This is a genomic window from Lysobacter yangpyeongensis (genome assembly GCF_042655745.1).
In the GTDB taxonomy this organism is placed as follows: Bacteria; Pseudomonadota; Gammaproteobacteria; order Xanthomonadales; family Xanthomonadaceae; genus Agrilutibacter; species Agrilutibacter yangpyeongensis.
In genome coordinates this window covers 55,334-107,159 of sequence record NZ_JBHSNM010000008.1, presented here as the reverse complement: position 1 = coordinate 107,159, position 51,826 = coordinate 55,334, and the positions used below count along the sequence as shown (strand labels likewise).

Annotated in this window: 50 protein-coding genes and 1 tRNA gene (1 of these 51 only partly in view); 16 read left to right on the top strand and 35 right to left on the bottom strand. The window is 66.4% G+C overall.

The window, feature by feature from the left end:
* From ACFPN1_RS15550 to ACFPN1_RS15535, 4 genes are all read right to left on the bottom strand, one after another.
* Window positions 1-1,579, bottom strand: a 1,579-nt coding sequence (locus ACFPN1_RS15550; RefSeq protein ID WP_386756107.1) for a reprolysin-like metallopeptidase, incomplete at its 3' end; no start/stop codon positions are given.
* A 222-nt stretch (window positions 1,580-1,801) separates the two neighbouring features.
* Window positions 1,802-2,434: a CoA transferase subunit B gene (locus tag ACFPN1_RS15545; RefSeq protein ID WP_386756106.1), complete on the bottom strand. Its 633-nt coding sequence runs from the start codon at window positions 2,432-2,434 to the stop codon at window positions 1,802-1,804.
* A gap of 20 nt (window positions 2,435-2,454) precedes the next feature.
* Window positions 2,455-3,174, bottom strand: a complete 720-nt coding sequence (locus ACFPN1_RS15540) for a CoA transferase subunit A (RefSeq protein ID WP_386756105.1) — start codon at window positions 3,172-3,174, stop codon at window positions 2,455-2,457.
* A 145-nt stretch (window positions 3,175-3,319) separates the two neighbouring features.
* Window positions 3,320-4,732 (bottom strand): mannose-1-phosphate guanylyltransferase/mannose-6-phosphate isomerase, encoded by a 1,413-nt coding sequence (locus ACFPN1_RS15535; protein ID WP_386756104.1) that lies wholly within the window; start codon window positions 4,730-4,732, stop codon window positions 3,320-3,322.
* A 159-nt stretch (window positions 4,733-4,891) separates the two neighbouring features.
* On the opposite strand from ACFPN1_RS15535, the gene ACFPN1_RS15530 reads away from it, so the two are divergent.
* From ACFPN1_RS15530 to ACFPN1_RS15500, 7 genes are all read left to right on the top strand, one after another.
* On the top strand, window positions 4,892-5,638 hold the full coding sequence (locus ACFPN1_RS15530; RefSeq protein ID WP_386756103.1) for an electron transfer flavoprotein subunit beta/FixA family protein: 747 nt from the start codon (window positions 4,892-4,894) through the stop codon (window positions 5,636-5,638).
* Window positions 5,638-6,576, top strand: a complete 939-nt coding sequence (locus ACFPN1_RS15525) for an electron transfer flavoprotein subunit alpha/FixB family protein (RefSeq protein ID WP_386756102.1) — start codon at window positions 5,638-5,640, stop codon at window positions 6,574-6,576. The genes ACFPN1_RS15530 and ACFPN1_RS15525 overlap by 1 nt, the downstream gene beginning before the upstream one ends.
* Window positions 6,577-6,589: 13 nt before the next feature.
* The gene (gene wecB / locus ACFPN1_RS15520) at window positions 6,590-7,741 is read left to right on the top strand and encodes a non-hydrolyzing UDP-N-acetylglucosamine 2-epimerase (protein ID WP_386756101.1); all 1,152 of its coding nucleotides are present in this window, start codon (window positions 6,590-6,592) and stop codon (window positions 7,739-7,741) included.
* A 1-nt stretch (window position 7,742) separates the two neighbouring features.
* On the top strand, window positions 7,743-8,879 hold the full coding sequence (gene wecB, locus ACFPN1_RS15515; RefSeq protein WP_386756100.1) for a non-hydrolyzing UDP-N-acetylglucosamine 2-epimerase: 1,137 nt from the start codon (window positions 7,743-7,745) through the stop codon (window positions 8,877-8,879).
* Between the two features lie 181 nt (window positions 8,880-9,060).
* Complete coding sequence (locus ACFPN1_RS15510; RefSeq protein ID WP_386756099.1) at window positions 9,061-9,588, top strand: hypothetical protein; 528 nt, start codon at window positions 9,061-9,063, stop codon at window positions 9,586-9,588.
* Window positions 9,589-9,619: 31 nt separating this feature from the next.
* Window positions 9,620-10,294 (top strand): hypothetical protein, encoded by a 675-nt coding sequence (locus tag ACFPN1_RS15505; protein ID WP_386756098.1) that lies wholly within the window; start codon window positions 9,620-9,622, stop codon window positions 10,292-10,294.
* Window positions 10,295-10,315: 21 nt separating this feature from the next.
* Window positions 10,316-11,209, top strand: a complete 894-nt coding sequence (locus ACFPN1_RS15500) for a glycosyltransferase family 2 protein (protein WP_386756097.1) — start codon at window positions 10,316-10,318, stop codon at window positions 11,207-11,209.
* Window positions 11,210-11,276: 67 nt separating this feature from the next.
* On the opposite strand, the gene ACFPN1_RS15495 is transcribed toward ACFPN1_RS15500, so the two are convergent.
* The 9 genes from ACFPN1_RS15495 to ACFPN1_RS15455 are packed head-to-tail and all read right to left on the bottom strand — an operon-like array spanning window position 11,277 to window position 24,924.
* Complete coding sequence (locus ACFPN1_RS15495; RefSeq protein WP_386756096.1) at window positions 11,277-11,795, bottom strand: hypothetical protein; 519 nt, start codon at window positions 11,793-11,795, stop codon at window positions 11,277-11,279.
* 18 nt (window positions 11,796-11,813) lie between these two features.
* Complete coding sequence (locus ACFPN1_RS15490) at window positions 11,814-12,494, bottom strand: CatB-related O-acetyltransferase (RefSeq protein WP_386756095.1); 681 nt, start codon at window positions 12,492-12,494, stop codon at window positions 11,814-11,816.
* On the bottom strand, window positions 12,481-15,930 hold the full coding sequence (locus tag ACFPN1_RS15485) for an FkbM family methyltransferase (protein ID WP_386756093.1): 3,450 nt from the start codon (window positions 15,928-15,930) through the stop codon (window positions 12,481-12,483). The genes ACFPN1_RS15490 and ACFPN1_RS15485 overlap by 14 nt, the downstream gene beginning before the upstream one ends.
* Window positions 15,931-15,974: 44 nt before the next feature.
* Window positions 15,975-17,255 carry a nucleotide sugar dehydrogenase gene (locus tag ACFPN1_RS15480; protein WP_386756092.1) on the bottom strand — a complete coding sequence of 427 codons (1,281 nt, stop codon included), beginning with the start codon at window positions 17,253-17,255 and terminating at the stop codon, window positions 15,975-15,977.
* Window positions 17,256-17,266: 11 nt separating this feature from the next.
* A complete protein-coding gene (locus ACFPN1_RS15475; RefSeq protein ID WP_386756091.1) occupies window positions 17,267-20,857 on the bottom strand; it encodes a glycosyltransferase in 3,591 nt (1,196 codons plus the stop codon).
* The gene (locus ACFPN1_RS15470) at window positions 20,854-22,173 is read right to left on the bottom strand and encodes a glycosyltransferase (protein WP_386756090.1); all 1,320 of its coding nucleotides are present in this window, start codon (window positions 22,171-22,173) and stop codon (window positions 20,854-20,856) included. Before ACFPN1_RS15470 ends, ACFPN1_RS15475 begins: the two co-directional genes overlap by 4 nt.
* A gap of 2 nt (window positions 22,174-22,175) precedes the next feature.
* Entirely contained in the window at window positions 22,176-22,943 is a 768-nt protein-coding gene (locus ACFPN1_RS15465) for an ABC transporter ATP-binding protein (RefSeq protein ID WP_386756089.1), read from the bottom strand.
* 14 nt (window positions 22,944-22,957) lie between these two features.
* The gene (locus tag ACFPN1_RS15460; protein ID WP_386756087.1) at window positions 22,958-23,752 is read right to left on the bottom strand and encodes an ABC transporter permease; all 795 of its coding nucleotides are present in this window, start codon (window positions 23,750-23,752) and stop codon (window positions 22,958-22,960) included.
* Window positions 23,749-24,924, bottom strand: a complete 1,176-nt coding sequence (locus tag ACFPN1_RS15455) for a trans-sulfuration enzyme family protein (protein ID WP_386756086.1) — start codon at window positions 24,922-24,924, stop codon at window positions 23,749-23,751. Before ACFPN1_RS15455 ends, ACFPN1_RS15460 begins: the two co-directional genes overlap by 4 nt.
* A gap of 57 nt (window positions 24,925-24,981) precedes the next feature.
* On the opposite strand from ACFPN1_RS15455, the gene ACFPN1_RS15450 reads away from it, so the two are divergent.
* Window positions 24,982-25,986, top strand: coding sequence for a hypothetical protein (locus ACFPN1_RS15450; RefSeq protein WP_386756085.1), 1,005 nt, complete (start codon window positions 24,982-24,984; stop codon window positions 25,984-25,986).
* Here the strand turns inward: ACFPN1_RS15450 and ACFPN1_RS15445 are convergent, their stop codons facing one another.
* The 4 genes from ACFPN1_RS15445 to ACFPN1_RS15430 form a co-directional block, all read right to left on the bottom strand.
* Window positions 25,987-26,928, bottom strand: coding sequence for a 2OG-Fe(II) oxygenase family protein (locus tag ACFPN1_RS15445; protein WP_386756084.1), 942 nt, complete (start codon window positions 26,926-26,928; stop codon window positions 25,987-25,989).
* Complete coding sequence (locus ACFPN1_RS15440) at window positions 26,928-28,304, bottom strand: pyridoxal-phosphate dependent enzyme (protein WP_386756083.1); 1,377 nt, start codon at window positions 28,302-28,304, stop codon at window positions 26,928-26,930. Before ACFPN1_RS15440 ends, ACFPN1_RS15445 begins: the two co-directional genes overlap by 1 nt.
* Before the next feature lie 244 nt (window positions 28,305-28,548).
* Complete coding sequence (locus tag ACFPN1_RS15435) at window positions 28,549-28,767, bottom strand: YdcH family protein (RefSeq protein ID WP_386756082.1); 219 nt, start codon at window positions 28,765-28,767, stop codon at window positions 28,549-28,551.
* Window positions 28,768-29,129: 362 nt separating this feature from the next.
* Window positions 29,130-30,320 carry a DUF4398 domain-containing protein gene (locus ACFPN1_RS15430; RefSeq protein ID WP_386756080.1) on the bottom strand — a complete coding sequence of 397 codons (1,191 nt, stop codon included), beginning with the start codon at window positions 30,318-30,320 and terminating at the stop codon, window positions 29,130-29,132.
* A 147-nt stretch (window positions 30,321-30,467) separates the two neighbouring features.
* On the opposite strand from ACFPN1_RS15430, the gene ACFPN1_RS15425 reads away from it, so the two are divergent.
* Window positions 30,468-31,574: a PilT/PilU family type 4a pilus ATPase gene (locus ACFPN1_RS15425; protein WP_386756079.1), complete on the top strand. Its 1,107-nt coding sequence runs from the start codon at window positions 30,468-30,470 to the stop codon at window positions 31,572-31,574.
* An 83-nt stretch (window positions 31,575-31,657) separates the two neighbouring features.
* On the opposite strand, the gene maiA is transcribed toward ACFPN1_RS15425, so the two are convergent.
* The 5 genes from maiA to rplM all read right to left on the bottom strand — a co-directional run bounded on the left by maiA (window position 31,658) and on the right by rplM (window position 34,557).
* Window positions 31,658-32,317 carry a maleylacetoacetate isomerase gene (gene maiA, locus ACFPN1_RS15420; RefSeq protein ID WP_386756078.1) on the bottom strand — a complete coding sequence of 220 codons (660 nt, stop codon included), beginning with the start codon at window positions 32,315-32,317 and terminating at the stop codon, window positions 31,658-31,660.
* A 131-nt stretch (window positions 32,318-32,448) separates the two neighbouring features.
* Window positions 32,449-33,435: a fumarylacetoacetate hydrolase family protein gene (locus tag ACFPN1_RS15415; protein WP_386756077.1), complete on the bottom strand. Its 987-nt coding sequence runs from the start codon at window positions 33,433-33,435 to the stop codon at window positions 32,449-32,451.
* 159 nt (window positions 33,436-33,594) lie between these two features.
* Window positions 33,595-33,669: transfer RNA gene (locus ACFPN1_RS15410), tRNA-Gln, on the bottom strand.
* Window positions 33,670-33,723: 54 nt separating this feature from the next.
* The gene (rpsI, locus tag ACFPN1_RS15405; RefSeq protein ID WP_386756076.1) at window positions 33,724-34,116 is read right to left on the bottom strand and encodes a 30S ribosomal protein S9; all 393 of its coding nucleotides are present in this window, start codon (window positions 34,114-34,116) and stop codon (window positions 33,724-33,726) included.
* Window positions 34,117-34,128: 12 nt separating this feature from the next.
* Entirely contained in the window at window positions 34,129-34,557 is a 429-nt protein-coding gene (gene rplM / locus ACFPN1_RS15400) for a 50S ribosomal protein L13 (RefSeq protein WP_187712882.1), read from the bottom strand.
* A gap of 173 nt (window positions 34,558-34,730) precedes the next feature.
* Between rplM and ACFPN1_RS15395 the strand changes: the two genes are divergently transcribed.
* Window positions 34,731-35,888 carry a (Fe-S)-binding protein gene (locus ACFPN1_RS15395; RefSeq protein ID WP_386756075.1) on the top strand — a complete coding sequence of 386 codons (1,158 nt, stop codon included), beginning with the start codon at window positions 34,731-34,733 and terminating at the stop codon, window positions 35,886-35,888.
* Between the two features lie 34 nt (window positions 35,889-35,922).
* Window positions 35,923-36,564, top strand: a complete 642-nt coding sequence (coq7, locus tag ACFPN1_RS15390) for a 2-polyprenyl-3-methyl-6-methoxy-1,4-benzoquinone monooxygenase (protein WP_386756074.1) — start codon at window positions 35,923-35,925, stop codon at window positions 36,562-36,564.
* A gap of 316 nt (window positions 36,565-36,880) precedes the next feature.
* Here the strand turns inward: coq7 and speD are convergent, their stop codons facing one another.
* A complete protein-coding gene (gene speD / locus ACFPN1_RS15385) occupies window positions 36,881-37,672 on the bottom strand; it encodes an adenosylmethionine decarboxylase (RefSeq protein WP_386756073.1) in 792 nt (263 codons plus the stop codon).
* A 269-nt stretch (window positions 37,673-37,941) separates the two neighbouring features.
* Here speD and crp point away from each other — a divergent pair, with 269 nt between their 5' ends.
* Window positions 37,942-38,577, top strand: coding sequence for a cAMP-activated global transcriptional regulator CRP (crp, locus tag ACFPN1_RS15380; protein ID WP_386756112.1), 636 nt, complete (start codon window positions 37,942-37,944; stop codon window positions 38,575-38,577).
* 2 nt (window positions 38,578-38,579) lie between these two features.
* Window positions 38,580-39,041, top strand: coding sequence for a GNAT family N-acetyltransferase (locus ACFPN1_RS15375; protein WP_386756072.1), 462 nt, complete (start codon window positions 38,580-38,582; stop codon window positions 39,039-39,041).
* A 70-nt stretch (window positions 39,042-39,111) separates the two neighbouring features.
* Here ACFPN1_RS15375 and ACFPN1_RS15370 read toward each other — a convergent pair whose 3' ends face one another.
* The 10 genes from ACFPN1_RS15370 to ACFPN1_RS15325 form a co-directional block, all read right to left on the bottom strand.
* Window positions 39,112-39,936 carry a carboxylesterase family protein gene (locus tag ACFPN1_RS15370; protein ID WP_386756071.1) on the bottom strand — a complete coding sequence of 275 codons (825 nt, stop codon included), beginning with the start codon at window positions 39,934-39,936 and terminating at the stop codon, window positions 39,112-39,114.
* A 106-nt stretch (window positions 39,937-40,042) separates the two neighbouring features.
* On the bottom strand, window positions 40,043-40,789 hold the full coding sequence (locus ACFPN1_RS15365) for a haloacid dehalogenase-like hydrolase (protein ID WP_386756070.1): 747 nt from the start codon (window positions 40,787-40,789) through the stop codon (window positions 40,043-40,045).
* A gap of 10 nt (window positions 40,790-40,799) precedes the next feature.
* Window positions 40,800-41,591, bottom strand: coding sequence for an indole-3-glycerol phosphate synthase TrpC (gene trpC, locus ACFPN1_RS15360; protein ID WP_386756069.1), 792 nt, complete (start codon window positions 41,589-41,591; stop codon window positions 40,800-40,802).
* 81 nt (window positions 41,592-41,672) lie between these two features.
* Window positions 41,673-42,020 carry an antibiotic biosynthesis monooxygenase family protein gene (locus tag ACFPN1_RS15355; RefSeq protein WP_386756067.1) on the bottom strand — a complete coding sequence of 116 codons (348 nt, stop codon included), beginning with the start codon at window positions 42,018-42,020 and terminating at the stop codon, window positions 41,673-41,675.
* Window positions 42,017-43,057 carry an anthranilate phosphoribosyltransferase gene (gene trpD / locus ACFPN1_RS15350; protein ID WP_386756066.1) on the bottom strand — a complete coding sequence of 347 codons (1,041 nt, stop codon included), beginning with the start codon at window positions 43,055-43,057 and terminating at the stop codon, window positions 42,017-42,019. The genes ACFPN1_RS15355 and trpD overlap by 4 nt, the downstream gene beginning before the upstream one ends.
* Before the next feature lie 124 nt (window positions 43,058-43,181).
* Entirely contained in the window at window positions 43,182-43,760 is a 579-nt protein-coding gene (locus ACFPN1_RS15345) for an anthranilate synthase component II (protein WP_386756065.1), read from the bottom strand.
* A gap of 159 nt (window positions 43,761-43,919) precedes the next feature.
* The gene (locus ACFPN1_RS15340; protein ID WP_386756064.1) at window positions 43,920-44,621 is read right to left on the bottom strand and encodes a hypothetical protein; all 702 of its coding nucleotides are present in this window, start codon (window positions 44,619-44,621) and stop codon (window positions 43,920-43,922) included.
* Window positions 44,622-44,837: 216 nt separating this feature from the next.
* Entirely contained in the window at window positions 44,838-46,331 is a 1,494-nt protein-coding gene (trpE, locus tag ACFPN1_RS15335) for an anthranilate synthase component I (protein ID WP_386756063.1), read from the bottom strand.
* Window positions 46,332-46,608: 277 nt separating this feature from the next.
* Entirely contained in the window at window positions 46,609-47,280 is a 672-nt protein-coding gene (rpe, locus tag ACFPN1_RS15330; RefSeq protein ID WP_386756062.1) for a ribulose-phosphate 3-epimerase, read from the bottom strand.
* A 7-nt stretch (window positions 47,281-47,287) separates the two neighbouring features.
* Window positions 47,288-47,620, bottom strand: a complete 333-nt coding sequence (locus ACFPN1_RS15325; protein WP_386756061.1) for a J domain-containing protein — start codon at window positions 47,618-47,620, stop codon at window positions 47,288-47,290.
* A gap of 256 nt (window positions 47,621-47,876) precedes the next feature.
* Between ACFPN1_RS15325 and ACFPN1_RS15320 the strand changes: the two genes are divergently transcribed.
* The 3 genes from ACFPN1_RS15320 (at window position 47,877) to ACFPN1_RS15310 (ending at window position 50,340) form a co-directional block, all read left to right on the top strand.
* On the top strand, window positions 47,877-48,806 hold the full coding sequence (locus ACFPN1_RS15320) for a phosphoribosylaminoimidazolesuccinocarboxamide synthase (protein ID WP_386756111.1): 930 nt from the start codon (window positions 47,877-47,879) through the stop codon (window positions 48,804-48,806).
* A gap of 144 nt (window positions 48,807-48,950) precedes the next feature.
* On the top strand, window positions 48,951-49,430 hold the full coding sequence (locus ACFPN1_RS15315) for an Mpo1 family 2-hydroxy fatty acid dioxygenase (RefSeq protein ID WP_386756059.1): 480 nt from the start codon (window positions 48,951-48,953) through the stop codon (window positions 49,428-49,430).
* Window positions 49,431-49,452: 22 nt separating this feature from the next.
* Entirely contained in the window at window positions 49,453-50,340 is an 888-nt protein-coding gene (locus tag ACFPN1_RS15310; protein ID WP_386756058.1) for a DMT family transporter, read from the top strand.
* Window positions 50,341-50,380: 40 nt separating this feature from the next.
* Here ACFPN1_RS15310 and ACFPN1_RS15305 read toward each other — a convergent pair whose 3' ends face one another.
* Window positions 50,381-51,250 (bottom strand): NAD-dependent epimerase/dehydratase family protein, encoded by an 870-nt coding sequence (locus tag ACFPN1_RS15305; protein WP_386756057.1) that lies wholly within the window; start codon window positions 51,248-51,250, stop codon window positions 50,381-50,383.
* A protein-coding gene (gene nhaA / locus ACFPN1_RS15300) for a Na+/H+ antiporter NhaA (RefSeq protein WP_386756056.1) crosses the window boundary here: on the bottom strand, window positions 51,247-51,826 show its 3' portion. 647 nt of this gene lie beyond the right edge of the window; only the last 580 of its 1,227 coding nucleotides appear in the window; its start codon lies beyond the right edge, outside the window; it ends in the stop codon at window positions 51,247-51,249. Before nhaA ends, ACFPN1_RS15305 begins: the two co-directional genes overlap by 4 nt.

Here is a 51,826-nt window from a genome sequence, read left to right as displayed (position 1 = left end):
GGTGCGCGTACAGGCCGGCATACCAGGCGACGTTCGACCCGGTCGCGGCATTGCGCCAGAGAATGTCCGTGTTTCCGTCGCCGTCGAGGTCGCCATCGGCAACCACCTGCCAGGTAGTGGACAGCGGTGTCTGGTTGATCATGCTGCTGGAAAGCGCGGAGTACCAGATGCGGTTCTGGCCATTGTTGCCGTTGTGCCAGAACACATCGGATTTGCCATCCCCGTTGTAATCGTGGGCAACCGGGCTTTCGGTCGAAATTTCAGCGCGGAACTGCGCGATGATCGGGATCGTCTGCGAGAGACTGCGTGCGTTGTCCGCCTGGTCGGTCACGCCGCAGGGCTGACCGCCGCAAAAGGTGATGCGCGGATTGGAGAACACGCGGTAGGACGTCTGGCCACTGTCGCCGTAGGCCATCACCGTGAAGAAATTGCCGACGCTGGTCTTGTGGCCGAAGGAATACGGATAGCGGCCGTACTCGTCCGGATCCAGCACGCCGTTGTCGCCCTTGGACGTCTCGCGATCGTGGGCGGAACCCATGTTGTGGCCCAGCTCGTGCGCGAAGGTCTCGTCGCGGCAGTAGTAATTGCTCTTGTCCGTCTCGTCGTAGTCGCTGCCGTCGCTCACGACCGAATAGCCGAAGTCCGACCAGCTCTGGTCGATCGGCTGCTGCTGGAAGCCAAGGATCCAGGCCACGCCACAGCCCTGATTTTCCGGCGTGCGGAAATCGCGCACCAGCGACACCAGGTCGGCGCCGTACGTCTCGCGCGCCGCGCGCAGCGGCTGCAGCGCCGCGGGGACGGGGATGGACGATCCGTTGCGGTAGCCGGTCAGTTCTTCCAGGGCCACGTTGTTGTCGGTGGCGTCGGCGTAGGTGACCTGCATCGTGTGCACGAGCCGCACGCGCGCGTTGACCTGGCTGTTCGCATAGGCCTGGTTGGTGGTGTCGACCAGGTTGTTGATGCGGGTGACTGCGGCCGACTGCCCGCCCACGGACGTGGCGAACCCGTTCGTGTAGCCGACGGCGACGTCGACGACCGGGGTGGCATTCGGATCGGCTGCGGCCATCTGCGCAGCCGCGGTGGTGAACGGCGTGACCACGCGCAGGCGCGGCGCCAGCGGCGGCTTGAGCGAGTCCGTGCGAGTGGGACGCGTCGCCTCGATGTTGATGTTCGCGATGCGGCTGCCGTCGACTTCCACCAGATAGCTGCGACCGCCCTGCATCGTCAGCCGGAGCGGCAATCCATCGCCATTGGGGATGGAGCCGAAGGCGGCCGTTTCGCCGAACGTGAGCACCGCATCACGGCCATCGGCCGTCCGTCCGATCCAGCTCCAGTTGCCGTCCGGATGCTCGATGTGACGCTCGTACTTCAGCGCGATGGTCCGGCCATCCGGCGCGCGCAGGCGCATCTCGCCGGTGGCAATCGCACGCAGGGCGTGGTCTTCGCTGAGGTTGACGGGATACCAGGTATAGGCGCCGCGCTGCCGCACGTCGCGACGGTCCGCATAGTCCAGCAGCTCGCCGCGATCCGGCAGACCCGCGAAGGCGACCTGACGAACCGCGCGAGTCGCGCCTCCCACCGGAATCGATGCAGCCGGAGCCGGCGCGCCGGCAGCGACAGCGACCGCACTGCGTGAAGCCTCTCCCTGCCCCGAGCAGCCCGCAAGCAGCCCGAGTAGCAGGCTTGCGCCCGCGATCCCGAAAACCCGTGATTTCCCGTACATGTCGTCAGCCCCCTGATTAACGCGGACGACTATACAACTGCCGCCGTCCCTGGCGTCTTAATGGTTCTCGCAAATTGCCTATCGGGCCAGCAGGGTCACGCCGGTTTTGGCCCGCAATTCATCTTCGTCGACGCCGGGGGCGCATTCACGAAGCACCAGGCCCTCCGGCGTGACGTCCATCACGGCCAGGTCGGTGATGATTCGATTCACCACGCCCACGCCGGTGAGCGGCAGGGTGCACTCGGGCAGGATCTTGTGCTCGCCGTTCTTCGCCGTGTGCTCCATCAGCACCACGACGCGCTTCACGCCGGCGACCAGATCCATCGCGCCGCCCATGCCCTTGACCATCTTGCCGGGCACCATCCAGTTGGCGAGATCGCCCTTGTCGGTCACCTGCATCGCACCGAGGATCGCCAGGTCGATGTGGCCGCCGCGGATCATCGCGAAGGAATCGTGGCTGCCGAAGTAGCTCGCCCCCGGACGCGCGGTCACGGTCTGCTTGCCGGCATTGATCAGGTCGGCGTCGACTTCGTCCTCGGTCGGGAACGGACCGATGCCGAGCAGGCCGTTCTCGCTCTGCAGCCACACGTCCATGCCTTCCGGGATGAAGTTGGCCACGAGCGTCGGCAGGCCGATGCCGAGGTTGACGTAGGCGCCGTCGGTGAGTTCCTGCGCGGCGCGCTGCGCCATCTGGTCGCGGGTCCAGGCCATGTTCTGTTTCCTTTCTGTCGTCAGGCGGCGCGCACGGTGCGCTGTTCGATGCGCTTTTCCGGCGTCGGGTTGTGGACGATGCGGTCCACGTAGATGCCGGGCAGGTGCACGTGATCGGGATCGATCGCGCCGACTTCGACGATCTCTTCCACTTCGGCAATGCAGACCTTGCCCGCCATCGCGCAGGCCGGATTGAAGTTGCGCGCGGTCTTGCGGAACACCAGGTTGCCGGCCTTGTCGGCCTTCCACGCCTTGACCAGCGACACGTCGGCCCTGAGCGCGGTTTCCATCACGTACCAGTGGCCGTCGTCGAACTGCCGCGTTTCCTTGCCTTCGGCGACCACCGTGCCGTAGCCGGTGCGCGTGTAGAACGCGGGAATGCCGGCGCCGCCGGCGCGCAGGCGCTCGGCGAGCGTGCCCTGCGGGTTGAATTCGAGTTCGAGTTCGCCGGCGAGGAACTGGCGTTCGAATTCCTTGTTCTCGCCGACGTACGAGGAAATCATCTTCCTGATCTGTCGCGTCGCGAGCAGCTGGCCGAGGCCGAAGCCGTCGACGCCGGCGTTGTTGGAGATCGCGGTGAGACTCTTCGCGCCGGTGTCGCGCAGCGCGGCGATCAGCGCCTCGGGAATACCGCACAGACCGAAGCCGCCCACGGCGAGCGTCTGCCCGTCCGCGATCAGCCCCTTCAGCGCCTCGGCGGCGTTCGGGTAAACCTTGCTCCTGGCGGTGGCCTCGGCCATCGTGCGACTCCAAGTGGGGAGGCGCGAAGTTTAACGCGGGCGCAGTCCGCGCCATACCGTACTTTCGGGCATGGTCGCGGGAACCGCGACGGTCACCGGCGGGTCCGGGCGCTCGCCGATCGGGGACGACTGATCGGGGGCGCGATCAGGAGCGCCCGTAGACATCTTCCAGGCGGACGATGTCGTCCTCGCCCAGGTACGTGCCCGACTGCACCTCGATCAGTTCCACCGGCGCGGTGCCGCGATTGCGCAGGCGATGCACGCTTCCGAGCGGAATGTAGGTGCTCTCGTTCTCGTGCAGGTCGAACACGCGATCGTCGCAGGTCACTTCGGCCACGCCGGACACCACGATCCAGTGCTCGGCTCGATGCGCGTGCTTCTGCAGGCTCAATGCCGCGCCGGGCTTGACCACGATGCGCTTCACCTGGAAGCGCTCGCCCACGCCGATGGAGTCGTAACTGCCCCACGGCCGGTAGACCTTGCGGTGGTACAGGTGCTCGGTGCGACCGGCCGCCTTCAGCGTATCGACGATCGTCTTCACGTCCTGCACGCGGTCCTTGCGTGCAACCAGCGTGGCGTCGGCCGTATCGATCACCACCAGGTCCTCCACGCCGAGCGTCGCGATCATGCGCCGCTCCGAAGCGCGCACCAGGCTGCCCTTCGTGTCCACCGAGATGACATCGCCCTCGTGGCGATTGCCGTCCTCGTCGCGTTCGGCCACCGACCACAGCGACGACCACGAACCGATATCGCTCCAGCCGCAGCTCACCGGCACCACGGCCGCACGATCGGTCTTCTCCATCACCGCGTAGTCGATGGAATCGCTGGGACTGGTGGCGAAGGCCTCTGCCTCGACGCGAACGAAGTCGAGGTCGGAACGCGAATGCGCATAGGCGCGTTCCGCCGCCGCGGCGATGGCGGGCGCATGTCGCTGCAGCTCTTCCAGGTAGCGGCGGGCCCGGAACAGGAACATGCCCGAATTCCACGCATAGGTTCCTTCGGCGACGTAACGCTCCGCGGTGGCCAGGTCGGGCTTCTCGACGAAACGCCGCACCTGGTACGCGCCGCTGGCGAGTTCGTCGCCGCGCAGGATGTAGCCATAGCCGGTTTCGGCGTAATCCGGGCGGATGCCGAAGGTGACCAGCCAGCCGGCTTCCGCCAGATCGCGGGCGACGGCGACCGCATCGCGGAACGCGGCTTCGTCTTCGATCAGGTGGTCGGCCGGCATCACCAGCATCAACGCATCCGGATCCCGCGAGGCGACGTGCAGCGCCGCCAGCGCGATCGCCGGCGCCGTATTGCGCGCCACCGGCTCCAGCAGGATGCCGCCGCTGGCGATGCCGATGCCCTGCAGCTGCTCGCCCACCATGAAGCGGTGATCGTCGCTGCACACGGTCACCGGCGCCTGGACGCCCGGCAGGCGGCTGGCGCGCAGGACGGTCTCCTGGAACAGCGAGTGGTCGCCGATCAGCGACAGGAACTGCTTGGGCTGGTTCTGCCGCGAGAGCGGCCACAGCCGCGTCCCGCTACCGCCACTGAGCACCACCGGATGCAGCATCGACCTTTCCCGTCGCGATTCGAGCGCAAGAGGATAACGGAACCCCTCCCCGCCCCCGTACGGCCGCGGATCGAACGAGGCGTCGGGGCCCCGGCTCCGCTAGAATTGCCGGCCCGGCCGCTCCGGCCGCGCCCTTTCCCCCACAGGAATCCCCAGACGATGAAGATCCTCGTCGGCTACAAGCGCGTGGTGGACTTCAATGTCCGCATCCAGGTCAAGCCGGACGGCTCCGGCGTGGTCACCGACGGCGTGAAGCTGTCGGCCAACCCCTTCGACGAAATCGCCCTCGAGGAGGCCCTGCGCCTGCGCGACAAGGGCATCGCCACGGAAGTCGTCGTCGCCACCATCGCCCCGGCCGACGCCCAGGCGCACCTGCGCAATGGTCTGGCCATGGGCGCCAACCGCGCGATCCATGTCGTCAGCGACCAGCCGATCCAGCCGCTCACCGCCGCGCGCACGCTGCTCAAGCTGATCGAGAAGGAACAGCCCGACCTCGTCATCCTCGGCAAGCAGGCGATCGACGACGACGCCAACCAGACCGGCCAGATGCTGGCCACGCTGTGGGGCCGCCCGCAGGCGACGTTCGCCTCGAAGCTCGAGGTCGCCGGCGGCAAGGCCACGGTCACGCGCGAAGTCGACGCCGGCCTGGAAACGCTGGAAGTCGACCTGCCCGCCGTCGTCACCACCGACCTGCGCCTCAACGAACCGCGCTTCATCAAGCTGCCGGACATCATGAAGGCGAAGAGCAAGCCGCTGGAGACGATCGCGTTCGCCGATCTCGGCGTCGACACCGGCGACACGTTGAAGACCACGCACTACGCCGCGCCGGCCAAGCGCAGCCGCGGCGTGATGGTGAAGGACGCGGCCGAACTGGTCGCCGCACTCAAGGCCAAGGGGTTGCTGTAATGAGCAAGGTACTCATCGTCGCCGAACACCTGGACGGCAAGCTCAACGCGTCGACCGCGAAGTGCGTGTCCGCCGCGCAGGCGCTGAAGCCGGAATCGATCGACATCCTGGTCCTGGCTGCGGATCCGGCCGGCATCGCCGCCGACGCCGCGCAGATCGCCGGCGTGGCGAAGGTGCTCACCGTCGCCAACGCCGCCAATGCCAATGCGATCGCGCAGGTTCAGGCGCCGCAGGTCGCCAAGGTCGCCGCGGGTTACACCCACGTGTTCGGCCCCTCGACCACCTTCGGCAAGGACCTGATGCCCTGCGTCGCCGCCCTGCTCGGCGTCGCGCAGGTGTCCGACGTGATGGCGGTGGAAGGCAGCCACACCTTCAAGCGGCCGATCTACGCCGGCAACGCGATCATCACCGTCGACGCGCCGACCGATCACGCGGTGGTCGCCACCGTGCGCACCGCGTCCTGGCCGGAAGCCGCGCGTGGCGGCAATGCCGCCGTCGAAGCGATCAACGTCGATGCCGCCCTGCCGATGCACACCCGCTACGTCGGCCTCGCCGCCGGCAAGTCGGACCGTCCGGACCTGCAGAGCGCGCGCCGCGTCGTGTCGGGTGGTCGCGGCGTCGGTTCGGCCGAGAACTTTAGGATCATCTACGACCTCGCCGACAAGCTCGGTGCCGCCGTCGGTGCGTCGCGTGCAGCGGTCGACGCCGGCTACGTGCCGAATGAGCTGCAGGTCGGCCAGACCGGCAAGATCATCGCGCCCGAGCTCTACATCGCGGTGGGCATTTCCGGCGCCATCCAGCACCTGACCGGCATCAAGGACGCGGGCACCATCGTCGCGATCAACAAGGACGGCGATGCGCCGATCTTCGAAATCGCGGACATCGGGCTGGTGGGCGATCTGTTCGCGCTGTTGCCGGAGTTGCAGGCCGCGATCTGATGGGGAGCCCCCGATGAAAAGGGTGATGGTCGCCTTCGGAACGCGACCCGAAGCGATCAAGATGGCACCCGTGGTCGCGGCGCTGGCTGCGACCCCGGGCATTCAACCTTTCGTTGCAGTCACCGCGCAGCATCGCGAGATGCTGGATCAGGTGCTCGGCGTCTTCGGCATCGTCCCGGACGAAGACCTCAACGTGATGGAAGCCGGGCAGGGCCTGGCGGACGTCACTTCGCGGATATTGCTGGGAATGAGCTCCAGCATGCGCCGCCATCGCCCGGACCTGGTGCTGGTGCACGGGGACACCGCTACGACCCTGGCCACGGCCCTGAGTGCGTTCTACGAACGGATCCCGGTCGCGCACGTCGAGGCCGGATTGCGCACCGGAAATCCCGATTCGCCCTGGCCGGAGGAAGTCAATCGCCGACTGGTGGCCTCACTGGCGCGATTGCACTTCGCCCCTACGGAGTCCGCTCGGACCAACCTGCTCCGCGAAGGCATCGCCGACGCCAGCATCCATGTCACCGGAAATACCGTAGTCGATGCGCTGCTGCAGGTGGCCGCGCGCCTTTCCGCCGACCCGGACCTGGCAAACGCGTTGGACAGGCAACTGGGACTTCCGGACGATGGCCGCCACATCCTCCTGGTGACAGCGCATCGGCGCGAGAACTTCGGTGAAGGCTTCGAACAGATCTGCCACACCGTGCGCGAGCTGGCGAGCCGCAGCGACACACGCGTGCTGTTCCCGGTGCATCCTAATCCGAATATCCAGGAACCCGCGCGCCGCATCCTTGGCGATCAACCGCGAGTGCATTTGATTGCCCCGCTGGATTACGTTCCCTTCGTGCGGCTCATGATGCGCGCGCGCCTGATACTGACCGATTCCGGGGGAATCCAGGAGGAGGCGCCTTCGCTCGGAAAACCGGTACTCGTGATGCGCGGCACCACCGAGCGCCCAGAAGCCGTGGATGCGGGGACGGTCAAGCTGGTTGGCACGGATCGCTCACGCATTACGGACGAAGTAGCTCGCCTGCTCGGCGATCCCGCGGCCTATCAGGCCATGGCGACCGCGCACAATCCCTACGGTGATGGCCGGGCCTCCCTGGCAATCGCAGAACGGGTTGCGCGGCATATTGGCGCCGGCATGCCCACGCGATCGGGAGCCTGACTTGATCTCGGCCAACAACGGCACTCGCACGGCGACCAGGCTCGACCTGGTCATCGGTACGCGCCCCAACATCATCAAGGCAGGCCCCCTGTTCGACGCGTTGCGGCGGGAATCCTGGTGCGAGCCGCGAATCGTATTCCTGATGCAACACACCGACCCGGTACTTGCTGCGCAGAGCCTCGAAGACGTGGGCATCAACGCGGATTCCGTGGTCGCCCTCGCCCTGCGCGAGACCGATAACGGTCGCCGACTCGGCGAGATGCTCTCGGCCTACACCTCCCGACTCGCGCAAGACCGGCCCCACCTGGTGCTGGTGTTCGGTGACGTCGACACCACACTCGCCGCCGCCTATGCCGCGAAGCGCAGCCACATACCCGTTGCGCATGTCGAAGCCGGTCTGCGCAGCTATGACCGCAGCATGCCCGAGGAGCTCAACAGGTTGATGGTGGACGCGATCTGCGACCTGCACCTGGCTACGAGCCGGGATGCGGTGCGGAACCTGGTTACGCGGGAAGGACACGCGCAGTCCCACGTGCATTTCGTCGGCAACCTGATGATCGATGCGCTGCTAAGCACCGCGGATCGCACCTTGGGGGAAGCGCTTTGCGCGAAGTATTCGGTGCAACCGTCCGCGTTCGCTCTGGCGACATTCCACCGTCCATCGAACGTGGACAACCTCGATTCACTGCGCACGCTCGTTGAGGTCATGCGATCCGCGGCCTCACGCCTGCCCGTGCTGTGGCCGGTGCATCCCCGTACGCGCGCGGCCCTCGACCAGCACGATCTCTCGCATGAGCTGGAATCCATCGCCGGTCTCAAGCTTCTGCCGCCGCTGCGCTACCGCGAGTTCGTGTCCCTGCTGGCAGCTACTCGCGTCGCGTTGACGGATAGCGGGGGACTACAGGAAGAAACCAGCGTGCTGGGAATTCCCTGCCTTACCTTGCGCGCAAACACCGAACGTCCGGTAACGGTGGAACAGGGCAGCAACGTCCTTGTCGAGCCCGCGTCGTTCGACGCGGTACTCGATGCCACCCTGTCGCGACCGATGCCGGCCGGGGCGGAAATTGAAGGCTGGGATGGCAATGCGGCTGATCGGATCGTGGTCGCGATTCGCCAATGGCTCGCGACAAGCGGATGACCTGAAAACGATCTCAGGCACGACGCCTCCATAGCGCGGGGTTCGCTCGCTGCGCAATGCCGTGATCAATGGCCGGATCCCGGCAAAGACTCCGTTCCTCACAGTGCGTCGCAAGTACCGACGCATTGCCAGGTGGCTCCTGCATGCAGCCACCACCAAATTCTTCCCGAACGGAGTTCCGATGAACGTAATCAAGATGTTGACCCTCGCCGTAATGGCGACGGGAATGTTCGCGCTGGCACCTGCCGCGCACGCCCTGGATTCGAAGAACTCGAACGGCGCCGAGTGCCAGCCCTACAGCACCACCACCTTGCCGTCCGAACTCTCCTTCCGCGCCAACGGGCTGAAAAACATCAGCGCCAACACCGAATACGTCGTATGCAACGTCAACGTGGATGCGGACAATCCCACCATCTGGACGGATGCCAACCCGGCCGACGTCTACGTTACTTTCCACACGCCGACTGCGGCCACGCCCCGCTGCGAGCTCTACATCGGCAGCAACCTCGACGGAACGCCGGTCTCGTACGTACAGCAGGCGAATATGACCGCCGGCCAGGTCGCCAACCTCAATTTCCTCTCCGCCTCCGGTACCGGCGTGGTTTCGAGCTTCATGGCGACGTATCCGGTTAGCCTGTATTGCCGGATGCCGCCCAACTCTTCGATCGTCCGGATCCGCGTCGTGGAATCCGCGACTGCGACCAACTGATAGTGATCGATGGGTAACCGAGGACGGCTGCATGCAGCCGTCCTTTTTTGAGGGGATGAGAGTGAACGCGAAGACGATGGGGTTCGCCCGGTGGCCATGGCCGCTGATGTTCCTGGCGGCATTGCTCATATCCGCCGGCTTCCTGTACATGAGATCGCGGCAGCCCGAGCTGCGGGCAACGGCGCCACAGGCGATCGACGACGGCGTTTCCGACACGGTGGCCGCGGGCGCGGTGCCGGCGCATACCTCCACCGTGCCATCGGCAGAGCGGGCCGGCATCAATCCGGGCCCGGTATCGCCGCTGGCCCGCGAACAGCGCGCACGCGAACGCCTGTCCGAGCTGTACGGCAACCTTGGCGAAGACCCGGAGACGCCGGAATGGGCCCACATGGTGGAAGCCAGGCTCGATGCCATTGTCCATGACCCGGAGCTCTTCGACCCCCGTGTCGCAGCTTCGATGACTTACGACCGGGATTGCCGGACCAGCGGTTGTCGCGTCAGCTTCTCTTTCCCCTCGGGTATCGATGCCGACGAAGCGCTGACCAGGCTGCGCATGGAAATGGCAGACGAATTCGCCCAGACAGCGATGGTGCCGATATGGAAGTCGGACGGCAGTTCCGAGCAGCACATCTTCTTTGCCGCCAAGGGTGCGGAACGCCTGTTGCGTCGAAAGCAGGGTATTCTGCCTACCGAAGGCAGGAATTGACCGATCGAAGGCAGGTAGCAGGTGGAATGGAGCAAGGGCTGGCAGCGCCTCGTGCGCTGGTCCTGGTGGAAGCAAGGGAAATTCCATCGGCCTGCTTCGCTGCCATTGCGGGCGCCAGATTCCAGGCTTCCCCAATCCCCGCTCGTCAGCGTGATCATGACGATCCACGACAGCGAGCGGTGGCTTGAGGCGGCGATCCGTTCGATCACAGGGCAGACCTGGACAAACCTGCAGATCGTGCTGGTCGACGATGCGAGCACTGACTCCAGCGTCGAGATCATCCGCGCAGCACAGGCGATCGATGGCCGGATCGAGCTGATCCGGATGAGCGCGAACGCCGGAACCTATGCGGCCAAGAATGCGGGGCTCGCGCAGGCGCGTGGCGATGCGATCACGTTCATGGACAGCGATGACACCTGCAACCCGCAGCGCATCGAGAAGCAATTGGCGGCGTTGCGCGCCCCGGGAATCGTTGCAAGTACCTGCAACTACGTCCGCCACACCGAAGGGGGCGAACTCGTTCTCAACCAGGGGCTACGCGAGCGCCTTGCGCTGATCAGCTTGATGATCAAGCGCGAAATCGTCGATGAAATCGGTTGGTTCGACAATGTCCGCACATCGGCGGACTACGAATACTTCCAGAGACTGCGCGCGGTCTACGGGCGCCAAGCCCATGCGAACGTGGACGAGCCGCTGTACCTCGCCCTGTATCGCGAACAATCCCTTACGACGGATGCATCCCGCGGAACCGATCTGCGCAACAACGAAGCCGCTCTGCTCTCGGAACCCAGAAAACGGTACGTGGATGCGTTTAGCGCCTGGCATTCCGACGTGCTCAGGCGGGGGCGGCGTCCGTACATGCCCCGTCACTCCATGAATCGCCCTTTCGTGGCGCCCGCCGAGTTGTTGGGTTAGTTCCCGGGTTACCAGCCGGAACGGGGCGGTTGGCGACAACCAACGGCCCCGTCGGACAAATGCCGGCTTAGTGTTCTGTGGCAGCCGTCGCGGTTGCTGCGGGCGCTGCCATCGGGGAAACCATGTAGATCGTGCCGAGCATCGACTGCGACTTGGCGGTGAAGCGTTCGCCCGGCGGCAGCCCTTCGCGTATCCACACGTGCACGTCGGCCTGGCCTTCCTTCCGGTAGATCGAATGCACCGCGCCGTTGCGGGTGGCCGGCTTGGGGCGTGCATACCCCTTTGCCTTGAAGGCCTGACGAACACGCTCGTCCATCTGGGCAAGGGTTCCAGCGCTGTACTCGATGAGAATCTCACGGTTGCGCACGCCGTCCCGGCCGGGCACGCCATGGTCCTTGTTGATCACGTAAGGAAAGTCGAACACAACGCCATCGCCGACCGCGGGCAGCATATCGGTCTGTGGGGCCGGGGCAACGGGAGCGGGAACGGTCGCCGTGGACTGCGGTTCAACCGGGGCGGCGTCCTGCTGGCACGCCGCGAGCGAGAGGCTCAGTAGTGCCCCGATGAAAAGGATCTTGGTACGCATGTGCTTGTTTCTCGGGATTCAGGGGTTTGGAGGAAAGAGCTTTTCGTAGCGTTCGGGGAAAAAGGCCTCGCAGCGATCGATGTCGCGCAGGCGGACAATGGTTTCATTGATGTCGGGCACGACCGCCTGGGACAGGCGGGAGGGATGGAGTTCCCACCACTTCAGTTCCGTCAGCTGGTCGCATACTTCATCGGGGAACCGCCTCCTGATGACTTTCGCCGGAACGCCGCCGACGATCTCGAAGTCACCCACGTCCTTGCTCACCACCGAGCCGGCAGCGACGATCGCGCCGTTGCCAATGCGCACCCCACTGTTGACCAGGACATTATCTCCGATCCAGACGTCGTGGCCAATGATGACCCGGCGCTTCGGCTCCGTGGAAGCAAGCCGTTGCTGCCCGGCCCCCACCTGCATCTCGAAGAAGGGGGAGGTGGACAGTCCACGGAAATTGTGGGTGCCCAGCCCCAGGCTCACGTTGCGGCCAATGGAGCAATAGCGGCCGACCTGGACATACGCCCGCAGGATGCCCGAGTTGATGTATGACGCAAAGCCGAAATAACTGGCCCCGTAGATCTCGCAGTTGTTAATGGAAGCGTTGGGCTCGGCAAAGATCACCCAGCCATTGCCGCGACCGTTCACCACCTTGGGCTTGCGAATCATCTCTCCTGCCGCGCCGGCGAACTCGTCATCGCGCTTCATCTGGCGGCACCGAGTGGGCGAGACGCAGCAGCCGGGCATACATCTGCGCGGACAACCGGCGGAAATCGGCGCTGGCGCCACGCAGTTCGCTGGACGCACTGGCGGCTTCCCACGCCATCGGGTCGGAATACAGCAGCGCAGTGGTTTCCACCAGCTCTGCCACGGTTTCCACTTCGAATGCCGACAGGCCCAGATAGTCGGACAACGAGAAGCTCATGCGTGGATGCACGATCGGGATGCCCATCGCCGCCAGCTCCGCAGGCACCATCTCGAAGGTCGCGTACTTGACCATGCTGACCATCAGGCGAGCGCTTCGCAGCGTCGCCGCATAATCGTCGGAAAGGTAGGGCAGGACACGGATGCCCAGATCCTTGCTGACCTTCGGGGCGTATTGTTTGACGGCATACAGCGGAACTCCGGGCAACGCCGCACGCAATGCCGCCAGGGCTTCCTCCACGGGATAACCCAGCAGGATCTCGTCGCACAGTTTTCCATAGTCGCCGAGGAAGATGCCTTCCGTGCCGGCGAACGAGCGCGCCCTGACAGAAGGAACTTCGATCGTCTTGGGTACTGCGAAGATCGCGTCCGCCACCGGCGCCAGCGCCTGCAGGTCCTTGGCGCGATCGGTGAAGGTCATCAGCCTCACCCGGTTCCCATGCACCTTGCGCCATGCGGAAATTCGGCGACACACGAACTCGTTTCGCGCTGCCACGGAATTGAGGCTCAGGTTCACCAGGACGATCCGGCCGCGGGAAGCGTGGAAATCGACGAGGTATTCGACCTTCTTGTAATCGGGGCGATCAGGGTCGCCCGGGTAGATCATCACGATCTGGGGATCGGCGCCGCCCAGGTTCTCTACGTCCCCCTTTTCGATGTCGACCAGATGCGTGGTAACCCCATAGGGGTCCAGCATCTTCTTGGTGAGGTGGCTACTCTTGAGAATGCCCCCCTTCTTCCATCGCTCCTTGTCGGTCCTGCCGATCAGCGCCAGCGTGAACGGCTTGCGGCTGTAAGTCGCCTCGACCTTGGGCATGTTCCACTTGCCCTGCGTCATCACCAGTTCATTGGTGATCGTGCGCACGTCGATCCGCGAACCCGATGACTTCATCGATTCGCCCGAGATGGAAGGCGAATTCTTGAATTCGATCGGTGCCGCCCAGCCCTTGCGGTGCGCCAACACCATGAATGGCACCTTCTGTCGCTGGCCCTCCAGGGCAAAAAAGATGTCCGCCATGTTCGGCTTTAGGAAATCGGAGTACGAAACCTTGATCGTATCCGTATGGAAGGCCGTGCATCCCGTTCCCAGGATGTGCACCTGCGTATCTGCCCCACGCTCGGAACCAAAGGTCAGCACCCGGCGGCTCTTCGGGTCGTAGTAGTCCTTGAAACCATCCAGCAGAATCGAGCCGTGCCAGCCAACGGCCGCCTTGCGGCCGTATCGCTCGATACCGTCGATGAGCGTCTGGACATAGAACTCCGGATACGCGATGTCATCGTCGATGGAAATGAAGTATCCCGAGTACCCGTCGATGAACCGGAACTTGCCCCGGTCGCCGATGTCCGGTCCGATGAACGCGCGCACGTTGTCATGCGCGAGAACGCAGGACGGCGGCTCCTTGAATCCGTTCAGATAGACGAAAACCTCGTCGACCTGGGGACAGATCGAATCGAGTACGACCGCTAGTCCCGACTCGCGCCCGGGCATCGTCGCAACGCCGGCGCGCACCCGTTCCCTTCCCTGCCGACGAGGATTCGGCACCTCCCGCAGACCTGATGCGGCGGGCGCAGCGCGCTCTACCCCCATCGTACGCAGGTTGCGTTCGACCGTATCCGCTATTTCCGCACGGCGCGTCGAGGCATCGTGCGCCGGCTGCGAGCGACCGGTAAAGGCGCGCACACCTCTTGCGAGGCGGAGCGCGCGTGAACCATGCAGAAGGCGATACGCAATCTCCCATTCCCGCGCCGATAGCGCCTGTGCGAGCTCGCCACGCTTCGCGTCCTGGCTCGCGGCCAGCAACCGCTCCTGATCCGTGCGCGCCAGCACAAGCTCCTGGGTGAGGACCCGCAACTGATCCTGGCAGCTCAACAGCTTCTGGGTGAGGTCGTTGAGGCTCAGCTCGCGATGCGCCTGCGCGTTATTGCGTTCGTCCAGCTCTGCTTTGATTCCCTGCAGGGAACGATTGATGCCGACATCGACCGCCTGCCTGAGCTCACCCATGCTGGCCTCGAGCGACTGCCCGAGGTGGCCCATACCGGCGTCAAGCTGCTGTCTGATTTCCATGGCGCCCGCGCCGAGTCCCTGCCGGACTTCTGCATGGTTGGCGGCCATGGCATGTTCGATGCGCTCGACGGCAGCCCCCAGGCGGCCCTGCCCGTCGAACTGGCGACCGACTCCGCGGAGCAGCGCCACCCGCAGATGTTCCAGTTCCCGAGGGAACTGTGCGGCCAGCCCCAACAGTTCATGGCGCAAGGCAGTCAGCCTCTCCTCGCTTGCGTAGAACTTGCCCTGGATATCGCCGAGCATGTCCGCAAGCGCCTTCCAGTACACCGACAGGTCGCCGCGCTCGGCGACTTCCGCTGCCTTGGAACTCGATGCGCCGATAGCTTCGAGTACGCCGTTTACCTGCGCGCGCCAGCCCGCTTCGGTCCGCGCTTCGTTCTGCAGCAAATTGGAGATCCGGTCTGTCGCCGTGAGCACCTGGTGGAACTTGCGCCGAATTCGGCGCAGCTCCATGGCCTCCCGAATATTGGCGAACCGGACCGCGCCCGCGGCCTCTTCGTGCACCCAGATGAAGTTTTCGGAGCGCCCGGCGATATCCACGACCGAATAGCCCAACGGCGACAGAACGGCGCTGACCGCGGCGAAATGCGTACTGGAATGGCATTCCGTCGTAATCACCGGCCGGTGCGCCTTCAGGGTTTCCCGCGCTCCCTCCAGCACCTGGACTTCGTGCCCTTCGACATCAATCTTGATCAGCGCGACCTGCCCGAGCCCTTTCGCGACTTCATCCAACGTACGGACTTCGATGGAACCTGTCGGCTCCGTCACCAACGCAAACGTGCCGGAGTTTCCTGCGATCTGCTGTACGAGTCTCCCGCGCGCCGGTTGCGCGCCCAGCGCGCAAGGAACGATGGTCACCCGGTCGGCCAACCCATTGGCCTCTATGTTGGCGCGCAGGAATTCCGCGTTCCGCGCTTCCGGCTCGATCGACATCACCCTGAGTCCCATGACCCCGCCGAAGTAAACCGTGTGGTTGCCGACATTGGCACCTACGTCGACGACGAGCGCGCCCTCCGGGATGTCGGTCACCCCGAGCTCTTCCAACAGATCCACTTCGTAGAACGTGCCGTCGTGCTGCACGCGCTCGCCGACGTAATCGCCGTCTGGCGCAGCCAGCGAGAACTCCTGCTGGTGGTACTTGAAGTTGATCTTCACGTCGATTGATCCAGTAGTCCGGTGGATGGCGGTAGGAGCAGGCATCAGAGGCGATGGATGCCGGGACCTGGCGCAAGCACGCCCTTGACGTCGAACACGATGCCGCCCTCCTTCTTCAAGGCATGGATATCGATGGTCGCGTGTTCGCCGACGAACTGCTTGTGCGCCACGGCCAGGATTACCGCATCGTAGGAGCTAGGCACCGGCGACTCCGCCAGCGACACCCCGTACTCATGCCGGGCCTCGAGCGGATCCACATACGGATCGTAGACCTCGATGTGGGCATTGGTATCCCTGAGCTCGTGCAGGACATCCACCACCTTCGTATTGCGGACGTCGGGGCAGTTCTCCTTGAAGGACAGGCCGAGAATCAGGATGCGCGAGCCGACGATGTTCAGGCCGGCGCGTGCCATGAGTCGAAGCACCCGGTTCGCCACGTGCGGCCCCATTTCGTCGTTGATGCGGCGCGCCGCGAGGATCAACTCCGGGTTGTAACCCAGCATGGTCGCCTTATGCGCCAGGTAGTAGGGATCGACGCCAATGCAGTGGCCGCCAACAAGGCCGGGCACGAACTTCATGAAATTCCACTTGGTTCCGGCGGCCGCGAGCACCTCGTGCGTATCGATACCGATACGATTGAAGATGAGGGCCAACTCATTCATCAGAGCGATATTGACGTCCCGCTGCGTGTTCTCGATGACCTTGGCGGCCTCCGCCACGCGGATCGAACTGGCCTTGTGCGTACCGGCCTCGATGATGGATCGATACAACGCATCGACGAAATCCGCGACCTCCGGGGTGGAGCCCGACGTCACCTTGGTGATTTTCGTGACGGTACGTTCCTTGTCCCCCGGATTGATCCGCTCGGGACTGTAGCCGCAATGGAAGTCGACGTTGAACGTCAGCCCGGACTGCTGCTCGAGCACTGGCACGCACACCTCTTCCGTAACGCCCGGATACACCGTCGACTCATAAATGACGATATCTCCCTTCTTGAGGATGGAGCCGATGGCGGCACTGGACTTGAGAAGCGGGTCGAAGTCTGGGCGACGCGCGGCGTCAATCGGGGTCGGAACCGTGATGATGAAGACATTGCAATCGCGCAGCGCTTCGAGCTGATCGGTATAGACCAGGCCCTTGGCTTCGGCGAGATCCTGAGAGCTGACTTCGAGCGTCCGGTCCATCCCCGACTCGAGTTCGGAAACCCGGCTGGCGTTGATGTCATAGCCGACCACGGACATTTTTCTGCCAAACGCCACGGCAAGCGGCAGTCCGACGTATCCCAGGCCGACGATCGCGAGTCGTGCAGAAGAAAGGCTGTACATGGTGCTTGGTCTCAACTATTGACTTGATTGGATGTAAGGCTTCGGTCGTGGCGCTGTTCCGGAAGTGCTGTCGCGGTCGCCAGCCCGAGCGCCTCCAGTTCGCGTCGGACCACAGCCCCGGCTTCCGACTGCGCCCGCACTCGTTGTGCAGCGCCGCGGGAGAGTCGGAGGAAGCGTTCCGCGTCGCCGACCAGATCGGAGAGCGCCAACGCCAGTGCCTCGGGATCCTCGCCCGGGCAGAGGATCCCGCACTGCGCATCGACGAATTCGGGCACTGCCCCCACTGCGCATGTTATAGGAACGAGCCCGGATGCCATGGCCTCGTCGCGGCTCACGCCTTGTGTGTCGCCCCGCGTGGGAACCAGGAACACGCCATGCTCGCGATGCATCGCCGGTATCTCCGACTGATGCACCAACCCGCGGCGAAGTTCCACGTTGGGGTAACGAGCGAGCCCGGAAAAATCCTCGTCCCACAGCGGTCCATCGCCGACGAGGGTGAAATGCATCGACATGAACGCCGGGTGCCCGGACAGACGTTCGATCGTCTTTGCCACCAGATCGTTCGCATAGATGCGCGATACGTGTGGACGGATCGACAGCACTTTCAGGCGCTGCGCAGGCTCCTTTTCCACGTACTCGAAAAGCGCGGTATCGATTGGATTGTGGATGACTTCCCACCGGTCGTCGGCGAGCCTCAGCCCCAGGTCTTCCCAGCATTGCTCTGCAAAGGTGGCGGACACGAATACGAATCGCACGGTGTCCGGCGCCTGCTCGAACACTTCCTTCCAGAACGCCTGTCGCGCATCACTCTGTTGTCGCGCGATTTCGCGTTCGTCCTGCGTTCTGTAATTGAAGGCGCGCCGAGTCCATGGCTGGATGTCGGCGCCGTGGACCCATACCACCGTGCGTGTGGAAGGCATCGATGAGCCGAGCGCGTCCCAGATGTCGCGGTCCAGGAAGTGAACTGCGATGGCGTCGTAACGCGTGGCATCCAGACTGGCGGAGAGCACGGCCGGATCGCACTGCGTGACCGTCACTCCTTCGAAATCGTATGAAGCAGTGCCGATCCCCTTGCGCGCCACCACCACGTCGACCGGAATGCCCAGCTTGCGGTAGTGAATCACCCGCCTGTGGACGAAGCCATTGCGATACGCGTGCCTGCGCGACGGATATGCATTGGTGACGACCAGAAGGCGTCCCTTGCCGCATAGCAACAGCGGAGGCGGTGCGCAGGGGTGAAGGTGCAGTCCGTCGGCATGGGTGACGACGGGCCCGTCTACCGTCGCGGTTATCCGCACTGCCGTGGTCGCGGCCGGCAACACCGGAGAAACCGTTAATTGCGGCGGCAAATCGAACCTGGCAAGCACATCGCCTTTCCGGTCCAGTGCATCGAATCCCCAGGTCACTTCGGCGACGGGAGGAGCGTCGAGGAAGAGCTGCATCTGCCCGACGTGCTCGAACTCGGTGCGGGAATAGGGGCGCGTTTTGAGCGCCACGGGATGGCCCGCCGGACAAACCGAGCACAACTCGAGTCGATGCCTCCGTGGGCTCGCCGAGGTACCCGCGGCGACTTCGCCCAGGTTGAAGGCCGCCGCCAGTTCGGCACCCGTGATTACGCCGACCCCGTCCAGCGCGGGCGCGGGCGCCAGTTCATGGGCCAGCTCCAGGAGGTCGCGCAGCGCGACGCCTTCGTCCAGCGGCGGCTCCGGCGCGGAGGACCACGACGCGCCGTTCTCGACATAAGACCCCGCATCGATGGAACAGGCGCCTGCGGATTCGATCGAACCGTCGTCGAGCCGCTCAAGCATCTCACCCACGCCGCGCGTCCACGTTCCTTCCGCCATGGCGCAGCGCCGCAATGCGAGGCTGCCCACACGCCGGTACTCGAGTTCGGGATGCGCGGTTTCATGCGATCCATCCCTCGCCTTCACGTAAGCAGCTTTTCCGATTGCGGTCGCATGGGCGTAACCCTGCGCCAGTGCGATATCGAGCAGATAATGGCTGTCGTAAGCATCGGCCGGGTGGAACGGTGCCACCCAGCGTTCACCCCAGCTGTATGCGGGAGCGGCGTCGCGCTGAGCATCCGTAAGCGCGACGACTCCCGACGGCAGCAGCGGGGCAAGCGCGGAGTGGGCGTCGATCACGAGAGTCGCATCCACGCCCTGTTGCCGTGCGAAGCTGGCCAGTACCGACGCAAGCTCGCCTTCGTTCGCTGCTTTGGAGAGCACAACGAACCGCGGAAGTGGACGAGGGGCAACGTGCCACGGAAGCGTCTTTTCGCACACATAGGCGAGTCGTGCGGCGCTGGTGTGCTCCCGGAGCACCTTGCGCAACGCACGCGTGCGTCGCGAAGACGTCACGCCGCCGGCGGACGTAGTGAAGTCCCGCCATGCTTCGTCGAACAGTGCTTCCTGGTCGTCGGAGGCGACGACGAGATTGCCCAGCATCCTCCGCACGCCAACCGAGAAGTTGCCATACACCCCGCAGCCGGAACCGATCAGCTCGAACACGCGCCGCGCGAACATCGTCGGCGATTGTTTGACCGTATTGATGTTTACGCCGAACTCGAAGCGGCGATAGAGGGCGGGAACCTCTTCATAGGGAACCCCGCCGCGAACATGGCGCCGATAGCTCTCCGGATAAGTGTTGCCCTGCTTCGAGCTGCCGTGGTTGCGATCGAAAATAGCAAGCGGACCCACGACGCGGAGTGCATCGAATACGCGGCGCGAGTCGCGTGCACGACCTGCGAGGTTCCCGTAATACGCGCCCGCAAAGAAGAACGCGTGTTCGCGCTCGCCTTCCGAAAGAGGATTGAACATCGCGGGCTGCAAGGCAAACGGCATGCAATACACGCGGTCGTGCCCGAGCTCGCGACGGTAGCGCGGAATGGTGGATGCGTCCGTGGTGAATATGGCATCGAACAACGCTGCCGACTCGATGAATGCCTCGAAGTGCAGCGGGTCTTCCTTGTTCCAGAACACGGCGGGAATGCCCGCGGCACGGCACGCCCCTACCAGCTCCCGCAGGATCCCCGAGCAGGGACTGATCAGCCCCTCCCAGTCGCCGTGCAGCCCCCGCCACGCGGACTCGACAAGCAGGAGGTGCGGTCTGAAATCGCGCATCTGCGAGACCCACTCGTCACAGCGCAACGCGAGCAGTCTGCAATCCGGGGAGAACGACTCGTGCGAAAACTGGTCGAGCACAGCCGCAATGCGGAGCTCGGGAAGCAGGCCCGGACGGTCGTCGGCGACTTCCAGCGTCGCGAGCGATGGCGGTGCCTCTTCCGGATTACCGGCCGCTGTCAAGTCAGGTGGAGGCAACTGATGAGGGCGTGCGGGCGCGCGCAAGTGTCGCAACCGTCCGATCGCCAGCCGCACCAGTCCGGCCATCTCAGCGGGCGCCCGCAAGGGCGAACGCAGGGACCGCACCAATGCGAGGCCGAGGGCAAACGCGGTCGAACCGCGCACCTCGTCTTCGTTCTTCCGGGCCTGGGCGAGCGCCTGATCCGCATCGTGCACCTGCTGTTCCAGCTCCTCGATTCGTTCAAGGCACTTCAGCAGATGGATACGGACAGCCCTGTCCTCGTCGCCCCGGGGGTTCACGCCAACTCTCCGGACGAAATCAGGGCGCAGTGTCGATGCAGGCTGCCGGCGAGGGCGTGCCACGAATACCTGCCGTCCACGGCTGATTGCTCGCGTCTCGCAACGCTGCCTTTCGAACGCTTCTCCTGAAGCTGACGCTCGAGCAGCGCAACGATGTCGGCAGCCGTATTGGGCACCAGCCAACCTGCGTCGAGCTCCGAGAGAAGACGCCCAGAAGCGCTATCCGGAGCATCACCGATACTCAGGATGCGCACAGGGGACCCAAGGTACTCGTACAGCTTCCCGGGGATCTGGATGGGATCGTCGTTGGCGATGTTGACGAGCATGTCGCAATGCCGCTGCAACGACAGGGATTGGCCATGGCTCAGGAACCCCGCAAGGCGCACCGATTCCGGGGCTTGCCTGGCGGCGTCGACGAGGGCCGGTGGGGGCATGATCGTCGCGACAGTCAGTCGCACCCCAGGCACCGCAGCGACGGCCGCGAGGAGCTGGCTCGGGTCGCGGAACGCATAGAAGCTGCCGGTGTAGACAAGTTCCAGCTTGCCGGTGTCGAACTCCAGCGGTGGCATCCGGCGGTCGTCGCGGATGCGATGATCGAACCCCTGCGTCAGCAGCAGCATCCGATTCGGGGTGATGCCATGCCGGCTCGAGAGCGTCTGCAGAGCCGCTTCGGTCGTCGTCGTTACCAGGTCGGCCCGCTGGCACAGCCGGCGTTCCAGCCGGAAAGCATGGCGGCGCCAGCGCGACGGCGTATACGGCGCGAGCACCGGATCGCCCAGGTCGCAGATCCACTTGAACCCGCGCCGCTTGGCGTGGAGACCCAGGGGAATGGACACGGCTGGTTCGTGCGAGCTGATGACTACATCTGGCTGCAACTCATCCAGCAAACGATCCAGTGCGCGACGCGCAGGCCTGACCCATTCACCGCGCAGGTCCGGGAAGTAAATCATCGACGCGATCTTGTTGGCGCGCTCGAACAGGCGCCCCTTCCAGTTCAGGCCTTCGGGCCCCGCGGCGCGGGCAGGCACGGAAGGGCTGCAAGGACCCTGCGCTGCCCCGGCGACGGCGGCAACCGCCGTTCGTCGCGCGCGCCGCTTGCGTACGAGGTAGCCGGTGAACAAGCCGGCATCGCAGCGATGCACGGTCACGCCGGGCATCGGTACCAATTCCCCGCCCGGCCCGTAACCATCGATGTCCGGCGCCAGCACATGAACTTCGTTGCCCAGTTCCGCCAATTCCCGCGTGAGATACGACCAGCGAAGGGCCTGCGGCGATGGAACGGGAGGAAAGTCGTAGGCAACCAGCAGGTATCGCACGTTCAGACGACCCCGGCGGGCTGTGCGTCAGCCTTGACGAGTTCCCGGTAGAACTGCAGTGCGTCCTTCACGTCGCCGAGGAACTCCATTCGCCCCTTGTCGAGCACCATGCCTTTGTTGCAGACGCTGCTCAGCAGCCCCGCACTGTGACTGGCGAGAACGACGATCTTGCTGCTGGCGACACGACCGGACAGTCGTTCTTTCGCCTTCGCGAGGAACTCGACATCGCCGGTACCGATCCATTCGTCCATCAGCATGATGTCGTGCTGTACGGCCGTGGAGATGGCAAATCCAAGGCGCATGCGCTGGCCGGCAGACAGCGTTTTGAGCCGGTAGTTGACCTTGCCCTGCAATCCGGAGAAGTCCAGCACGGGCTCGATGAGATCGCGGATCTGGGCCGGGCGGAAGCCGATCGCCGTACCGCGAAGGAAGATGTTCTCCCGGACCGTCGCTTCGTTGTTGAAACCGAGCGATACGTTGAGCAGTGCCTGGCAGGAACCCGATACCTGTACCGACCCACGCGTGGGTTGGAACGCTCCCTTCAGCACGCGCAACAGCGTCGACTTGCCCGCCCCGTTGCGTCCAATCAGCGCAATGCGGTCGCCTTCGCGGGCCTCGAAATTGATGCCGGAAAGGATTGTACGCGTCTCTCTGCGCGGCGCATCGAACGCAGCGCCCAGCAGCATGGAAAACCATGTCTTCGCGGACCGCTCGCTCTGCAGGTACACCGGAACGTCCAGCGACACATCGGTGGCTCTCAGGGAAATCATGGAATGGATTCTCCCTAGACCCAGACCGGGACATAGCGCGCATAGCGCCGATATGCATACGAGGCCAGCAACCAGCCGAGCGACGTGAACGCCGCCAGGTAGGCAAACGTGAACGGCTCGATGGATTCGCCAAGCAAGGGGGCGCGCACCACCTGCACCAGGTGGAACAGCGGATTGGCGCGCATGAGGATGCCGTGCGGCGTCCCCGGCGGAGCGCGACTGGGATCCCACAGGATCGGCGTCAATATGAAGCCGAAGATGAAGACGCTGCCCATGAGTTCATGAATATCCGGGAACCGCGCGCCCAGCAGGCCGATCGCCGCAGCGATCCAAGCGGCATTGCACAGGACCAGCGCGAGCGCCGGCAACGCCAGCAGCAGCCCTTCCCAGCGGAACCCTGTCGCCACCGACAGCGCGACCGCCAGCACGGGCAGCGTCGCGCAGAAGTAGAAGCTGGCGTTGGCCAATACCCGAAGGAAGAAATCGGTCAGTCGCGGATGCCCGTCCAGGATGAACGACTGATGTCCTGGCAACACGCTGGACCCATCGTTGATGACCATGGAAAGCAGACGGAACAACGCGTATCCGACGCCCATGTGCGGCATGAATGTCCCGACCTCATGCCCCTGCAGCTTGGCGAAGTAATAGCCGATGCCGCCGACATAAAGCATGGAGGGGAGCACCAGCCACAGCAGCCCGAGGCGCGAGCGTCGGTACTTGGTGACGATACCCAGCCAGCTGGAATACGCCCAAAACTCGGGTCGTCGAATGCTTTCGGCGAAATCCGACAACAGGGAGCTTTGCTTCACGCAAGCGCACTCCCCAGTTCCTCGCGCAAATCCTCCAGCGACTCCACGCCCACGCTCAACCGCACCAGGTTGTCGGTGACGCCCAGTTGGGCCCGACGCTCCGGCGGGATGGAAGCGTGGGTCATGATCGCAGGATGATTCACCAGGCTTTCCACGCCGCCCAGCGATTCGGCGATGGTGAACAGATGGCAGCGCTCCATCATCCGGCGCGCGCCGTCCAGCCCGCCCTTCACGAAGATACTGACCATGCCGCCGAAGCCGTTCATCTGGCGACGCGCCAATGCGTGCTGCGGGTGCGACTGCAGACCCGGGTAAACCACCTTCTCGATCGCCGGATGCGATTGCAGCCACTCGGACAGCGCCTGCGCGTTCTCGCAATGCGCCTTCATGCGCAGGTGCAAAGTCTTCAGGCCGCGCAGGGCCAGGAAACTGTCGAACGGCCCCTGCACGCCGCCCACGGCGTTCTGCAGGAAGGTCATCTTCTCGGCGAGTTCCGCATCGTCGCCCACGACAACCACGCCACCGACCATGTCGGAATGGCCGTTGAGGTACTTGGTCGCCGAATGCATGACCAGGTGCGCGCCGAGTTCCAGCGGGCGCTGCACGATGGGCGAGCTGAAGGTGTTGTCGACCGCGACGATCAGCCCATGCCTGCGCGCGATGGCGGCGATCTGCTCGATATCGACGAGCTTCAGCAGCGGGTTGGTCGGGGTCTCGATCCAGACCAGCCGGGTGTCCGGCCGGATCGCCGCCTCGAAGGCAGCGGGATCGCTCAGGTCGACCCAGCTGAAATCCAGCCCGGCCGAACGCCGACGCACGCGTTCGAACAGGCGGTAGGTCCCGCCGTACACGTCGTCCATGGCGATGACGTGGCTGCCGCTGTCGAACATCTCCAGCACGGTCGACGTCGCCGCCAGGCCGGAGGCGAAGGCATAGCCCCGGCTGCCGCCCTCGAGCGCGGCGATGCAGCGCTCGTAGGCAAAGCGGGTGGGATTGTGGCTGCGCGAATATTCGAAGCCCTGGTGCTCGCCGGGGCTGCGCTGGGCATAGGTCGAGGTGGCGTAGATCGGCGGCATCACCGCGCCGGTACTGGGATCGGGCGACTGACCGCCGTGGATGGCAAGCGTGCCCAGGCCGGGCTTGCGCCCCTGTTCCGGATGTCGGTCACTCATGGATCGGCAGCCTTCGCGTTCGGCTAGCATGAAAGGTCGTCAATTCTAGCATTCGCGATGAACCCGACCCGGCGCTTGCCGTCCGATTTCAGCAAAAGCGCGGCCTATCCGCTGTATGCGATCGACCCTGCGCAGAACCGCGCCTGGGCCCTGCATTTCGAGCGCGAGGATTACCGGCGCGCGAGCTTCCTGGACCAGCGCGCTCTCCAGCACCGCAATGTCTCCGGCTGGGTCCTCAGCGGCGCCGAACTGCGGGCGGCCGCGGAGCCGCCAGCGCCGGGAAAGCGGCTGCACTGGCTGTTTCACATCGGCCATTGCGGGTCGAGCCTCGTCAGCCGCCTGCTCGATCTGGTCCCGGGCGTCCTGGGACTCCGCGAGCCCCTGCCCCTGCTCACGCTCGCGCACGAGCCCGCGGCGGAACGGCATCCGTGGCTGCCGACCGTGCGGAGCCTGCTGGCGCGCGGGTTCGACGATACCGACGCCGTGGTCGTGAAGCCGACCAGCATCGTCGCCACCCTCGCCCCGGCGCTGCTGCACGGAACGGGACAGGCCTGCTTCCTCTGGGTCGATCTGCGCACGTGGCTGGCCACGCTGTTGCGGGACGAAGGCCTCGTGAACGCCACGCTCGCCACTGAGCCCCTGCGCCTCGCGGGAGCGCCCGCCATGAGCGAGGCCGCCACGCCCGCCACCCGCCTGGCGCGCGCCTGGCTGATCGAACAGCTGCGCTGGCGGCAACTGGCCTCCGGTGCGGACGCGCCGCGCATCCTCGATCTGGATTTCGCCGCACTGATCGCGCGCCCGTCCGACACGATGGCCGCGCTGGCAGAGCATTTTTCCCTGGCCCTGCCGGGGGACTGGGAGGCGCGCGTAGCGGCCTCGGGGGTGCTTACCCGTTATGCCAAGGACGCTACACAGACCTTCGACGCCGACACGCGCAGGCGCGAGCTCGCGGAAGCATCGAGCCGCCATGCCGCGGCCATCGCCGAGGGATTGCAGTGGGCACGCGCCGAAATAGCGCGCCAGGACGCCACGGCAATCGCCGCTCGCCTGCAATCCGCCTGATCAGTACAGGAAGGTGGTCATCGCGTAGCGGGTTCCGCGCTCGACGGGCAGCACCTCGTGCAGCAGCGAGCAGGAGAACACCAGCGCGGAACCGGTGGCGGGCGAATAGCGATGCGGTCCGAATTCCGGGAAGCGGAATTCACCGCCGGCGTAGTCGCCATGATTCAGATTGATGGAGAGCGCGAAGCGCCGGTGCGCGACGTCGGGTGTCTCGTTGTCGCGGTGCGCGCGGAAGTAACCGGCGCCGTCGGGATAGGCGAGCAGCTTGAAGGCATCGCGACGCGCTACCGGAAACTGGAACACGCGCGCGATCTCCGGCAGCGCGCGGCGCAGCAGGCGCTCGTGCATGCGCGCTTCCAGTGCGGGATCGCGCAGCGGGCTTTCGCGCCGCTGCTTGATGGTCGGATCCAGTTGCAGCTTCTGCTCGCCGCCTTCGAGCACCAGCACCCGCGACACTTCGCCGCCGCCGCAGTCGTTCTCGAGGTGGGCGATGAGCTCGGCGCACAGTTCGCGCTCGAACACCGCGGGAATCTGCAGCACCGGCGCGGCAGTGACGAGTGCGGACGCATCCAGTCCTTCGCCGGTTGCCGGGACCGCGGGGGGCGTCGACAGCGGCAGTCGGTGGCTCGTCTGCAGGCGCAGGTTCGTATCGGCCTGCCACAGCACGTCGGCGTCCCACAGGTCCAGCCAGCGTGGCTCTGCGCGCACGCCCTGCCAGCCCGGCGGCACGTCGGCGTGCACCTGCGCGCCAATGCACAAGGCCTTTACGCCCGCCGGCACCGGTGGCAGTGCCGCGGCGACGGCGTCGGCGGAGGGCTTCACTAACCACAGCGGCGCGCCGGCGAACTCGGCGTGCAACGGTCGGCTGAAGCCTTCCGCGTACAGGCGGATATCAGGAATGCGATCGCCCGGCAGCAGGCGCTCGAGCGGCGCCGTTGCCATCACTGCACCCGGCGGCGCAGGTAGTTGAGCAGGTCGATCCGGGTGATGAGGCCGACGAATTTCTCGCCGTCCATCACGATCGCCACATGGCCGCGGTCGAACACGGGCAGCAGCGACTCGATCGACGCACGCACGTCGAGCTTGTCCAGCTTGCTCACCATCGCCGTGGCCACCGGATCGCGGAAGCGCGCCTCGTCGCCGTACACATGCAGCAGCACGTCGCTTTCGTCGACGATGCCGACGATGTTCTCGCCGTCCATCACCGGCAGCTGGCTCACGTCGTACAGCTTCATGCGCTGCCACGCCGTCACCAGCAGGTCGGTCGGCGCGACCACGATCGTGTCGCGCTTGGAGAACGGACGCGTGATCAGGTCGCGCAGGTCGCCGGTGGGTTCGCGCTCCAGGAAGCCGTTGTCCAGCATCCAGTAATCGTTGTACATCTTCGAGATGTACTTGTTGCCGGTGTCCGGCACGAGCGTGAGCACCTTCTTCGGCGTGGTCTGCTCGCGGCAGTACTTCAGCGCGGCGGCGAGCAGCGTACCGGTCGACGAACCGCCGAGGATGCCCTCCTTTTCCAGCAGTTCGCGCGCGGTGAGGAAGCTTTCCCTGTCGGTGATCGCGTAGGCCTTCTTCACGCGGGTGAAGTCGGAAATCGGCGGCAGGAAGTCCTCGCCGATGCCTTCGACCATCCAGCTCGCCGACTTCTCGCTGACAGTCCCGCGGTTGATGTATTCCTCGAGGATCGAGCCCACCGGATCGGCCAGGATCAGCTCGGTGTGCGGCGACTTTTCCGCGAAGCAGCGCGAGAGCCCGGTCATGGTGCCGGAGCTGCCGCAACCGAATACGATCGCGTCGATGCCGCCTGCTTCCGCCATCTGCTCGAGGATCTCCGGTCCGGTGCCGAACTCGTGCGCGGCGGGATTGTCGGGATTGCCGAACTGGTTGATGAAGTACGCGCCGGGCGTTTCGCGCGCGATGCGTTCGGCCATGTCCTGGTAGTAATCGGGGTGACCCTTGGCCACGTCCGAGCGCGTGAGCACGACCTGCGCGCCCATCGCCTTGAGGTTGAAGATCTTCTCGCGGCTCATCTTGTCGGGCACGACGAGAATGAGCCTGTAACCCTTCTGCTGCGCCACGAGAGCCAGGCCGATGCCGGTGTTGCCGGCGGTGCCTTCGACGAGCGTATCGCCGGGCCTGATCTTCCCGGCCTTCTCGGCGGCCTCGATCATGGACAGGCCGATGCGGTCCTTGATCGATCCGCCGGGGTTCTGCGATTCGAGCTTGAAGTAGAGCTCGCAGACGCCGGTGTCGAGCCGGCGCGCTTTCACGATCGGCGTGCGGCCGATGAGTTCGAGGACGGAAGCGTGAATGGGCATGGGAATCCTGCGACCGCGGAGCTGCGGCGTCGACGGATTCTAGCGGGCGCCCCTTGCCGGGCGCAGGCTTGACGCGGCCAGGGCTGGCGAATCTATGCCCAGCGCGGGCGGCGGCGGTCCCGACGAGGAAGGCGCCGCCGCCCGCGTTGAGTAGCCGGTGCGCAGGATCCGGTATTGCGCCGGACCGCGCCGCCGGCGCGGCCCTGGGGCCCGCCGGCCGGAACTCGGGAGTCGTGCGGGAGCGTCAGTGATGTCCCGCGTCGTACATGCGGACCAGGCGGTCCTTCGCAGCAAGTTTCTCGCGCTTCATCTGGCCGAGCGTGGCGTCGTCGATGGGCAGCACGCCGAGTTCGGCGTCCATCACCTTCTTGTCCAGGTCGCGATGGCGGTGATAGAGCTGCCGGAATTCGGGGTTGTTGCGCATCAGCGCGTCGATTTCCTGCTGCGGTTGTTCTTCGAACATGGGTGCCTCCTTCAACGTTGCCAGTGGCGATGGCCGGCGTCGGTGCATGGCGCCGAGGATCCCGAACGCAAAAACGCCCCGGCCGTGAGGCCGAGGCGTGCGTCGGTGAATGGCGGGAGCCGGTCGTTCGAGGGGTTCAGCGGGCCGGCTTCGCGCAGGCCCGCCGCGACCTGTTTTGTGGCGGCGGTGTCCTGCGAAAGTGGCGTTTGCGTCATGGACCGGACTCTCGACCAAGCGGCAAGCGGGCCGCTCGGGTAATCGACGCTACTCCTCCCCGGCGGGCTCGGCAAGCGCAGACGGACGGAAGGTGCGCAGAATGCGACATCGGCCCGAAAGACTGATTAACCCGCTGATTTTTAATCTTATTTTGTCGAAACCACGACTTCGACATGGGGCTTGGACTTGCCCGCGGCACCCACGGCCGCCCGGACCTGCTGGCGCGAGGCACCGGCCTTGAGGAGCGCGTCGCGGACGGCCTCGGCGCGCTGTTGCGCGAGGCTCGCCTTCGCGTCCACCCCTTCGATCCGGGCCGCGCTGCCACTGGTGGCCTGCAGGTAGGCGGCCAGGGTGCGCACGGCGCTGGCCCCCTTTTCGGTCAACGTGGCCTTGCCCTTCGCAAACGCCTCGGCGCCCAAAGTGAAGATCTCGCCGCGCTCGTCCCAGCGCGACGCCGGCAGCTTGCCACCGGCGACGAGTTCGGCCTCCTCGCGCGCGAGCTTGGCTTCGCGCTCGCGGGCCGCCTTCAGCTTGGCCGCCTGGATATCGCTGACACCGGCGATGGCGGCTTCCACGTCCTGCATTTCCGTTTCGCTCTGCGCCGCCTGCTGGCGCAGCCGCTCCGCTTCCTCGGCCTGGATCTGGGCCTGCACGCGCAGCCGTTCGGCTTCCGCACGCGCCGCTTCGGCATCGCGACGGCTGGCTTCGATCAGGAGTTCGGAGCGCTCCCGGTCCAGCCGGTCGATGTCGCGACGCGTGGCTTCGGTGCGGGCGGCGATCTCCGCGATCTCGACGCGGCGCCGGGCGAGGTAATCCGCGGCCTCGCGCTTGCGACCGCGCGCCTTGGCCAATGCATCCACCGCCTGCTGGGCGCGCAGGCGCTCGAACGCTGCGAACGGCGCCAGCTGCGGGTCCGCGGCAAGCGCCTGCAGGCGCATGGCGTAATCGCCGGAAGGCGGCGTGGTGTCATCGAGGGCGCTCGACGCGGGCGTACCGTCGTCGACTTGCAGCCGACGACGCAGTTCGCTGATTTCCGCGCGGCGCTGGACCAGTTCGGCACGGCTCTGTGCCGCACGGCTGTGGGCGTAGGCCAGGTCGCCGTCGGCCGCTGCGGCCAGCGCCAGCGCCAGCGCGTCCTTGTGCTCGCGCGAGGCCATCGCGGCCTGCGCCTGGGCCAGTTCGCCGCGGGCAGTGGCCAGTTCGTCGGCCGCGTACTGGTCGCCGTCGGCGGCATCGGCCCGACTCACTGCCTGCTGTGCGGCGGCCAGTTCCGCCGTCGGCGGCGGCGCGGCCAGCACCGGCAAAGCGGGCAAAGCCGAAGCGAGAACCAGTGCCATCGACAGTTTTCGGATTTGTGCGAAGCTTGGGCTCATTGGGGGATGCCGTGGCGACCGGGAATGGGTGTAACGTCGGCGCTGCCATTGTCGGAAGCTCGCGGTGCGCTTGCAATGCGCGCCGCCACTGAGAATTGAGGGGACGGATACATGGACATCGGCTACTTCCTGAAGCTGATGACGGAGAAGAATGCGTCGGACATGTTCCTGACCACGGGCGCCCCCGTGTACATCAAGGTCGAAGGCCGGCTGCATCCGCTCGGCAACACGGGGCTTCCGACCGGCATGGTGAAGAAGATCGCCTATTCGCTGATGGACGAGGGCCAAGTACCGATCTTCGAGCGTGACCTCGAGCTGAACATGGCGCTCGCCATCCCCGAAGCCGGCCGTTTCCGCGTCAACGTCTTCAAGCAGCGCGGCGAAGTAGGCATGGTGATCCGCGCGATCCGCAGCGTGATCCCGTCCATCGAGGAACTGCAGCTGCCACAGGTCCTGAAGGACATCATCATGGCCCCGCGCGGGCTCGTGCTGATCGTCGGCTCCACCGGCTCGGGCAAGTCGACCACGCTCGCGGCGATGATCGACCACCGCAACACCAACACCTCCGGCCACATCCTCACCATCGAGGACCCGATCGAATACCTGCACAAGCACAAGAAGTCGATCGTCAACCAGCGCGAGGTCGGCCTGGATACCCACGCCTTCCACAACGCGCTGAAGAACGCCATGCGCGAGGCGCCGGACGTCATCCTGATCGGCGAAATCCTCGACGCGACGACCATGGAGGCCGCGATCGCCTTCGCCGAAACCGGCCACCTGTGCCTGGCGACGCTGCACTCGAACAACGCCGACCAGACGCTCGAGCGCATCCTCAACTTCTTCCACGAGTCCGCGCACAAGAACGTGCTGATGAACCTGGCGCTCAACCTGCGCGCGGTGATTTCGCAACGCCTCGTCATCGGCACGGACGGCCGTCGCCTGCCGGCGACGGAAGTGCTGATCAACACGCCGATGATCCGCGACCTCATGCGCCGCGGCCAGGTGCACGAGATCAAGCAGGCGATGGAAGGCTCGCTGCAGGAAGGCATGGAGAGTTTCGACCAGTGCCTGTTCCGGCTCTACAAGGAAGGCAAGATCGAGCGCGAGGAAGCGCTGAAGGCGGCTGACTCGCGCGATGGTCTGGACCTCAAGTTCCGCCTGTCCGAAGGCGGCACCGGCGAGCACGATCCGTATGCGGACGTGTTCGCGACGAACTGATCGCGACACACTCCTGGCGATCTGACGGGACGGCTTCGACCGTCCCGTTTCCGTTTCAGGGCAGCTGACTCAGGCCGCCTTGCTCAGGCCGGCTTGTCCGGCTGCATTTCGGGACGCGCGAGGTCGAACGCCTGCAGTTGCAGGCAGGCCTGCTCGATGCGCGCGATGGTCGGGAACTGCGCGATGTCGACGCCGAACCGCCGCGCGTTGTAGACCTGCGGAATCAGGCAGCAGTCGGCGATCGTCGGCGTTTCGCCTTCGCAGAACTGGCCCGTGGACAGGTGCTCGTTGAGCATCGCCTCGATCGCGGCGAAGCCTTCGCTGATCCAGTGCCGCACCCAGACATCGCGCTCGGGTTGCGGCACGTTCCATTCGTGCTCCAGGTACTGCAGCACGCGCAGGTTGTTGAGCGGATGGATGTCGCAGGCGACCGCCTGCGCGATGGCGCGGGCCCGTTGACGCGAGCGCGCCGTGGTCGGCAACAGCGGCCGCGAAGGCCAGGTTTCGTCCAGGTACTCGAGGATCGCCATCGATTGGCCCAACTGGCGATTCCCGTGCTGCAGCACCGGCACCAGCCCCTGCGGGTTGATCCGGCGGTAGGCCTCGGTGCGCTGCTCGCCGCCATCGCGCAGCAGATGGATCGGCATGATCTCGTACGGCAGGCCCTTGAGGTTCAGGCCAATGCGCACGCGATAGGCGGCGCTGGAACGCCAGTAGGAGTACAGCCGCAACCGGTCATTCATCTGTGCGTCTTCCACCTGCGTTCCCCCTTGCACTTGCATCCGGTGGTGCCCTTGCACCTTAGCCATTGGGGCGACCGGCACGTTTCCTTCCGCCGGCCGGCCCGCGCCGCCGGTCAGGCCCGCGCCGCCGGTCAGGCCGGCTGGCGTTCGATGCGCTGCTCGATGGCGCCGAAGATATCGCTGCCGTCGCGCGCCTTCATCTCGATGCGGACGATATCGCCGAACTTCATGAAGGGCGTGATCGGCTTTCCGGTCTGCAGGGTTTCCACGGTGCGCCGTTCGGCGAAGCAGGAAGCCCCCAGGCTGGTGTCCTCGTTGGCGACGGTGCCGGAGCCGACGATGGTGCCGGCCGACAACGGGCGCGTCTTCGCCGCATGCGCCACCAGCTGCGCGAAATCGAACTGCATGTCGACACCGGCTTCGGGAGCACCGAACCATTCGCCATTGATGTGGGTGACCAGCGGCAGGTGCACCTTGTTGTCGCGCCACGCATCGCCCAGTTCGTCGGGCGTGACGAACACGGGCGAGAGCGCCGAACGCGGCTTGGACTGCAGGAAGCCGAAGCCCTTGGCGAGTTCGCCCGGAATCAGGTTGCGCAGGCTGACGTCGTTGACCAGGCCGATGAGCTGGATGTGCGCAGCGGCGGCTTCGGGCGTCGCCGCCATCGGCACGTCGTCAGTGACGACGACGACTTCGGCCTCAAGGTCGATGCCGTAATCCTCGGAGACCACGCGCACCGCATCGCGCGGGCCGTAGAAGCCGGCGCTGACCGCCTGGTACATCAGCGGGTCCACGTAGAAGCTTTCGGGCACTTCCGCACCGCGCGCGCGACGCACGCGTTCGACATGCGGCAGATAGGCGCTGCCGTCCACGAATTCGTAGGCACGCGGCAGCGGCGCCGCAAGCGCGGTCATGTCGAGATCGAAGGCATCGGCCGCCTGGCCCGCGTTCAAGGCTTCGGACAGCGCGTTGAGGCGCGGCGCGGTATTGGACCAGTCCTCGAGGGCGCGCTGCAGCGTGTCGGCGACACCCGTCGCCCTGACTGCACGCTTGAGGTCGCGCGACACGACGATGAGGGTGCCGTCGCGGCCGCCTTCCTTGAGGGAACCGAGCTTCATTTTCTGGACTCCGGAACTGCGCTGCAGCGCGATAGTTACAATTGTAACTGAGGCCGAACGGGCTTCGCGCCACAGCTTAATGCGCGCGCGGCGTCACCAGGCAGCACGGCGCGGGCGCGACAAACAAAAAACCCGCCTTGCGGCGGGTTTTCCGTGTTTTGGCAGCCCCGGATGGATTCGAACCACCGAATGTCTGAGTCAGAGTCAGATGCCTTACCGCTTGGCGACGGGGCTGTATTAGCTTCGTAGTTTGCCGGGCATTCCCGACATCTACAACAGTTTCGAATATTAGCGCTTCGAGAACTGGGTGGCACGACGTGCCTTGTGCAAACCGACCTTCTTGCGCTCGACCTCGCGCGCGTCGCGGGTCATGAAGCCGGCCTTGCGCAGTTCGGTCTTGAGCGATTCATCGTACTCGACCAGCGCACGGGCGATGCCCAGGCGGATCGCACCGGCCTGACCGGTGATGCCGCCGCCGGCGACGGTGACGAGAACGTCGAACTTGTCCGTCGACTTGGTCAGCTCGAGCGGCTGGCGCACGATCATGCGCGCGGTCTCGCGACCGAAGAACTCGTCGATCGGACGCTGGTTGATGGTGATCTTGCCGTCGCCCTTGCGCAGGAACACGCGGGCGGTGGAGGACTTGCGACGGCCGGTGCCGTAATTCTGCTGGAGTGCCATGTGCTGGATGCCTTAGAAGTCGAGCGGCTGCGGCTGCTGCGCGGCGTGCGGATGTTCGGTGCCCTTGTAGACCTTGAGCTTGCGGTACATCGCGCGGCCCAACGGGTTCTTCGGGAGCATGCCCTTCACGGCGATCTCGATCACGCGCTCCGGATGGCGCTCGAGCGCCTGGCCGAGGGTCTCGGACTTCAGGTTGCCGATGTAACCGGTGAAACGGTGGTACATCTTGTCCTGCAGCTTGTTGCCGGTGACGGCGATCTTCTCGGCATTGATCACCACGAGGTAATCGCCGGTATCGACGTGCGGGGTGTAGACGGGCTTGTGCTTGCCACGCAGGCGGCGGGCGAGCTCGGAGGCGAGGCGGCCGAGGGTCTTGCCTTCGGCATCGACGACGTACCAGTCGCGCTGGACGGTCTCGTTCTTGGCGGTAAAAGTCTTCATGACGGCTCTGCTTGAGGTGTATCTGGTCGGGCTGGTTGCGCCGGGATCGCCCTGCAGGGATCCACCGTCGGAACTTCGCCTCGCGTTGTGGGCGGAACGAAAAGAAGCGGGATTCTAGCGGCCTCCTCCGGCCCCTGCAAGCCCGGAAAACCCGCGTGCTAGCATCGACCGCCATGTCCCCGACCGGCCGCGCTCCCGCCGAATCCACCCCGGTCGGGCTGTTGGCCCTCGCCGACCGCTGCGTCCAGTGCGGCTTGTGCCTCCCCGCCTGCCCCACTTACAGCCTGGCGAAAACGGAGCCTGAATCGCCGCGGGGGCGGATCGCGCTCGCCCGCGCCTGGGAACTGGGGACCCTGGCGCCCACCCCGACCGCGGATGCTCACCTCGACCACTGCCTGGGTTGCCGCAGCTGCGAAGCCGTGTGCCCGGCCGGGGTCGCCTACGGCGAACTGCTGGTGGCGGCGCGGACCCGGCAGCGCGCGCGGCGCGGCGGAACCTGGTTGGCGCACGCGCTGGAGTGGCTGGCCGGGCACCCGCGCTGGCTGGCGGCCGGACTCCGCCTGTACCGCTGGTCCTTCCCATTGCTGCCGCGAGGCTGGCGGCGGCTTCCGCGGCCGCCTGCGCCCCGGCGCGCACCCGCGGCGCCGCCGCAACGCCAGGCCGGACAGCCGGTGACCCTGTTTTCGGGCTGCGTGGCGCGCGCCTACGAGACCGGCCTGCACGAAGCCGCCACCCGCCTGTGCGACGCCGCGGGCACGACCCTCACGACCGTATCCGCGCAGACCTGCTGCGGCGCCCTGCATGCGCATGCCGGCGATGCCGCGCGTGCGACCCGCCTGGGGGCCGCCAACCGCGCCGCCTTTCCCGATACGGCGACAGTAGTGCTGACGCTGGCCAGCGGCTGCCATGAAGCGCTGGCCCAGGCGCTGTCCGGCGAGGCCAGCGTCGTCGATGCCATCGTGTTCCTGCACGAGCGCGCCGACCGGCTGCATTTCGGTCCAAGCAGCGAGCGCGTGGCCCTCCACGTACCGTGCACGCAACGCAACGTCGTGAAGTCGGCGGCGGCGCTGCGGGCGCTGCTGGCGCGCGTGCCCGGGCTCGAAGTCGTGGAACTGACCGCCGGACACGGCTGCTGCGGCGCGGCCGGCATGCAGATGGTCCTCGATCCGCAACGCGCGGCGGCCTACCGCGACCCGCTCGTCGCCGCCTTCGAACGCAGCGGCGCCAGCCGCCTGCTCAGCGCGAACATCGGTTGCCGGCTGCATCTGGCCAATGCCACGCCGCTGCCGGTCCAGCATCCGCTCGAGTTCCTCGCCACCTGCCTGGCCTGACGGTTCCGCGAATACGGGCGGTAGACTGCGCGCCATGAACGCACGCAGCCTCAGCCCCATCGATCGCCTGCTCATCGACGCGCAGAACGCGCTGGATACCGTGTTCGGCGCCCCGGCGGCGGAGCGCGCGAATCCGTCCGTCGGCGAAGCCGACGTCGTGCTCGACGACGCCGAGCGACGCCATGCCGCTGGCTTGATGCGCATCAATCATGTCGGCGAAGTCTGCGCGCAGGCGCTCTACGTGGGACAGGCGGCGGTCGCGCGCGATGCGGCGACGCGTGCCCACCTGCTCGCTGCCGCGCAGGAGGAAACCGACCACCTCGCCTGGTGCGCGCAGCGTCTGGAGGAACTCGACAGTCGCCCCAGCCTGCTCAACCCGCTGTGGTATGCGGGCAGTTACGCGATCGGTGCGCTGGCGGGCCTGCGTGGCGACGGCTGGAACCTGGGCTTCGTGGTCGAGACCGAGCGCCAGGTCGAAGCGCACCTGGACGAACACCTGCAGACGCTTCCGGCCGCCGATGCGCGCAGCCGCGCGATCCTGCAGGTGATGAAGGAAGACGAGGCGCGTCATGCCGACAACGCGCGCGCCCAGGGCGCACGCACGTTGCCGCCTCCGGTGCCGACGCTGATGGCGATGGCATCAAATCTCATGAAGACGATCGCCTATCGGATCTGATTGACGCGCTTCGCGCGCCCCTCATCCGCCCGTTGGGCACCTTCTCCCCGCAAGCGGGGAGAAGGGTAAGGCCAACATCGCGCGCACCTTCACCCAATACGCCGGCGCGCCAATGCGGACCCCCCTCTCCCCGCTTGCGGGGAGAGGGACAGCGTCGCGCAGCGACGCAGGGTGAGGGGCTGTGTCGCTACGGCGACAAGAACGCCCGCATCCGCCCGCCCTTCCGTCAACCGCCTGACACCGTTTCGACATCTCGTCGTCGGGGAAAACAAAAAAGGCCGGCAATTGCCGGCCCTTTCTCTCGATCGCACTCCGATCAATCGACCAGGTTGCGTCCGTGGTAGAGCTCCTCGATCTCGCGCTTCAGGCGCGCCTCGATCTTCATGCGCTCCTTGAACGAGAGGTTCTTGGCCTTCTCCTCGAACAGGTAGGTATCGAGGTCGAATTCCTTCAGGTGCATCTTCGTGTGGAAGATGTTTTCCTGGTAGACGTTCACGTCGAGCATCTCGTAACGCGACTTGATGTTCTTGGCCAGGTAGTCCTGGATCGAGTTGATCTTGTGGTCGATGTAGTGCTTCTTGCCCTTGATGTCGCGGGTGAAGCCGCGGACGCGGTAGTCCATCACCACGATGTCCGACTCCAGGCTCTCGATCAGGTAGTTCAATGCCTTCAGCGGCGAGATCACGCCGCAGGTCGCGACGTCGATGTCGGCGCGGAAGGTCGCGATCCCGTTGTCCGGATGGGTCTCCGGATAGGTGTGCACGGTGATGTGCGACTTGTCCATGTGCGCGACCACGGCTTCCGAGATCACGCCCTTGGCGTCGGCCTTGTCGATGACCGGCTGCTCGGAGATCAGGATCGTCACCGACGCGCCCTGCGGGTCGTAATCCTGGCGCGCGATGTTGAGGATGTTCGCGCCGATGATGTCCGCCACATCGGTCAGGATCTGGGTCAGGCGGTCGGCGTTGTAGGCCTCGTCGATGTACTCGATGTAGCGGCGACGCTCGTCCTCGGACGCGGCGAAGCACACATCGTAGATATTGAACGAGAGCGCCTTGGTGAGGTTGTTGAAGCCCTGAAGCTTCAGGCGCGGCAGCGGCTTGACCACTTCGTCTGTCCAGGTCTGGCGGCGGGGGGCCGCGCTTGCGAGGGCGCGATTATGCGGCAATCGGACACGGGGGCCAAACCGGCCGCGCGGGGGCGGCTTCGCGCCGTTGCGCAGGCCTTTTGCGAACGCCGTCATCAATTTGGTGACCACCAACGGCAATATCCGGCACTATTTGCCCATGCCGCCGCTTGGCCCTAAGCTCCGGCGGATCCTGTCAACTCACCAGGTCGCTCCCCGTGATAGCCCTGCGCAAGACCAACAGCCCGCTGATGCCGGACAGCGCCACCATCGAGCGCTTCCTCGCGCACTGCCATCGTCGCCGCTATCCCTCCCGGACCGACGTCTTCCGCCCCGGCGATCCGGCCAACACCATCTACTACCTGATCTCCGGCTCGGTGAGCATCATCACCGAGGAAGAGGACGGCCGTGAGCTGGTGCTGGGCTACCTCGGCCCGGGCGAGTTCATCGGCGAACTGGGCCTGTTCGTGGAGAGCGACCGCCGCGAAGTCGTCCTGCGTACCCGCACCCCGTGCGAGCTCGCCGAGATCGGCCACGAGCGCTTCTACGACCTGCTGCTGACCCGCCTGGCGACCGACGCGCCCAAGCTGCTCTACCAGATCGGCGCCCAGATCTCGCGCCGTCTGCTCGACACCAGCCGCAAGGCCGGCCGCCTGGCCTTCCTCGACGTCACCGACCGCATCGTCCGCGCCCTGCACGACCTGGCCAAGGAACCCGAGGCCATGAGCCACCCGCAGGGCACCCAGATCCGCGTGTCGCGCCAGGAGCTGTCGCGCCTGGTCGGCTGCTCGCGCGAAATGGCCGGCCGCGTGCTCAAGAAGCTGCAGGCCGACAACAAGCTCCACGCCCGCGGCAAGACCGTCGTCCTGTACGGCACCCGCGGCTGACGATGGGCAGACTGGCCGGCTCGGCGTCCGCGACGGTACGCATCCGCCCGGCCCAGATCGGCGACGCCAACGACGTCGCCGGCCTGCTCGACGAACTGGGTTACCCCTGCACGCGCGACGAGGCCGTCGAACGGATCTCGCGCGTGCTGCACGATCCGCGGCTGTTCCTCGTCGTCGCCGAGATCGAGGGCGCGGTGTGCGGGCTGATGTCGCTGGACATCCGCTACTCGTTTGCGCGCGGCGCCGAACTGGCGCGCATCACCGCCCTGGTCGTGGCGAACCGCTGCAGCCGCCAGGGCATCGGCCGCGCGCTGCTGCGCGAAGCCGAATCGATCGCCCGCCAGGCCCGGGCCGCGCGCATCGAGGTCACCAGCAATCCGCGTCGCGAAGTGGCCCATGCGTTCTATCTCGGCTGCGGCTACAGCACCGGTTCGCGGCATTTCATCAAGCTGCTGGGCGATTGAACGCCGCCGCGAGGGACGCATCCTCGCCCGCTATCGCAGCACCGTGCTTCGGCCAACCCCGCCGGTTCCGTCACTTCGCCGGGCACGCGCCAGCTGACGTCTGCGCCGGTGCCACGGCTCCCATCGTGTGCGCGGCCCGCTGCGCGAACAGCCATTCGCGCCAGTCGGCGCGTCGCAGCATCTGCCGCGGAAATTCGTGCGCCATGCCGTCGATGACGACGAAGCGCGGCCGGCCGCCGGCCTGTGCGACGGCCCGTGCCCAGGCACGGTCGGCGGCATACGGGTTCTCCGCGTCCGCGCTGCCGTGGACCAGCAGCATCGGCACCGCGGCGACCCGCGCGGCGAAATGGCGGTCGGGGGGCACCGGGGCGAAGGCGACCACGGCGGCGAAGCCGCGCGGCCGTTCCACCAGCGCATCGAGCGCGGCGGATGCGCCCATCGAGAAGCCGACCAGGTAGATGCGGTCCGGATCGATCGGGTAACGCGCGACGACATCGTCGATCAGCGCCAGCACGGCGGCGAGCGAATCGCCCGGCGCCGAGGCGGGCAGACCGTCGCAGCCGGCGTGGTAATCGGCGCTGCGCGTCGCCACCTGCGGTGCCAGCACGTAACCGCCGAAGCGCGCACGCACGGCCGGCTCGGCCCAGGCACGCGCGACCGGACCGATCTGCGCGGTGTTGTCGTCGCCGATCGCGCCGGAACCGTGCAGCAGCACCACCAGCGGAGACCGCTCGCCGACGGTCGCTGTCGACGGCGTCATCAGGCGGTAGGGCAAGCGCGTGCCGCGACAGTCCTCGAACGAACCCGGCACGAACAACGCATCCGCCGCCGACGCGAAGCCGGCCGGCCAGGCATCGGTGGCGCGCGCGTTGGCGTCGTAGGATTCATGGCGCACGTCCCCGCATCGCCACGACGCGCAGCCGCTGGTCGCCGCGGCAATCAACAGCCCGGCACATGCGGCCACCCGGCGCCATCCGTGCAGGTGCGGTCGCATCGGTCGGTCAGCCCGCAGAAGCCGGCGACACGGCGTCGCCGCCGCGCTTGCGGCAACCCCAGTTGAGGATCGGCGTGCCGGCCGGCAACACGCGGCGGAACATCGCGATGCGCGACGGCTTGGGATTGACCACGACCGGCTTGCGCGCAGCGCGCAGCAACGGCAGGTCGGCGCTGCTGTCGGAATAGGCGATGGCGACCTCGTCGCGGAAGCCGGCCTCGCGCAGCATCGTCATCTTCATTTCGTTGTGGCAATGACGGCGGGCGCCGAGGCCGCCCAGGCGCGGGCCGACGTCGGTGCCGACGACCGGCACGTCCTCGTGCGCGACGAAGGCAAGGATCGCGCGCGCCAGTTCCGGCGGCGCGCCGGTCGCGACGACCACGCGGTCGCCTGCTGCGCGATGCCGATGCAGGGCCTCGATGCCGATCGGCAGCAGCCGCCGGCGGATTTCCTCCGCATGCGTGGCGACATAGCGGTCGATCAGCTTGTCCAGCTCCTTCAAGCGGTGGAAACCCACCGTGCCGGCCCAGACGAAGGCACTGACGCCGAAGCGCCGCGTCGGCAGGAACGCGACCAGCGGCAGGAACACCGGCAGCATCGGCAGCGAAAGCAGGCGCCGCCACCAGCTGCGACGGATCAGCCAGGCGAACAGATGGCTGCCCGAATCGCCGTCGTACAGCGTGTGGTCGAAATCGAACACGACCAGAGGTGCGCCGTCGCGCGTCTTCGGATACTGCCTTCCCTTCACGCTCATGCGATGCCGCTCAGTCGAAGAACAGGCGCCTGAGCGCCGCGCCGGGATCGGCGTCGCGCATGAAGCGTTCGCCGACCAGGAAAGTATCGATGCCGGCGCCGCGCATCTTCGCGACGTCCTCGCGCGTGGCGATGCCGCTTTCGGTGACCAGGATGCGATCCGGCGGCACCGCATCCTTCAACGCGAGCGTGGTGTCGAGCGAGACCTCGAACGTGCGCAGGTTGCGGTTGTTCACGCCGATCAGCTCGCAGTCGGTCTGCAGCGCGCGCTCGAGCTCGTCGATGTCGTGTACTTCCACCAGCACGTCCATGCCGAGCTCGCCGGCGAGGTTGGCCAGTTCGATCATCCGTGCGTCTTCCAGCGCCGCGACGATCAGCAGGATGCAGTCGGCGCCGATCATGCGCGCCTCGTACACCTGGTAGGGATCGACGATGAAATCCTTGCGGATCACCGGCAGCCGGCATGCGCCGCGTGCTTCGCTCAGGTACAGGTTGCTGCCCTGGAAGAAGTCGACGTCGGTCAGCACCGACAGGCACGCCGCACCGCCGGCTTCGTAGCTGCGCGCGATCTCGGCAGGCCGGAAATCGGCGCGGATGACGCCCTTGGACGGACTGGCCTTCTTCACCTCGGCGATCACCGCCGGCTCGCCCGCGACGAGCCGCTGGCGGATCGAACGCACGAAGCCGCGCGTCGCAGGCTGGGCGAGTGCGCGAGCGCGCAGCTCCGACAGCGGACGCACGCGGCTGCGCTGTTCGATCTCCTCGGCCTTGCGGGCGAGGATGGTGGTGAGGATGTCGGTCATGGGGAATTCTGGATTCGTTGCGGCGATCGGTTCCGCGTCGAAGGCGTCGCTGTTCGCCTTGCTCGGCCGCCGTCGCGGGACTCAGGCGCCTCGTGACCGGGACGGTTTTCCATAAGCGCGCGTCACCTTGGCCACGCGCAGCTCGAAATGCTCGTACCAGTGCTTGCGACCGTGGGCGCGGGTCGCCGCGTGTTCGGCGTGGTGCTTCCAGGCGCCGATGGCCGCTTCGCTTTCCCAGTACGACACGGTGATGCCGAAGCCGTCGGCGCCACGCACGGATTCGGCGCCGAGATAACCCGGCTGCTGCGCCGCCAGTTCGAGCATGCGCTCGGCCGCGGCCGCATAGCCGGCGTCGTCGTCGCCATTGCGCAGCGAGGAAAAGATCACCGCGTAGTACGGCGGTTCCGGCAGTCGGGCGAACCCGTTCATGCGTGCGCTCCGGCGAGGTCCTGCGTGGTGGCGATGAAGGCTTCCAGCTTCGCACGCGCCGCGCCGCTGGCGACGGCCTCGCGCGCGCGCTCGATGCCCTGCGCGATCGAATCGGCCGCGCCGGCGGTGTACAGCGCGGCACCCGCATTGAGCGCGACGATTTCCAGCGGCAGACCGGGCTTGTTGTCGAGCGCGCCGAGCAGCATCGCCTTCGATTCGGTCGCATCGGCGACGCGCAGGTTGCGCGATGCGGCCATGGCGATGCCGAAGTCCTCCGGATGCACCTCGTATTCGCGCACCACGCCGTCGCGCAATTCGCCCACCAGCGACGCCGCGCCCAGCGAAAGCTCGTCCATGCCGTCGCGGCCCCACACCACCAGAGCGCGCTGCGCGCCCAGCTCCTGCAGTACGCGCACCTGGATGCCGACGAGGTCGGGATGGAATACGCCCATCAGGATGTTCGGCGCGCCGGCGGGATTGGTCAGGGGGCCGAGGATGTTGAAGATCGTGCGCACGCCCATCTCGCGACGCACCGGCGCGACGGCCTTCATCGCCGGGTGGTGCACCGGTGCGAACATGAAGCCGATGCCGCAGCGCGCGATGCACTCGCCCACTTGCGCGGGCGACAACTCGATGCGGGCGCCCAGCGCTTCCAGCACGTCGGCACTGCCCGACTTCGACGACACGCTGCGATTGCCGTGCTTGGCGACCTTCGCGCCGGCCGCGGCGACCACGAACATCGACGCGGTGGAGATGTTGAACGTGTGCGCGCCGTCGCCGCCGGTGCCGACGATGTCGACGAGGTTGGTGCGATCGGCCACGTCCACCGGCCGCGCGAATTCGCGCAGCACCGTCGCCGCGCCGGCGATCTCGCCGACGGTTTCCTTCTTCACGCGCAGGCCGGTGAGGATCGCCGCGGTCATCGCCGACGAGACTTCGCCGCGCATGATCTGCCGCATCAGATCGACCATCTCGTCATGGAAGATCTCGCGGTGCTCGATGGTGCGCTGGAGGGCTTCTTGCGGGGTGATGGGCATGGTGGGAAGCGAGAAGCGGGAATGAGATGCGGGAAGAGGGAGTGGGGAACGGAAGAGTACGCCGACGGGGAAACAGCGGAACAACTTCGTTCCCTATTCCCCGTTCCCGCCGTTCATTCCCGCCTTACCTCTCCAGAAAATTCTTCAGCAACGCATGTCCATGCTCGGTCAGGATCGACTCCGGATGGAACTGCACGCCTTCGACCGGATGCTCGCGGTGACGCAGGCCCATGATCTCGTCGAAGGAGCCGTCGTCGCTGTCGGTCCACGCCGTCACTTCCAGGCAATCGGGCAACGTCGCTCGCGAAACGACCAGCGAGTGATAGCGCGTCGCTTCGTAGGCGTCGGGCAGACCGGCGAACACGCCCTGCCCTTCGTGACGGATGCGCGAGGTCTTGCCGTGCATGATCGTGCGCGCGCGCACGACGTCGCCGCCATAGGCCTGGCCGATGCTTTGATGGCCCAGGCATACGCCCAGCACGGGAATGCGCGCGCCCAGCTGGCGGATCACGTCCACCGACACGCCCGCCTCGTTCGGCGTGCACGGCCCGGGCGAGATCACGATCCGCTCGGGCGCCAGCGCCTCGATCTGCGCCACCGACAGTTCGTCGTTGCGCACCACCTTCACCTCGGCGCCCAGCATCTGCAGGTACTGCACGAGGTTGAAGGTGAAGCTGTCGTAGTTGTCGATCATCAACAGCATGGAACGGCCTGCATTTCCGGTGCCGCCGCGGGGGCGCGGGCGGGCCGGGCAGGATATCGCATGCGCCTGCCGGACGGTGGCGGGTTCCTTATGAAACTGTCGGTCCCGCCCCACGCGGCGACGCCGCGCGCAGACGGCGCCGCTTCACGCCAAGTGGGCTCAGGCGACGCCGCTGCCGCGCCGCAACGGCACCGGCGCGGTGGCGATGCGGCTCTTCAGGTCGGCCATTTCGCCGGGCGTGACCACCAGGTACTGGATCAGCTGTTCGGCCAGTTCCAGCAGGTGCTCGGCGGTGACCTTGTCGATCGCGCTCTCGTCGTCGAAGTGGCGGCCGAAGGCGCCGTCCGGCGCCATCAGCTGCGAGATGTCCTGCAGCGGACGGGCGAGATCGAGTTCGCGTGGCAGCGCTTCGAGCTGGCGTGCCAGCGGCAGTTCGCGTTTCTCGGCGGGCAGCAACCGCGCGGCCAGGCCTTCGAGCAGATGCCGCACCGTCAGTGCCATGGCGCCCCACTCGGCGTGGTTGTACAGCTTCAATGCCGATTCGTAGCTGCGCGCGAGCGGCCCGGACAGGGCGTGCAGATGTTGCGCGCCCGTCATGCTTTCGCGCCCACCCGGCGCTGGCCAGGTGAACAACGAGGACGGCTTGCCGTTGCCGAATTCGTCGACGATCTGCACCAGCAGGCCTTCGGCTTCGCAACGCGTGCAACTCATTTCGGTGGCGACGACCTGGCGGCCGTGCTCCTGCCACGGCCGCGCTTCGAACATGGCCTTTTCGTGGCAACGCGGGCAGATCAGTTCGATCGAACGCGCATAACCGTTCGCGAACCGCGACTGGACACTGGAGTCGGGAATCTGATGCATGGCGCACTCTCCCTCGAAGTTACGCAACCGGCATCGATGGAACGTCCGTGTGGCATGGCGCAGTCGCCCGTGGGCTTCAGCGCGCAGGCAGTGAAGCGTTCCGTCTGTGAATAAAACGTTGAGGCGCGTGCCGGCCGGACGCCGGGCGCCTGCCCCCGGTCGTGGAGCGACGGACGGTGCGCGCGGATCGACAGACGCGCGCACCGCTTGAATCGTTCAGAGTCCGCGCGCCGCCTCGGCCACCGCGCGGAACAGCGCGCGGCCCTTGTTCATCGTCTCCTCCCATTCCTTCTGCGGGTCGGAGTCGTAGACGATGCCCGCGCCGGCCTGCACGTGCAGGCGACCGTCCTGGATCACGGCGGTGCGGATGGCAATCGCGGTATCGGCATCGCCGTGCCAGCCGATGTAGCCGACGGCGCCGGAATAGACGTTGCGGCGGATCGGCTCGAACTCGCGGATCACTTCCAGCGCGCGGATCTTCGGCGCGCCGCTGACCGTGCCGGCGGGGAACGTGGCGCGCAGCACGTCGGCGTAGCTCAGTCCGCTTTTCAGCTTGCCGGTGACTTCGCTGACGATGTGCATGACGTGGCTGTAGCGTTCGACCACGAACTGTTCGCCGACCTGCACCGTGCCCGCTTCGCTGACGCGGCCGACGTCGTTGCGGCCAAGGTCGATGAGCATCAGGTGTTCGGCGCGCTCCTTCGGATCGGCCAGCAGTTCGGCTTCCAGCGCCTGGTCTTCCTCGCTCGTGGCGCCGCGCGGACGCGTGCCGGCGATCGGGCGCACGGTGACCTCGTCGCCGGTCAGGCGCACCAGGATCTCCGGCGAGGAACCCACGACCTGGGTGCCGCCGACGTCGAGGAAATACATGTACGGCGAAGGGTTCAATGCACGCAGCGCGCGATACACGTCGACCGGCCGCGCCTTGAACGGCACCGACAGGCGCTGGCTCAGCACGACCTGGAAGATGTCGCCGGCGCGGATCAGTTCCTTCGACTTCTCCACCGCAGCGATGAAGCCTTCGCGGGTGAAGCCGGAGACGAAATCGGCTTCGTCGAGCACGTTCGCATCGCGCGTTTCCGGGTAGCCCGGGCCGCCCTGGCGCAGGCGATGGCTGAGTTCGTCGAGCCGGCGCTGCGCACGCGCGAACGCGCGCGGCTCGCGCGGGTCGGCGTGCACGATCAGGTACAGGCGCCCCTTGAGGTTGTCGAAGACGGCCAGTTCCTCGCTGAGCATCAGCAGGATGTCCGGCGTGCCCAACTCGTCCGGCTTGTGCGAACCGTCCTGCTGCGGCTCCGCCAGCCGCGGTTCGATGTACTGCACGCACTCGAAGCCGAACCAGCCCACCAGTCCGCCGGTGAAACCGGGCAATCCGGGCACCTTCGGCACCGAATGCGCCGTGCGCAGGCGCTCGACTTCGGCAAAGGGATCCTCGACGACGCGGTGCTCGACCAGTTCGCCGTCTTCGGTGACGAACAGCGTGTGTCCGGCGAACGCATACACGCGCCGCGCCGGCAGGCCGATGATCGAATAGCGACCGAAGCGTTCGCCACCCTCGACCGATTCGAACAGATAGGTATGCGGCCCGTCGGCGAGCTTGAGATAGACCGACAGCGGCGTGTCGAGATCGGAGAAGACCTCGCGTACCACCGGGATGCGGGTGTGTCCGGCTTGCGCGAGCTGGCGGAACTGTTCGGCGTCGAGTTGCATGACAACGGAGTGCGGAACGCGGCCGGGCAGTATGCCACCGGCTCCGGATCAGCCGCCCGGGACGCGCAGGGGCGGCACAGAAGAATTCGTCACATCGGTGTCATCGGTGGCCCGGAGAATGGGAGTCCATCCTCAGGGACGGCGGGCGGAGGCGGGATTGCCTCCATTTTTCGCGCTGGCGCAGGAAAAACCCCAAAGTTTGCTACCCAAACTTCGGGCCCCATTCTGCGCTGCCATACCCCTGCGACGCAGGCCGGGTTTCGCCCCGGCCTGCGAATCAGCGCGCGCCCGCGACCGCTGCCTTCATCCGCCCGATCACGTCGGCGTAATCGGGCGCATTGAAGATCGCCGAGCCGGCGACGAAGGTGTCCGCGCCCGCGGCGGCGATCCCGGCGATGTTGTCGGCCTTCACGCCGCCATCGATTTCCAGACGGATCGGCTTGCCGCTGCGATCGATCATTTCGCGCACGCGGCGCAGCTTGTCCAGCGCCGAGGGAATGAACGACTGGCCGCCGAAGCCGGGATTCACCGACATCAGCAGCACCAGGTCGAGGTCCTCGAGCACGTAGTCGAGCACTTCCACCGGCGTCGCCGGATTGAGCACCAGACCCGCCTGGCAACCCGAGGACCTGATCAGCTGGATCGTGCGATGCACGTGCGCGCTGGCTTCCGGATGGAAGCTGATCAGCGTGGCGCCGGCTTTGGCGAAGTCGGGAACGATGCGGTCGACCGGCTCAACCATCAGGTGCACGTCGATCGGCGCGGTGACACCGTGCTTGCGCAGCGCCTCGCACACCATCGGACCGATGGTGAGGTTGGGCACGTAGTGGTTGTCCATCACGTCGAAGTGCACCCAGTCGGCGCCGGCCGCGAGCACGTTGTCGACCTCCTCGCCGAGCCGGGCGAAGTTGGCCGAGAGGATGGACGGGGCGATGACGGTGGATAGCATGGACGCGTTATTTCCTGCGCAGGGTCTGGATGCGGTCGTAGGCGGCGTTGATCTCGCGCGACCGGACTTCGGCGCGGCGCCGCAGCTCCTCGGCAGCGCCGGCCATGCGATCGGGGTGGTATTGCGAGATCAGGCGGCGGTAGGCGCGGTCGATTTCCGCATCGCTGGCTTCGTCGGTCAGGCCGAGCACCGCGTACGGGTCCTCGCGCCGGGTCTTGAACCAGTCGCTGTCGAAGGCGTGGCCGATCAGCAGGCCGATCAGCGCCCCCAGCGGCGGATTGCTCCGGAGCAGGGCCGCACCGGCGAAGAAGCCCAGCAATTTGCCGTACCAGCGTTTCATCGGGGACCGGCCTCGAAGGGATGCGCAGTTTACGGCACGCCCCAGTTGTTCTGCGGTCGCACCCCCGGCCCGGCGCAGCGCGCCGGGCGTTCGCACAGACCGCGCGGCATGCCGCGCAAACGGCCTGTGCTCACCCCCTGCACGCCCCGCCCGACCGGCGTACACTGCCCGGCCCTGTCGCGCCGCCCGCGCGCGGAGCGCAGGCAGACAGAGCCATTGCGGCTGCTTTTTGAGGATGTTTGCCTTGTCCACGACCGTGTCCCGTCCCTACCTGCTCGAATCCGACCTGCCGGGCCTGCACCTGCGTCATCGCGGCAAGGTCCGCGACGTGTTCGACCTGCCGGCCGATCGCCTGCCCGCCGGCTCGACGGCCGGCCATTGCCTGCTGATGGTGGCGACCGATCGCCTGAGCGCCTTCGACGTGGTGCTGCCCGACCCGATCCCCGGCAAGGGCGAGATGCTCTGCCAGATCAGCAATTTCTGGTTCGGCCTGACCGAACACATCATTCCCAACCACCTCACCGGCATCGACGTCGCCTCGGTGCTGCCGGCCGGCGTCGATACCGCGCTGTATGCGAAGCGCGCCGTGGTGACCAGGCGCCTGAAGCCGGTGCCGGTGGAATGCATCGCGCGCGGCTACGTCATCGGCAGCGGCTGGAAGGATTACCAGCGCACCGGCCGCATCAGCGGCATCGCCCTGCCCGATGGCCTGCGCCAGGCCGAGCAACTGGCCGAACCGATCTTCACGCCTTCGACCAAGGCCGCCGTGGGCGACCACGACGAAAACATCGACTTCGACACCGTGGTGAAGACCATCGGCGCCGAACTCGCCGAGCAGGTGCGCGACGCGACCCTGCGCCTGTATTCCTTCGCACGCGACTACGCCGCGCAGCGCGGCATCCTGCTGGCCGATACCAAGTTCGAATTCGGTACCGATGCCGACGGCCGCCTGTACGTGATGGACGAGATGCTGACGCCGGATTCGTCGCGCTACTGGCCCGCCGACGAATACCAGGTCGGTACCAGCCCGCCCAGCTACGACAAGCAGATCGTGCGCGACTACCTGGAAACGCTGGACTGGGACAAGCGCCCGCCGGGCCCGAAGCTGCCCGCCGAAGTCATCGAGCGCACGCGTGCGCGCTATGCCGAAGCGCTGCAGAAACTCGCGGGCATCTCCGTCGACTGAAGCGGGCGCCGATTGCCGCGACGCTCGAACCCACACGAAGCCGGGCGCTGCCCGGCTTCTTTCTGCCCGCACCGCCACGCAGCGTTCGGCTGACACTGCGAACCCTGCGGCGTAGAGTGCCCTCCATCCACACCGGAGCCCGCGATGAACGCCACCGCCGACCGTCCGATCGACCGCTGGTTCGCCAGTTATTCCGGCGACCATCGCAACGAAACCAACCAGCTCATCCACGTGATCTGCGTGCCGGCGATCCTGTGGAGCGTGATCGCGCTGCTGTGGTGCGTGCCGGTGCCGCAGGGCCTGTTCGTGCCGGGCGCGTGGGCAGCGATCGCGATGTTCGGCGCGTGGATGTTCTATTACCGCGCGTCGCGACCGCTGGGCTTCGGCATGCTGGCGACGTTCGTGCTGATGGGCTTTTTCACGCGCTGGCTGTACGACCGCTTCGGGCCGACGCAGCTGCTCTATCTCGCGATCGCGGTGTTCGTCGTGGCCTGGATCGGCCAGTTCGTCGGCCACAAGATCGAAGGCCGCAAGCCGAGTTTCCTCACCGATCTGACCTATCTGCTGATCGGTCCGGCGTGGGTGCTGGCGAAGCTGTACCGCAAGCTCGGCTGGCAGTACTGACGCAGACGCAAAGCGACACTGCATGCCCGCCCGCGATATCGGCCTGGTCCTGCTCGTCTGCCTGGCCTGGGCGCTGAACTTCCTCACGTCCGCGCTGGCGATGCGCGAGATTCCGCCGTTCCTGTTCACGGCGCTGCGCTTCGCGCTGCTCGCGCTGCCGCTGGTGTTCGTCCTCAAGCGTCCGGCGCCCGGCCAGTGGCCGCGGCTGGCGTTGGTCGCGCTGTGCATCGGCGTGCTGCATTTCGGCCTGAGCTTCAGCGCGCTGCGGCTGGCGGGCGACCTGTCCTCGCCGGCGATCGTCATGCAGAGCTACATCCCGATGACCGCGCTGCTGGCGTGGTGGGTGCTGGGCGAACGCTTCGCCTGGCGCACCGGCGCGGCGATCGCGATCAGTTTCGCCGGCGTGCTGGTGCTCGGCTTCGATCCACTGGTGCTCGACCAGCCGATGTCGCTGCTGCTGATGCTGGTGTCGGCGGCATTCCTCGCCATCGGCACGGTGCTGATGAAGGGACTGCGCGGCCTGGATGTCTTCAGCCAGCAGGGCTGGACCGCGGTGTTCAGCGTGGCGCCGCTGCTGGCGATCAGCGCGACGCTGGAACCCGGCGCGTTGGCGCAATTGCCGCAGGTGAGCTGGGTGGCGTGGGCGGGCGCGCTGTATGCCGCATTCGTGTCCTCGCTGCTCGGGCACGGCCTGTACTACGTGCTGGTCCAGCGGCATCCGGTGGCGCAGGTGACGCCATGGCTGCTGCTGGTGCCGGTGCTGGCCGTGGCGCTGGGCATCGTGTTCTGGGGCGACCGCCCCGGTCCGCGGCTGTGGCTGGGCGGCGCGATGGTGCTCGGCGGCGTGTTGATCATTGCGCTGCGCGCGATTGCGCGATCGCGGTTCATTCCGGCGAGCGACACGCCGTAGGCGTGGTTACGCAAAAAACGCAGGTCGGCTTGCGCCCACCCTACGCTTCGTCGTCGCGCGCCTCGAACATCCGCGCAGTCGGCCGGAACGGTCGCGGTGCATAGCCCAGATCGCGGCGTGCCGGCGCGTCGTCGAAGACCAGATCCGCACGCATGCGCTGCACCGCGGCTTCGCCCAGACCCGTGCCGCCCGCGAGCTTCGCGGCAGCGAGCGCGAGGTTGAACAGGGGCGACGGCAACTCGATCAGCGTGGGTGGCGGATCGAGCGCCGCCAGCACGCGCCGCACCATCTCGCGATAGGCCAGCGTTTCGCCGCCGGGGAGCGCATAGGTCTGGCCGTGCGCGGACACGCTGCCCAGCGCTGCGAACGCCGCCGCCGCGAGGTCATCGACATGCACCGGCTGCCGCAGCCCCGTGGCCTTGCGCGGCAACGGGAAGCGGCCCCAGCGCCGCGCCAGGCGCGCGATGCGCGTCAGCGTGGCATCGCGCCCCGCGCCGTACACGAGCGTGGGACGCAGCAACGTCGCCTGCGCCGCGCGCCGCGCCGCGGTTGCGAACACGCCCTCCTCGCCCGCGCGCAAACGTTGCGCGACGTCGCGTTCGCGCGCATCGGCGGAACCGCGCTTGACCGTCACGCTGGTGGAACCGAACGCGACCACGCGTCCCGCGTCGATGTCCGCGGTGTCGTACCACCGCGCAAAGCCGTCGAGCGGGCCGCAGCTCACGATCGCATCGACGCGCGGCAGCAACACCGGCATGGCGTCGAAATCCCCGCGCAGCCACTGCAGACCGGGCTGGTCGCGCTGCGGTTGCCGCGACAACGCGGTCACCCGCCAGCCCTCGCGCAGCAGCTGCGCCAGCAGCGACCGTCCGATCTGTCCGCTGCCGCCGAAGACCAGCGCGTGCCTCATCGTTCGCTCCTGGCCGGCAGCACCCGGCGCAACCAGGCGTAGCCGATCGCGGCCGACAGCACGGAGGCGCCGAGGATGCCGAGCACCGCGGCGTCGTAATGCGACCGCTCCGCATACGCGAGCGAAGCGATGAACAGGCTCATGGTGAAGCCGATGCCGCACAGCACGCCCAGTCCCAGCATCGCGCGCAGATCCATGCCCTCGGGAAAGCGCGCCCACCTCAGCGTACGCATCAGCAGCGCCGCCGCGACGATGCCGACCGGTTTGCCCAGCGCCAGGCCGAGCACGATGCCCAGCGGCAATGCGGCGAAGGCGTCCTGCAGCTGCATGCCGCCCAGCACCAGCCCCGCATTGGCGAAGGCGAACAGCGGCAGGATCGCGTACGCCACCCAGGGATGCAGGGCGTGTTCGAGCGTTTCCAGCGGCGAGTGTTCGATCTCGTCGGGCACGGCGTTGTTGCGGTCGACGTGCGGGATCAGCAGGCCGGTGGCGACCCCCGCGAGCGTAGCGTGCACGCCCGACTTCAGCACGCACACCCACAGCACCACGCCCAGGAGCAGGTACGGCCACAAGGCG

Coding starts and splice junctions, on each gene's coding strand:
- ACFPN1_RS15535 (WP_386756104.1), bottom strand. CDS start 4,732: ATGCTGCATCCGGTGGTGCTCAGTGGCGGTAGCGGGACGCGGCTGTGG.
- ACFPN1_RS15480 (WP_386756092.1), bottom strand. CDS start 17,255: ATGTACAGCCTTTCTTCTGCACGACTCGCGATCGTCGGCCTGGGATAC.
- ACFPN1_RS15340 (WP_386756064.1), bottom strand. CDS start 44,621: ATGCATCAGATTCCCGACTCCAGTGTCCAGTCGCGGTTCGCGAACGGT.
- ACFPN1_RS15540 (WP_386756105.1), bottom strand. CDS start 3,174: ATGGCCGAGGCCACCGCCAGGAGCAAGGTTTACCCGAACGCCGCCGAG.
- ACFPN1_RS15440 (WP_386756083.1), bottom strand. CDS start 28,304: ATGCCCATTCACGCTTCCGTCCTCGAACTCATCGGCCGCACGCCGATC.
- ACFPN1_RS15315 (WP_386756059.1), top strand. CDS start 48,951: ATGAACGCCACCGCCGACCGTCCGATCGACCGCTGGTTCGCCAGTTAT.
- trpC (WP_386756069.1), bottom strand. CDS start 41,591: ATGACCGACATCCTCACCACCATCCTCGCCCGCAAGGCCGAGGAGATC.
- crp (WP_386756112.1), top strand. CDS start 37,942: ATGCCGGACAGCGCCACCATCGAGCGCTTCCTCGCGCACTGCCATCGT.
- ACFPN1_RS15415 (WP_386756077.1), bottom strand. CDS start 33,435: ATGAAGCTCGGTTCCCTCAAGGAAGGCGGCCGCGACGGCACCCTCATC.
- coq7 (WP_386756074.1), top strand. CDS start 35,923: ATGAACGCACGCAGCCTCAGCCCCATCGATCGCCTGCTCATCGACGCG.
- ACFPN1_RS15435 (WP_386756082.1), bottom strand. CDS start 28,767: ATGTTCGAAGAACAACCGCAGCAGGAAATCGACGCGCTGATGCGCAAC.
- ACFPN1_RS15425 (WP_386756079.1), top strand. CDS start 30,468: ATGGACATCGGCTACTTCCTGAAGCTGATGACGGAGAAGAATGCGTCG.
- ACFPN1_RS15465 (WP_386756089.1), bottom strand. CDS start 22,943: ATGATTTCCCTGAGAGCCACCGATGTGTCGCTGGACGTTCCGGTGTAC.
- ACFPN1_RS15355 (WP_386756067.1), bottom strand. CDS start 42,020: ATGAACGGGTTCGCCCGACTGCCGGAACCGCCGTACTACGCGGTGATC.
- ACFPN1_RS15505 (WP_386756098.1), top strand. CDS start 9,620: ATGCAGCCGTCCTTTTTTGAGGGGATGAGAGTGAACGCGAAGACGATG.
- ACFPN1_RS15395 (WP_386756075.1), top strand. CDS start 34,731: ATGTCCCCGACCGGCCGCGCTCCCGCCGAATCCACCCCGGTCGGGCTG.
- ACFPN1_RS15490 (WP_386756095.1), bottom strand. CDS start 12,494: ATGAAGCGCGATGACGAGTTCGCCGGCGCGGCAGGAGAGATGATTCGC.
- ACFPN1_RS15310 (WP_386756058.1), top strand. CDS start 49,453: ATGCCCGCCCGCGATATCGGCCTGGTCCTGCTCGTCTGCCTGGCCTGG.
- ACFPN1_RS15495 (WP_386756096.1), bottom strand. CDS start 11,795: ATGCGTACCAAGATCCTTTTCATCGGGGCACTACTGAGCCTCTCGCTC.
- ACFPN1_RS15530 (WP_386756103.1), top strand. CDS start 4,892: ATGAAGATCCTCGTCGGCTACAAGCGCGTGGTGGACTTCAATGTCCGC.
- ACFPN1_RS15345 (WP_386756065.1), bottom strand. CDS start 43,760: ATGCTGTTGATGATCGACAACTACGACAGCTTCACCTTCAACCTCGTG.
- rpe (WP_386756062.1), bottom strand. CDS start 47,280: ATGCTATCCACCGTCATCGCCCCGTCCATCCTCTCGGCCAACTTCGCC.
- ACFPN1_RS15430 (WP_386756080.1), bottom strand. CDS start 30,320: ATGGCACTGGTTCTCGCTTCGGCTTTGCCCGCTTTGCCGGTGCTGGCC.
- ACFPN1_RS15545 (WP_386756106.1), bottom strand. CDS start 2,434: ATGGCCTGGACCCGCGACCAGATGGCGCAGCGCGCCGCGCAGGAACTC.
- ACFPN1_RS15455 (WP_386756086.1), bottom strand. CDS start 24,924: ATGAGTGACCGACATCCGGAACAGGGGCGCAAGCCCGGCCTGGGCACG.
- trpD (WP_386756066.1), bottom strand. CDS start 43,057: ATGCCCATCACCCCGCAAGAAGCCCTCCAGCGCACCATCGAGCACCGC.
- ACFPN1_RS15365 (WP_386756070.1), bottom strand. CDS start 40,789: ATGAGCGTGAAGGGAAGGCAGTATCCGAAGACGCGCGACGGCGCACCT.
- rplM (WP_187712882.1), bottom strand. CDS start 34,557: ATGAAGACTTTTACCGCCAAGAACGAGACCGTCCAGCGCGACTGGTAC.
- wecB (WP_386756101.1), top strand. CDS start 6,590: ATGAAAAGGGTGATGGTCGCCTTCGGAACGCGACCCGAAGCGATCAAG.
- ACFPN1_RS15510 (WP_386756099.1), top strand. CDS start 9,061: ATGAACGTAATCAAGATGTTGACCCTCGCCGTAATGGCGACGGGAATG.
- ACFPN1_RS15445 (WP_386756084.1), bottom strand. CDS start 26,928: ATGGCAACGGCGCCGCTCGAGCGCCTGCTGCCGGGCGATCGCATTCCT.
- rpsI (WP_386756076.1), bottom strand. CDS start 34,116: ATGGCACTCCAGCAGAATTACGGCACCGGCCGTCGCAAGTCCTCCACC.
- ACFPN1_RS15305 (WP_386756057.1), bottom strand. CDS start 51,250: ATGAGGCACGCGCTGGTCTTCGGCGGCAGCGGACAGATCGGACGGTCG.
- ACFPN1_RS15375 (WP_386756072.1), top strand. CDS start 38,580: ATGGGCAGACTGGCCGGCTCGGCGTCCGCGACGGTACGCATCCGCCCG.
- ACFPN1_RS15525 (WP_386756102.1), top strand. CDS start 5,638: ATGAGCAAGGTACTCATCGTCGCCGAACACCTGGACGGCAAGCTCAAC.
- ACFPN1_RS15325 (WP_386756061.1), bottom strand. CDS start 47,620: ATGAAACGCTGGTACGGCAAATTGCTGGGCTTCTTCGCCGGTGCGGCC.
- maiA (WP_386756078.1), bottom strand. CDS start 32,317: ATGAATGACCGGTTGCGGCTGTACTCCTACTGGCGTTCCAGCGCCGCC.
- ACFPN1_RS15450 (WP_386756085.1), top strand. CDS start 24,982: ATGAACCCGACCCGGCGCTTGCCGTCCGATTTCAGCAAAAGCGCGGCC.
- trpE (WP_386756063.1), bottom strand. CDS start 46,331: ATGCAACTCGACGCCGAACAGTTCCGCCAGCTCGCGCAAGCCGGACAC.